Here is a 56,720-nt window from a genome sequence, read left to right as displayed (position 1 = left end):
GCCGCGGTAGTCGGCGGAGCCGCCGCTGGTGAAGACCGTGTCGTCCGGCATGATCACGCTGTTGAGGTACCGGGTGCCCTGCGGCAGTTCGGGGCCGTCCGCGTACGCCGGCCGGTCCTTGGTCAGGTCGATGATCGAGGTGCGCGGCGTCGACTTCGCCGACTCCCCCACCCCGCCGCCGCCGAGCACCATGACCTTCTGGTCCTGCGCGGGCGGCAGCAGCAGCGAGCCGGCGGTCTCCAGTTGGTCGGGGTCGGTCATGCCGGGCACGGTGGTGAAGGAGTTGTCCCTCAGGTCCCAGATCCCGGGCTTGCGGCCGCGGTCGGCCGGGCCGTAACCGGCGTTGGCGCCGGAGTAGAAGAGCTTGCCCCCCGCGGTGAGGAAGAGCGCGGGGTACGTCGGGAAGTAGCGGTTCGGCGCCTTGGCCCACTTCTTGGTCTTCGGGTCGTAGACCTCGTTGTCGCCGTAGAGGATCTCGCCCGACTCGTCGAGGCCGGAGACCGAGAGGACCTTGCCGTCGGGCAGCGTCACGAGGGTGGGGTACCAGCGGGCCTTGTCCATCGGGTCGACGCGCACGTAGCGCTCCTGGACCGGGTCGAACTCGAAGGTGTCCTTGATCCCCTGGAAGTCCTGCTTGTCCATGGTGAGCTTCTGCGCCAGGCCGTAGACGTTGTCCGCCTGCTTGCCCGTCAGGCCCTCGACGGCGTACTGCGCCTGCCGGTCCTGGATGTAGCCGCGGCCCTCCTCCTCGGCCTCGACGAAGACGTTGGCCTCGGCGGCCGTGACGACCGTCTTCTTGCCGCGCTTGGCGGTCTTCTTCTCCGCGGCCGGGACGGTGACGGCGGCGGTGGTGCGGTAGACGAGCCCGGAGGGGGCGATGAAGCCGGTGCCCTTCTTGAGCCTGGCGGGTTTGTCCGGGTTCTCGTTCTTCACCAGCATCCGGCCGCCGGCGCGCTCGACGTCGCCGTCGAGGAGTTCGTAGCGGGCGGTGCCGCCGGCGACCAGCAGCCGGCCGTCGGCGAGCTGGGTGTGGCCGGCGCAGAACAGGTCGGCGGGGGTGCGTATCTCCTGGTAGCTGTTCTTCTGCGGGTCCCACAGGATGGTGCGGAAGGTGCCGGCGTCGAACTGCTTCTGGTCGTTGCCCGAACCGGCGATGAGCAGCACCTTGCCGGTGTGCAGCAGCGTGGCGTGGATGGCGTTGAGGTGGTACGAGTCCGGGGTGTCCTGCACCTGCCAGGAGCCGAACTCCCGCTGGTAACCCGGCCGGGATATTCGGTACTCGTGGTACTGCTCCTCGGCGAAGCCGATGGCCGCGGGGGCGTTGAGTGCCGCCAGCACCAGGACCACGCCCGCGCCTATCGCCGCCTTCTTGAACCGTTTGCCGGGCCGGTACCCCATGGATCAGCTCCTCCCGCTCGTCGTCGCAGTGGTGGTCGCCGTGGCCGCCGTCGCCGTCGTCGCGGTGGAAGTCGTCGCGGTGGCCGTGGCCGTGGCCGTGGTCGCGGTGGAGGCGGTGGAGGCGGCGGCGGCGGGGGCCGGTGCCGCGGCACTGCCGGCGCCCGCGCCCGCGTCCTCGGCCGCCCTGGCCGGCTTCCACAGCCGCGTCCGCAGCCCCCTGGCCCGGCCGCGTACGGCAGCGGCGGCGGCCACCGCCGCCCGGCGCCTGACGTCCTCGCGCCGGTTCGCGCTCCGTACCTGCCACGAGGACCAGAGCCAGATCGCCGCCGGCGCGAGCGAGAGGCACACCCCGAGCACCGTCCAGGTGCGCATCGCGACGTGCGTGTGGCCCAGCACCACCGACGCCAGGAACGAGACCGCGAGGACCCCCGCCCAGAAGAAGTGGATGCGGAACGTCGCCAGCCGGTCGGGGCTCGCGTCGCCGCCCTTGGGCGTGACCACGAAGCGGCACGGCCGGCGCAGCACCGCCGCCTTGAAGGAGGTGAAGTAGATCGGCGCCGACATCGCCGACATCAGCATCCCGGCGAGGCCGCCGGAGCCCTCGGGCTCGTGCGGCGAGACGTTGTGCCGCCGGTTCCACAGGTAGAGGCCGATCTGCAGGGCCGCCGCGTCGCTGTAGAGCATCAGCCAGATCGGGGCCGGCACCTGGGTCCCGGAGGAGCCGAGCCAGAGGAAGAGGGTGCAGCTCAGCGCGCCGAGGAGCCAGTTGACCGCGGTCATCGGGTAATAGACGAGCATGAGCGAGTAGTTGAGGAGCCGCGGGAGGGGGAAGCGCCCCTTGCCGCGCCCGTACTGGCCGATGAGCGTCTCGTACGTGCCGCGCGACCAGCGCAGTTGCTGGGTGAAGAAGTCGGTCCAGGAGCTGGGACCCTCGCCGACGGCCAGCACGTCCGGGGTGTAGACCGACGACCAGTGCCGGCCGGTGGCCGGGTTGCGGGTGCGGTGCAGCTCGAAGCCGGTGGCCATGTCCTCGGTGATCGAGTCGTAGAGGCCGCCGATCTGCCGGAGCGCGGTGATGCGTACGGCGTTGTTGGTGCCGACGAACATGGGCGAGCCGTAGGCGTTGCCGGCGCGCTGGATCAGCGCGTGGAAGAGGTACTGCTGGCTCTCCGCGAACTTGGTGACGGCGGTGTCGTAGTTGCCGTAGACCTGCGGGCCGACGACGAAGGCGACGTCGGGGTCGCGGAAGTAGCCGAGCATCCGCTCCAGGTAGTTCGGCAGCGGCACGTGGTCGGTGTCGACCGAGGCGAAGAAGTCGTAGCCGTCGCCGTACGCGGCGATCCAGGCGTTGTAGTTCCCGTGCTTGGTCTTCGCACGGTGCGGGCCCTCCTCGGCGTTCCACTGCGGCACGCCCTTGCGGCTGAAGTGCCGTACGCCCAGCTCCGCGCAGAGCGCCCGGGCCTCGGGGTCGTCGCCCTCGTCCAGCAGCCAGACGTCCAGCGGTCCGTCGTGCCGCAGCGCGACCGCGCCGGTGAGCGTGGCGCGCACCATGGCGATGGGTTCCTTGCCCGGCACGTACGTGGTGAGGAACGCGACCCGGGTGCCGGGCTCCGCGGTGACCGGGACCGGGTCCCGGGCGACCATCGTGGCGTGCGCGATCGAGACGACGTTGACCAGCCGGAACGACTCGATCAGCCCGATCGATATGAGCATGACCGCGTCCGCGGTGAGCAGCCAGGGCGGGGCGCCGGTGCGCTCGGTCCAGTGCGAGGGCCAGACGAGGTAGAGCAGCAGGGCGCAGGACAGCAGCGGCGCGAGGGCCATGAGCAGGACCGCCCGGACGCGGTGGGGCTCACGGGAGAGCAGGCGCGTGTAGCGCACCCGGTAGGGGCGGGACGGATCGGGATCCGTCAGCGGCCCCGCGAGGCGGCTGAACTTCTCGTAGTCATAGCCTTCCGGCCGCACGGCCCCTCCGCAGATACGACAACGCCGACATATCCCACCAAAAGCGGAAATTGACTGCCTGTCGAACCGGGGAGGGCCGTGCGGGGGTTTCCGTCCCGCGAAGGGGCCGGACGGGGAGCCGGCGGGCGGCGGTCAGGTACCGACGACACCCTCGCGGCGGGCGCGGTCGGCGATGATCCCGGCCTCCAGCTCGCGGCGCAGCATGCGCTCGGCGACGAAGCCGCCGCCGGGCAGCACGGCGAGCACGAAGTACAGCGCCCCGCGCTTGAGCGGCCAGCGGGTGCGGTTCCAGGCGTCGGCGAGGAAGAGCACGTACCCGATGAAGAGCAGTCCGTGGATCATGCCCATCACCGGGACCGCGTCGAAGTCCGTCGTTCGCTTGAGCACGGAGCACACGAGCAGCAGGAGGAAGGAGACCGCCTCGGGGGCCGAGATCAGCCGGAGCCGGCGGAGTGCGGATGCGGTGTCGATGTCCACGGGAGAGCCTTCGGATCGTCCGGAATCCGGGGGATCTCCCCGGGCAAACTGGACCCCATTGTGTCAGCCGCTCATACCCGGCCTTCCGGGAGGGGTGGCCGAGCCGCTAGCGTCGCCCCGTGGCTCAGTTTCGACTGCAAGGCAGCAAGGTGCTGGCCGTGGACATGGCCGGCGACGCGGTGAAAGCGAAGAACGGCTCGATGGTCGCCTACGACGGCCAGATGGCGTTCAAGAAGCTCACGGGGGGCGGCGAGGGGATACGGGGGATGGTGACGCGCCGGCTGACCGGCGAGTCCATGGAGCTGATGGAGGTGAAGGGGCAGGGCACCTGCTACTTCGCCGACCGGGCCAGCGTGATCAATCTGGTCGGCCTCCAGGCCGACAAGCTGTACGTGGAATCGAGCAACCTGCTGGCGACCGACGGCGGGCTGAAGACGGGGACGAGTTTCACCGGGATGCGCGGCGCGAGTACCGGCACCGGGCTCTTCACCACCACGGTGGAGGGCACCGGACAGGCGGCGATCATGTCGGACGGGCCCGCGGTGGTGCTGCGGGTGACGCCGGGCACGCCGCTGGTCGTCGACCCGGGCGCGTACGTCGCGCACACCGGGCACGTGCAGCAGCACTTCCAGTCCGGCGCCACGTTCCGCACCCTCATAGGCGAGGGGGGCGGCGAGGGGTTCCAGATCCGCTTCGAGGGGGACGGGCTGGTCTACGTACAGCCCAGCGAGCGCAACACGGTGGGGGGTGCGGTCTAGATGCCGTTCCGGATGCTCAATTCGAAGATCGCCGAGGCGCAGGTGCTGCCCGGCCAGACGATGTTCAGCCAGCGGGGGGCGATGCTCGCGTACACCGGGCAGGTCAGGTTCACGCCCAATATCCAGGGCGGCCAGGGCGGGCTGACCTCGATGATCGGCCGCCGGGTGGCGAACGAGGCGACGCCGCTGATGACCGTCGAGGGCTCGGGCACGGTGATGTTCGGGCACGGCGGCCACGAGGTGCACGTGATCGAGATGGCCGGCGACACCCTGTACGTGGAGGCCGACCGGCTGCTGGCCTTCGACGGCTCGCTCCAGCAGGGCACCATGTTCATGGGCTCGCAGGGCGGCGTCATGGGCATGGTCCGCGGCCAGGTCACCGGACAGGGCCTCTTCACCACCACCCTCGCCGGCCACGGCGCGGTGGCGGTGATGGCCCACGGCGGCGTGCTGGAACTGCCGATCACCCCGCAGCGCCCGGTGCACGTCGACCCGCAGGCGTACGTCGCCCACCGCGGCCAGGTGCAGAACAAGCTCTCCACCGCGCTCGGCTGGCGCGACATGGTGGGCCGCGGCTCCGGCGAGGCGTTCCAACTGGAACTGTCGGGCAACGGCACGGTCTACGTGCAGGCATCGGAGGAGAAGCTGTGACCGCCGGACCCGTCGTCCACGACATGAACACGCTGCCGCGCAACGACAACGTCCACCCGTACGCCTTCAGCGTCGCGCTGAACGGGCAGTGGTTCCTGCAGAAGGGGAAGATGATCGCCTACTACGGGCAGATCTCCTTCGAGGGCGTCGGCCACGGGGCGTTCGACGGGCTGGTGGCCGGGAGCTTCCACTCGCCGCTGCACGCCGCGGACTGGGTGGTGGCGCGGGGCAGCGGCGTGATGGTGCTCGCGGACCGGGCGTTCGACGTCAACTCCTTCGACCTGGACGACGGCAACCTCACGATCCGCTCCGGGAACCTGCTCGCGTTCGAGCCGGGTCTGGAGCTGAAGCAGTCCATCGTGCCGGGCTTCCTGACGCTGATCGGCACGGGCAAGTTCGTCGCCGTCTCCAACGGCGCCGTCGTCTTCGTCGAGCCGCCGATCCGGGTGGACCCGCAGGCGCTGGTGGGCTGGGCCGACTGCCCCTCGCCGTGCCACCACTACGACCACGGGTACATGCAGGGTCTCCTCGGCGGGATCCGCGCGATGACCGGCATCGGCGGCGCGTCCGGCGAGGAGCACCAGTTCCAGTTCACGGGCGCCGGGCAGGTGCTGCTGCAGTCGACCGAGACGATGCAGGCCGGGCTGGCGACGGGGGCCGTGCCGCACCAGCAGGGCGTGCCGGGCGGCACTCCCGCGGGGTACGGCAGGTAGCGGACGCGGGCGGAGCGCGTACGGACCGGGCCTCCGGTTCGTACGGCCCCCCGCCCGCGCGGTCAGCCGCCGGTGAGGCCCTCCAGCAGTTCGTCGGCGGCGGCGTACGGGTCCAGCTCGCCCGCGGTGATCCGCTCGGCGAGCGCCGAGAGCCGCCGGTCGCCGTGCAGGTCCGCGATGCGCTCGCGCAGCGCCGTGACCGCGATCGTCTCGACCTCCCCGGCCGCCCGCCGCAGCCGGCGCGCGGCCAGCACGCCGTGCTCCTCCATCCAGGCCCGGTGCTTCTCCAGCGCCTCGACGACCTCGTCGGTGCCCTCGTCGCGGGCGGCGACGGTCCTGACGATGGGCGGGCGCCAGTCGCCGGGGGCGCGGGCCTCGCCGAGGCCGAGCATGTGGTTCAGCTCGCGGGCGGTGGCGTCGGCGCCGTCGCGGTCGGCCTTGTTCACCACGTACACGTCGCCGATCTCCAGGATCCCGGCCTTGGCCGCCTGGATGCCGTCGCCCATGCCGGGCGCAAGCAGCACCACGCAGGTGTCGGCCTGCCCGGCGATGTCCACCTCCGACTGCCCGACGCCGACGGTCTCCACCAGCACCACGTCGCAGCCGGCGGCGTCCAGCACGCGGATCGCCTGCGGCGCGGACCAGGCGAGCCCGCCGAGGTGGCCGCGGGTGGCCATGGAGCGGATGTAGACGCCGGGGTCGGAGGCGTGCGCGCCCATCCGCACCCGGTCGCCGAGCAGCGCCCCGCCGGAGAACGGCGAGGAGGGGTCGACGGCCAGCACGCCGACCCGCTTGCCGCGCCTGCGGTACGCGGTGACCAGGGCAGAGGTGGACGTGGACTTGCCGACGCCGGGCGCTCCGGTGAGCCCGACGACGTAGGCGCGGCCGGCCAGCGGGGCGAGGGCGGCCATCACCTCCCGCAGGTGCGGCGACGCGCCCTCGACCAGGGTGATGAGCCGGGCGACGGCCCGCGGGCTGCCCTCGCGGGCGGCGGCCACGAGCGCGGCTACGTCTGCGGCTGGCATGTGTGATCGCTCCTTGCGTCCGTACGGGGCCTGCTCCCCGGCCCCTCCCCTGCCCCGGTCACCGTACGGACCGGGCCGCCGCGCCCGTGGCGCCGGCCTCAGGCCCGCGGGACCCGCACCACCAGCGCGTCGCCCTGGCCGCCGCCCCCGCACAGGGCGGCCGCGCCGACGCCGCCGCCGCGGCGCTTCAGTTCGAGGGCGAGGTGCAGGACGAGCCGGGCGCCGGACGCCCCGATCGGGTGACCCAGCGCGATGGCGCCGCCGTTGACGTTCACCTTTTCGGGGGTGACGCCGAGGTCCTTCATGGACTGCACGGCAACGGCGGCGAAGGCCTCGTTGATCTCGATGAGGTCGAGGTCGCCGACGTCGATGCCCTCCTTCTTCAGCGCGTGCAGGATGGCGTTCGAGGGCTGGGACTGCAGGGAGTTGTCCGGGCCCGCCACGTTCCCGTGGGCGCCGATCTCGGCCAGCCAGGTCAGCCCCAGCTCCTCGGCCTTGGCACGGCTCATGACGACAACGGCGGCGGCGCCGTCGGAGATCTGCGAGGCGGTGCCTGCGGTGATCGTGCCGTCGGGCGCGAAGGCGGGGCGCAGCTTGGCCAGGCCCTCGGCGGTGGTGTCCGGGCGGATGCCCTCGTCGGTGTCGACGACGACGGCCGCACCCCTGCGCGCGGGCAGCTCGACCGGGGTGATCTCCTCGGCGAAGATCCCGCGCTCCCGCGCGTCGGCGGCCCGCTGGTGGGAGGCGGCGGCGAAGGCGTCCTGCGGCTCGCGGGCGATGCCGAGGCGGGCGTTGTGCTTCTCGGTGGACTCGCCCATGGCGATGCCCTCGAAGGAGTCGGTGAGCCCGTCGTGCGCCATGGAGTCGAGCATCTGCAGGGCGCCGTACTTCACGCCCTCGCGGGACTTCGGCAGCACGTGCGGGGCGTTGGTCATGGACTCCTGGCCGCCGGCGACGACGATGTCGAACTCGCCGGCGCGGATGAGCTGGTCGGCCAGGGCGATGGCGTCGAGCCCGGAGAGGCACACCTTGTTCACGGTCAGCGCGGGCACGCTCATCGGGATGCCCGCCTTGACCGCGGCCTGCCGGGCCGGGATCTGCCCGGCCCCGGCCTGGAGCACCTGCCCCATGATCACGTACTCCACCTGGCCGGCCGCGACGCCCGCACGCGCCAGGGCCGCCTCGATGGCGAAGCCGCCCAGATCCGCGCCGGAGAAGGCCCGCAGGGAGCCGAGGAGGCGCCCCATGGGGGTACGGGCGCCCGCGACGATCACGGACGTGGTGCCTGAAGTGCCGCTGCCAGTCATGCGCGTCCCCTTCGGGGGAGGAGTGAATGAGGGTTAACTTCAGCGTACTGAGCGGTTCGCGCCCGGGTCACGGTTCGTTCGGTGTGACCGTGCGCACGTTGCGTAACCTTCCCGGCGGCGGTGGACTGTGCGCATGCTGACGCGCATCGACCACATCGGAATCGCCTGTCATGACCTTGACGCCACCGTCGAGTTCTACCGCGCCACCTACGGCTTCGAGGTGTTCCACACCGAGGTCAACGAGGAGCAGGGGGTCCGCGAGGCCATGTTGAAGATCAACGACACGTCCGACGGCGGCGCCTCGTACCTGCAACTGCTCGAACCCATCCGCGAGGACTCCGCGGTCGGCAAGTGGCTGGCGAAGAACGGGGAGGGCGTCCACCACATCGCCTTCGGCACCCCGGACGTCGCCGCCGACGCCGCCGCCGTCCGTGACAAGGGCGTACGCGTCCTCTACGACGAGCCGCGGCGCGGCTCGATGGGCTCGCGGATCACCTTCCTGCACCCCAAGGACTGCCACGGCGTGCTGACGGAACTGGTCACTTCCGCATCGGCCGCGGGCGCACACTGACCTTTGATTCCCGTGGCCGGTAGAGTGCAGGGGGCCGCCCGCGTCCTGGGCGGCCCGATCATCTGACACCATCGATACCAGCACACGAACGCAGCACACGTCATCGCCATTGCCAGCAGGCAGAAACGACCCGGGGACGGATGGGACCGCGCAGTGCGGGGCTACGACCGCTACGAGCCTGACGCCGTCATGGACGGGCTCTCGCAGTTCGAGGCCGAGATCGAGCGGCTGAAGAAGGAGCGGGAGAAGGCCGTCCAGCACGCCGAGGACCTCGGCTACCAGGTCGAGGTGTTGCGCGCCAAGCTGCACGAGGCGCGCCGCGGACTCGGCGCCCGTACCTCCTTCGACAGCGCCTCGCACCAGGCCGAGCAGTTGCTGCGCAACGCCCAGGCCCAGGCAGACCAGTTGCGCGCCGACGTCGAGCGCGAGCTGCGCGAGGCCCGCGCCCAGGCGCAGCGGCTGCTCCAGGAGCACGCCGAGCGCCAGGCCCGGATGGAGGCCGACCTGCACGCCGAGGCGATCGCCCGGCGGCAGCGGCTGGACGAGGAGCTGGCGGAACGCCGCACCACCGTCGAGACCCACGTCAACGAGAACGTGTCGTGGGCCGAGCAGTTGCGCTCCCGTACCGAGGCGCAGGCCCGCCGGCTCATGGACGAGACCAGGACCGAGGCGGACCGGCTCATCGCCGCCGCCCGGGCCGAGGCGCAGCGCCAGTCGGAGCAGGCCCGCCAGCGGGTCGGCAGCGAGGCCGAGGCCGCCCGGGCGGAGGCCGACGATCTGCTGCGGCGCGCCCGCGCCGACGCCGAGCGGCTGCTGAACGCCGCGTCCACCCAGGCCCAGGAGGCCACCACCCACGCCGAGCAGTTGCGCAGTTCCTCGGCCGGCGAGGCGGAGGAGGCCCGCCGGGAGGCGGCCGAGGCGCAGCGCCGGGCCGAGGAGAAGCTGGCGGAGGCCGAGACCTCGCTGCGCGCCGCGCGCACCGAGGCGGACCGTCTGGTGGCGAAGGCCGAGGAGGCGGCGACCAAGAAGATCGCCGAGACCGAGGCGGGCGCGGACCAGCGGATGCGCACCACGCGCAACGAGATCGCGCGGCTGGTCGGCGAGGCCACCAAGGAGGCCGAGGCGATCAAGGCGGAGGCCGAGCAGGTGCGGGCCGACGCCCGTACCCAGGCAGAGGCCCTGATCGCGGAGGCCGAGGAGACGGCACGTACGCGCTCCGCGGAGGACAGCGCGAACGCCATCGCCAAGGCCGCCAAGACCGCGGAGGACGTGCTCAACAAGGCGTCCAAGCAGGCCGAGGACACCACCGCGGCCGCCGGCGAGGAGGCCGACCGGATCCGCCGCGAGGCGGAGGCCGAGGCCGAGCGGCTGCGGAACGAGGCCGCGGCGGCGGCCGAGCAGCTCAAGGGCGCGGCCAAGGACGACACCGAGGAGTTCCGGGCCAAGACGGTCGAGTTGCAGGGCGAGGCCCGGCGGCTGCGGGACGAGGCCGAGCAGTTGCGCGCGGAGGCCACCGCCGAGGGCGAGCGGATCCGCGGCGAGGCCCGCAGGGACGCGGTCGCGCAGATCGAGGAGGCGGCGAAGTCCGCCGAGGAGCTGCTCGCGAAGGCCGGCACGGACGCCGAGGAGCTGCGCGAGGCCGCGACGGCCGAGGGCGAGCGGGTACGGGGCGAGGCCGTGGAGCGGGCCGCGACGCTGCGCGAGCGGGCCGAGGAGGCGCTGGCCAAGGCCCGTACCGAGGCCGACGAGCTGCGCGCCGAGGGCGAGGCGCAGGCCGCGAAGATCACCGAGGCGGCGGCGGAGGCCGCGCGCAAGACCCGTACCGAGGCCGACGAGGCCGTCACCGCCCGCCGGGCCGAGGTGCAGACGGAGCTGGACCGGCTCCAGCAGGAGGCGGCCGCCCGGGTCACGGCCGCCGACGAGGCGCTGGCCGCGGCCCGCGGCGAGGCGGAGCGGATCCGCCGGGAGGCCGCGGAGGAGACCGAGCGGCTGCGCGCGGAGGCCGCGGAGCGGCTGCGTACGCTCCAGCAGCAGGCGCAGGCCGAGGCGACCCGGATGCGCGAGGAGGCCGCCGCGGAGACGGCCACGACCCGCGCCGAGGCCGAGGCCGCCGCCCAGCGGCTGCACGAGGACGCCACCGGCGAGTCCGAGCGGCTGCGGCGCGAGGCCCAGGAGGCGGCCGACCGGATCCGCTCGGAGGCGTCCGCCGCCGCCGAGCGGCTGGCGGCGGAGGCGCAGGAGGCGCTGACCGCGGCGCAGGAGGAGGCCGCGCGCCGGCGGCGCGAGGCGGAGGACATGCTGACCGCCGCCCGCGGCGAGGCGGAGCGCGAGCGTACGCAGGCCACCCGGCAGGCCGAGGAGCTGCTGGCCTCGGCCCGCAAGCGGGTCGAGGAGGCGCAGGCCGAAGCCGCCCGGGTCACCGAGGAGTCGGAGCGCCGGGCGCGCGAGCTGGTGACCGCGGCCGAGCAGACCGCCCAGCAGGTGCGGGACTCGGTCAGCGAACTGCGGGCGCAGGCCGACGAGGAGATCGCGGGCCTGCGGTCGGCCGCGGAGCACGCCGCGGCCACGCTGCGCCGGGAGACCAAGGAAGAGACGGACGCCGCCAAGGAGTTGGCGGAATCGACCGTCAACGACGCGCTAGCAGAAGCCGAACGCCTGCGTACCGAGGCGGAAAGGGTCCGGGACGAGTCCCGCGGCGATGCCGCGAAGCGCCGTACGGAGGCCGCGGAACAGGCCGACAAGCTGGTCGAGAAGGCGCACGAGGAGGCCACCAGGGCCACCGCGGCGGCCGAGGAGCAGGCCGACGTGATGGTCGCCGCCGCCCGCAAGGAATCCGATCGGCTGGTGCGCGACGCCACCTCGGAGGCGAGCGGTCTGGTGGAGAAGGCCCGCGCCGACGCCGACCGGATGCTGGAGGAGGCCCGCAGGGACTCCCACGCGATCCGCGAGCGCGCCGAGGAGTTGCGTACCCGCACGGAGGCCGAGACCGACGCGCTGCACGACCGCGCCCGGCGCGAGGCCGCCGAGGCCACCAAGGCTGCGGGCGAGCGCGTCGACAAGCTCGTCGCCGCAGCTCACGAGCAGCTCAACGCGGCCGAGGCGCGCGCCGAGCAGATGCTCACCGACGCCAAGGGCGAGGCAGGCAAGGTCCGTATCGCCGCGGTGAAGAAGGCGGAGGGGCTGCTCAACGAGGCCGAGCAGAAGCAGGCCGAGGCGTTCGAGGCGGCCGAGCGGACGAAGGCCGAGGCGCGCGCGGAGGCCAAGCGGATGGTCGACGAGGGCCGCCGCGAGCTGGAGTTGATCACCCGCAGACGCGAGGACATCAACGCGGAGATCTCCCGCGTGCAGGACGTCCTCGAAGCCCTGGAGTCCTTCGAGAGCCCCGGCGCCGCGGGGGCGAACGGCAAGGACGCCAAGGATGGCAAGAACAGCCAGGTCAGCAAGGGGAAGGACGGCGGCGGGAAGGCCCCCGCCGCCGCTGCGGCCCGGTCGGGGAGCAAGCAGTCCGGTGGCAGACCACTCGATTGAGCGGACATTCTCCAGATCAAACCTGGATTGACGCTGTGACACGCCGTCAGCACCCCTAGGATTCCCCTTATCACCTCACTCGGTCTCTTTCGACAGGAACCCCATGAGCGACACTGCCAACCCCTTCGGTTTCGAGTTCGCAAGGCGCGGATACGACCGCGAGCAGGTGGACGAACGGATCACCAAGCTCGTAGCCGACCGCGACAGTGCCCTCTCGCGCATCACCTCTCTTGAGAAGCGGATCGAGGAGCTTCACCTCGAGACGCAGAACGCACAGGCTCAGATCGCCGACTCCGAGCCGTCGTACGCCGGCCTCGGTGCCCGGGTGGAGAAGATCCTGCGGCTCGCCGAGGAAGAGGCCAAGGACCTGCGCGAGGAGGCCCGCCGCGCCGCCGACCAGCACCGCGAGCTCGCCGAGTCGGCCGCGCAGCAGGTGCGCAACGACGCCGAGTCGTTCGCCGCCGAGCGCAAGGCGAAGGCCGAGGACGAGGGCGCCCGGATCGTCGAGAAGGCGAAGGGCGAGGCCAGCGGGCTGCGCGCCGAGGCGCAGAAGGACGCGCAGTCGAAGCGCGAGGAGGCGGACACCCTCTTCGAGGAGACCCGCGCCAAGGCCGCCCAGGCCGCCGCGGACTTCGAGACCAACCTCGCCAAGCGCCGGGAGCAGTCCGAGCGCGACCTCGCCTCCCGCCAGGCCAAGGCCGAGAAGCGGCTCGCGGAGATCGAGCACCGCGCCGAGCAGCTCCGCCTGGAGGCCGAGAAGCTGCGTACCGACGCCGAGCGCCGCGCCCGGCAGACGGTCGAGACCGCGCAGCGCCAGTCCGAGGACATCGTGGCGGACGCGAACGCCAAGGCCGAGCGGATCCGCAGCGAGTCGGAGCGCGAGCTGGCGGCGCTCACCAACCGCCGCGACAGCATCAACGCCCAGCTCACCAACGTCCGCGAGATGCTGGCGACGCTGACCGGCGCGCAGGTCGCCGCCCAGACCGGGGTGGACGAGGTCGAGGACAAGCCGGGCGTGCCCGCCCAGCAGTCCCGCTGAGTCCGGTACGGCCGGGCGGATCGCCCCGCCCGGCCGTACGGTGCGTGTCCGGCGCCCTCCGCCCCGCACGGAGGGCGCCAATCCGGTTGTGTCGATTACTCCCAGGAGATGCATTCGGTGACCTCGCCGCCTAGGGTTGGCGCATGATCGAACTGGAGGGGCTGACCAAGCGGTACGGCGACAAGCTCGCCGTGGACCATCTGACCTTCCAGGTGCGGCCCGGCATGATCACCGGATTCCTGGGCCCGAACGGCGCCGGCAAGTCGACGACGATGCGCATGATGCTCGACCTCGACAACCCCACGTCCGGTTCTGTGCGCATCGACGGCAAGCACTACCGCGAACTCCAGGAGCCGCTGAAGTACATCGGCGCCCTGCTGGACGCGAAGAACATGCACGGCGGCCGCAGCGCGTACAACAACCTGCTGTGCCTGGCCCAGAGCAACCGCATCCCGGCCGCCAGGGTGAGCGAGGTGCTGGAGACCGTCGGTCTGACGGCGGTCGCGAAGAAGAAGTCCAAGGGCTTCTCACTCGGCATGGGCCAGCGCCTCGGCATCGCGTACGCGCTGCTGGGCGACCCCGAGATCCTGATGTTCGACGAGCCGGTCAACGGGCTCGACCCCGAGGGCATCCACTGGATCCGCAACCTGATGAAGAGCCTGGCCGCCCAGGGCCGCACGGTCTTCGTCTCCAGCCACCTGATGAGCGAGATGGCGCTCACCGCCGACCACCTCGTCGTCATCGGCCAGGGCAAGCTGCTCGCCGACACCTCGATGGCCGGCTTCATCCGGGAGAACTCGCGGTCGTACGTGCGCGTGCGCACCCCGCAGCCCGAGCAGTTCAAGGACGCCGCGAGCGCCGCGGGCATGGCCGTGAGCCGGCGCGAGGACGGCGCGTTCGAGGTCGAGGGCGCCGACATGGCCGAGCCGGTCGGCGAGCTGGCCGCGCAGCACCGGGTGACGCTGCACGAGCTGAGCCCGCAACAGGCCTCCCTGGAGGAGGCGTTCATGCAGATGACCGCCCAGGCGGTCGAGTACCACGCGCACGATCTGAGCGACCCGAACGCCGCCGTGGCGGCCGGGGCCGCGCCCCCGGCGCCGCCCGCGCCGAACGCGCCGCCCGCACCGGGTCCGCAGTGGGGCAAGGGAGACTGACGGCCATGGCAGCACCCTCGGCAGTGCTCAAGTCGGAGTGGACCAAGATCCGCTCGGTCAGCTCCACGATGTGGACGCTGGCCGCCGCGCTGGTCCTCACCGCCGCGGTGGGCGCGCTCCTGTCCGGCGTCATGAACGCCACCTTCGACGACCTCTCCGAGGCCGAGCGGCTCACCTTCGACCCGACCCTGGTGAGCTTCTTCGGCATGATGCTCGGCCAGCTCGCGATGGTCGTCTTCGGCGTGCTCGTGATCAGCACCGAGTACAGCTCCGGCATGATCAAGACGTCGCTGGCCGCGGTGCCGCAGCGCGCCACGTTCTACGTCTCGAAGATCGCCGTCGCCACCCTGCTCGCCCTGGTCGTCGGGCTGCTCACCAGCTTCCTCACGTTCTTCCTCGGCCAGTCCCTGCTCGGTGACCACTCGGCGTCGATCGGCGACGAGCACGTGCTGCGGGCCGTCGTCGGCGCCGGCCTGTACATGGGCGTCATCGCGATGTTCTCCATGGGCGTCGCCGCGATGCTGCGCAGCACGGTGCTCTCGCTCGGCCTGCTGATGGCCTTCTTCTTCCTGATCTCCTCGATCCTGGCGGGCGTCCCGGCCACCAGGGACGTCGCGCGGTACCTGCCGGACCAGGCGGGGTCGCGGGTCATGCAGGTGGTGCCCGGCGCGCTGAACAGCGACGAGACGCCGTACGGGCCGTGGGGCGGCTTCGGCATCATGTGCGCGTGGACGGCGGCGGCGCTGATCGGCGGGTACCTCGTGCTGAAGAAGCGCGACGCCTGACCCGGCAGTCTCCCCCCCCCTCGCCGCTCCCCCGGTGCCTCTTGCGGCAGCCCGGCGGCCTGCCCGCCGGGAACCGGAAGCGTCCCGATAGCCTCTTAGCCTGAAGGGGGACGGGAAGTCGCGTGCGCCCCCGTGTCCGACGCAGGGGGCCACATGATCGAAGCACAGGGTCTGACAAAGACCTACGGCGGGAAGACCGCCGTCTACAACCTTTCCTTCACCGTCAAACCGGGCGTCATCACCGGCTTCGTGGGCCCCAACGGGGCGGGCAAGTCGACGACGATGCGCATGATCCTCGGGCTTGACGAGCCGAGCGGCGGCACCGTCACCGTGGGCGGCTACCCGTACCGCAAGCTGCCCAACGCCCCCCGCCAGGTCGGCGCCCTGCTCGACGCCAAGGCGGTGCACGGCGGCCGCAGCGCCCGCAACCACCTGCGCTGCGTCGCCCAGCTCTCCGGCATCCCGCAGCGCCGCGTCGACGAGGTGCTCGACGTGGTCGGGCTGCGCGAGGTCGCGGGGCGCCGCTCCAAGGGCTTCTCCCTCGGCATGGGCCAGCGCCTCGGCATCGCCGGCGCGCTCCTCGGCGACCCGCAGATCCTCCTCTTCGACGAGCCGGTCAACGGCCTCGACCCCGAGGGCATCCTGTGGATCCGCAACCTGATGAAGCGGCTGGCGAGCGAGGGCCGCACCATCTTCGTCTCCAGCCACCTGATGAGCGAGATGGCGCTGACCGCCGACCACCTCATCGTCATCGGCCGCGGCCAGCTCATGGCCGACATGAGCGTGCGGGACTTCATCAACACGCACTCGGCGAGCTTCGCCCGGGTCCGCGTACCCGACCGGGAGCAGGGCCTGCGGGAGAAGCTGACCGCGCTGCTCACCGGGGAGGGCGCGCAGGTGCAGCAGGAGGAGGACGGGGCGCTGCGCGTGGGCGGGATGCCGCTGCCGCGGATCAGCGACCTGGCGCACGACGCGCGAATCCAGTTGTGGGAGCTGTCGCCGCACGAGGCGTCGCTGGAGGAGGCGTACATGCGGATGACGCAGGGAGCGGTGGACTTCCGCTCCACCGTCGACCACCGCGCCGGCCTCCAGCAGCCGGCGGGTCCGGTGCCCGCACAGGGCTACGCGCCCCCCGGGCCCGGCTACGCGCCGCCCATGGGCGCCCCCGGGATGCCGCAGGGCGGCCCCGGCATGCCGCCGCCCGGCGGGCAGCCCGGCTACGCCCCGCCCCCGCCGCAGGGGTACGCCCCGCCGCCGCCCCCGGCCGCGCCGCAGGGCCCGGCCGGCGCCGCCGCTCCCGCCCCGCGCGAAGGTGAGACCCCCCGATGAGCTACCCGCCGCAGCCCTCCGCCCCCGCCCCCGGCGCGCCCCCGGTGCCAGGCGCCGCTCCCGGTCACGTCCCCGGCGCCGCGCCGCCGGCCGGCCCGCCCGCGGGCGGCGGCTACTCCTCGCCCATCCCGATCGTCAGGACGCACCTGGGCCACGCCTTCGCCTCCGAGTGGACCAAGATCCGCTCGGTGCGCTCCACCATGTGGACGCTGGGCGTCATGCTCCTGCTCGTCGTCGGCGTCGGCTTCCTCATCGCGCTGGCGATGAGCAGCGACGACTGGGTGGGCGCCCCGCTGCTCTCCGGCGGCCTCTTCGGTCTGATGCTCGGCCAGATCTGCATCGTCACCCTCGGCGTGCTCGTGATCACCTCCGAGTACGGCACCGGCATGATCCGTACCACGCTCACCGCCTCGCCCCAGCGCTGGCGGGTGCTGGCGGCGAAGGCCGTGGTCTTCTTCGTGCTGGCCTTCGTGCTGACCACCGCGGCGTGCGCGATCACCGCGCTGGTCCACTCGGCCGTCCTCGGCGGCCAGACCGTGCCCGAGTACGAGCTGGACAACCCGACGTACAAGGACTCGGTCTCCGACAGCGGCGAGCTGATCGCCACCGGAAGCCAGTGGTTCGACGCCACCGTGGGCGCGGCGCTGTATGTGTCGCTGCTGGGCCTGCTCGCGCTGGCCGTGGGCGCGATCCTGCGGCACTCCGCGGGCGCCATCACCACGATGGTCGGCTTCATCCTGCTGCCGCTGATCATCGCCCTGTTCATGCAGGCGGAGAGCCTGCGCGAGGTGCAGCGCAAGCTGATCGAGTTCTCCCCGCTCAGCGGTCTCGCCTCGCTCTTCGGCATCCCGTTCTTCGACGACGGGGACATCGGCGGCTGGGGGCTGCTCGGCCTGCTGGCCGCCGTCACCGGCGGGATGCTCCTGCTGGCGTTCGCGCTGCTGTCGAAGCGCGACGTCTAGACCGCACGCTGGAGCGGACGGGGGCGTGGACCGTACGGTCCACGCCCCCGTCCGCTTCAGACGCCCAGCTCCTGCGCCAGCACCGCCGCCTGCACCCGGCTGCGCAGCCCCAGCTTCGCCAGCAGCCGGCTGACGTGCGTCTTCACCGTCGCCTCCGCCATGTCGAGCCGGGCCGCGACATCCGCGTTGGACATGCCCTGCCCCAGGCAGGCCAGCACCTCCCGCTCGCGCCGCGTGAGGGTGTCGAGGACCGCCGGGTCGGGTCCTTCCGGCGACGGGGCCCGCCGGCCGCCCGCGAACTCGGCGATCAGCCGCCGGGTCACGGCCGGGGCGATCAGGCCCTCGCCGCGGGCGACGGTGCGTACCGCCTCCACCAGGGCGTCCGCCTCGGCGTTCTTCAGCAGGAAGCCGGCGGCACCGGCGCGCAGCGCGCCGAAGACGTACTCGTCGAGGTCGAACGTCGTCAGCACCAGCACGTCCGCCAGCTCCTCGGCGCTGATCCGCCGGGTCGCCGCCACCCCGTCGAGCTTGGGCATCTGGATGTCCATCAGCACCACGTCCGGCCGCAGTTCGCGGGCCAGCCGCACGGCCTCCTCGCCGTCGGCGGCCTCGCCGACGACGGTGAGGCCCGCGGCGGAGCGCAGGATGAGCACGAGCCCGGCGCGTACGGCCTGCTGGTCCTCGGCGACGAGGATCCGGACGGGCGGGGCGGCGTCAGAAGCCATCCGCAAACCCCCGCCTGCGCCGTGGGGGTACCGCCCACGCGCGCGCCGCGCGCAGTGGGGGAGCCTGGCACCGCACCTCGCTGCGTTGCCGGGATCGCCCGAATACACCCGGTATGAGGGCGACCCTCCGCCTTGCGATGCACGGCACCAGACGCCTGGGGGTACCGCCCACGCGCGCCTGCGCGCTGTGGGGGAGCCCGCCTCCGGGCGAACGCCGGGGGTTTGCGGATGGCTTCTCAGCCATGAATCCTCCGTTGCGGTGCGGTGGTGTCCTCGCCGGTGGGCAGCCCGGCCCGGACGGCCCACCGCTTGCCGGCGCCGGGTCCGGCGCCGGCGTCCTCGGGTCCTGCGGTGAACGAGCCGCCCAGCAGGGCCACGCGCTCCTCCATCCCGATCAGCCCGGCGCCCGAGCCGGGCGCCCGCGGCACGGGCCCGGCGCCCGGCCGCCCGTCCTGCTGCCGCCCTTCGCCCAGCGGGCTGGTCACCGCCACCGTCAGCGGCTCGAGCCCGGCGAGTGCGACCCGTACCTCACCGGGGGCGGCGTGCTTGAGCGCGTTCGTCAGCGACTCCTGCACGATGCGGTACGCGGCCAGCTCCACCGGCGCGGGCAGTGGCGCGCCCGGCCCGCGGGCGTCGTCGAGGGCGAAGTCGAGGCCGCTGGCAGCGCCGTTGACGCGGGCCTGCTCCACCAGCGCGGCCAGCCCGGCCAGCGTCGGGGCCGCCGCCGGCGCGGCCTCCGCGCCGTCGGCCGCGTCGGCGTCGGAGGCGGCGCGCAGCAGGCCGATGAGGCGGCGCATCTCCGCCAGCCCCTGCACGCTGTTCTCGCGGATGACGGACAGCGCCTCCCGGGACGCCGTCCGGTCGTCGATGGACTGGGCGGCGGTGGCGTGGATGGCGATGGCGGAGAGGTGGTTGGCCACCATGTCGTGCAGCTCGCGGGCCATCCGGGCGCGCTCGGCGCCGACGGCCTCGCGCCGGTCCAGCTCCGCGAGCAGCGCGGTCTGCTGCGCCCGCAGCCGGGCGGCGTCGGCGGCCTGGCGGTGCGAGCGTACGGCGACGCCGGTGGTGGCGGGGCCGAGCGTGATGAGGCCGACGGCGACGCCGATGAGGATCGCGGCCCGGTCCTGGAAGACGGCCAGCACGACGATGGTCGAGGCCACGGTGAGCGCGGCGGAGGCCCGCGGGATCCAGCGGGCCGCGGTCGCGGTGCCGTAGAGCACACCCGCGTACATCAGATCCGTGAACATCAGGACCGTGGCCAGCGTGCCCCAGGTGAACTGGTCGGCGACGACGGCGACGAGCGCGATGCCCAGCGCGGTCATCGGCCGGCTCCGGCGCAGCAGTTCGGCGCCGCACATGACGGCGAGCGGGACCAGCGTGAGCCGCGAGTCGTGGAACGGCCGCCCGCCCTGGGTGTGCAGCCCGAGCGCCCACAGCGCCACCCCGCCGAGCAGGCCGAGGACCGCGAGGAGCACGTCGTCGCGGTGCGGCCGGAGCGAGGGGCGTGAGCTGGTCACTCCCCCATCAAACACGGCCGGGGCCCCGGCGGCCTCCTTATCACGGGCGGCTTCGGGCGGGCGGGGGCTACATCGAAGGATGCAGTCCGGGATCGTCGCGTACGACGACGTGCCCGCGCGCGCCGGGCGGGAGCCTGGAAGGGAGGACGGGGAAGGGAGAGCACACCGTGATCGTCACGCTCATCATCGTCTGTGAGGTCGCCTTCTGGGTGCTGCTCGCGGCGGGGCTCGCACTGCGTTACCTGGCGAGGAGGCCGCGGCTGGGCGCCGCCGTGCTGCTGTGCGAGCCGCTGCTGGAGGTCGTGCTGCTGGTCGTCACGGCGATCGACCTGAAGAACGGCGCGGAGCCGGACTGGAAGCACGGTCTCGCCGCGGTGTACATCGGCTTCTCCGTCGCGCTCGGCCCGACGACGATCCGCTGGGTCGACGCCCGCTTCGCGCACCGCTTCGCGGGCGGGCCGCCGCCGGTGAAGCCGCCGAAGTACGGGATGGCGCGGGCGCGGCACGAGTGGTCGGTCGCCGTCCGCTGGATCCTGGCGAGCGGCATCGCGATGGCGCTGCTGCAGGGCGCCATCTGGTACGTGGGCGACGACGGCGAGACCGAGTCGCTGCGGGCGTGGCAGGCGCGGATGCTCGTCGTCATCGGCATCAACCTCGTCATCGCCGTGAGCTACACGGTCTTCCCCAAGCAGCGTCCCGCGGGCGCGGTGGAGCCGGAGGCCCGGCGGGACGGCTCAGCGTTCGCCGCCGGGCACCCACAGCACGTCTCCGACCGCCTTGTTGGCGGTGCGCGCGAGGATGAAGAGCAGATCCGATAGCCGGTTGAGGTACGTGGCCGTCAGCGGGTTCATGGTCTCGCCGTGGACCTCCAGGGCGGCCCATGTCGACCGCTCGGCCCGGCGCACCACCGTGCACGCCTGGTGCAGCAGCGCCGCGCCGGGGGTGCCGCCGGGGAGGATGAAGCTGCGCAGCTTCTCCAGGCCGGCGAGGAAGCGGTCGCAGTCGGCCTCCAGCCGGTCGACGTAGTCCTGCTCGACGCGCAGCGGCGGGAACTCCGGGTCTGGCTGCACGGGCGTGGAGAGGTCGGCGCCGACGTCGAAGAGGTCGTTCTGCACCCGGGTGAGGACGCGGGCGACCTCCTCGGACAGCCCGCCGAGCGCGAGGGCGGTGCCGATGACGGCGTTGGCCTCGTTGGCGTCGGCGTAGGCGGAGATCCGCGGGTCGGTCTTGGGCACCCGGCTCATGTCGCCGAGGGCGGTGGTGCCCTTGTCTCCGGTACGGGTGTAGATCCGCGTCAGGTTGACCATGTGCCCAGCGTATGCCCGCGGCGCTACGCCCCGGCGGAGCGGAACACGCGTGTGCCGAGCGTCACCGCCGCCGCGGCGAACGCGGTGCCGACGAGCACGCCCCGGAGCATCTCGGCGCCCGCGTACTCGCCGGTGAAGGCGGCCCGTACGGCGTCGACGAGGTAGCGGAACGGCACCGCGCGCGACAGCGCGTCCAGCCACCCCGGCGCCAGGGCCATCGGCAGCATCAGCCCGGACAGCAGCATCGACGGCAGCGTGACGGCGTTGACGACGGGACCGAACTCCTGGGGCGTACGCACCCGCAGGGCGAAGGCGTACGACAGCGAGGCCATCGCGGTCGAGAGCAGCGCGACGAACACCAGCCCGATCAGCACCCCGGCCAGCGGCGCGCGCAGCCCCATCACCACCGCGGTGACGACGAGCAGCACGGCCTGGAAGAGCAGCAGCAGCGCGTCGCGCAGCACCCGGCCGAGCAGCAGCGCGAGCCGGCTGACGGGGGTGGCGCGCATGCGGTCCAGCACGCCGAGGTTCTTCTCGATGATGATGCCGAAGCCGGCGAAGGAGGCGCTGAGCAGTCCGAGCATCATCAGCAGCCCGGGGACGAGGACCTGCCAGGAGTTGCCCTCGGCGGACAGGGGGAGGTCGCGCAGGAGCGGGCCGAAGAAGACGAGGTAGAGCAGGGGCATGAGGACGCCGAAGAGCATCTGGAAGCGCGAGCGCAGGGTCTGGCGGGCGTAGCGGCCGAAGACGAGGGCGGTGTCGGCGGCGAGGGCATGCACGGCGGTCTCCCGGGGGCTGGGGGCGTACGGAATCGGGGTGGGCGGCGGGCGCCGTCAGACGGACAGCGGTGCGGGGTCCTGGGCGGGCGCGGGGCGGCGGCCGGTGAGGGCGAGGAAGGCGTCCTGGAGAGAGGCGCCGGGCGAGCCGGCGTGGCGCAGCTTCAACTCCCGTGGCGTGCCGTCCGCGACGACGACGCCGTGGTCGACGACCACGATCCGGTCGGCGAGGGCGTCGGCCTCGTCGAGGTAGTGGGTGGTGAGCACGACGGTGGTGCCCTGCTCGGCGCGCAGCCGGCGCACCAGGTCCCACAGGTCGGCGCGGCTGCCCGGGTCGAGCCCGGTGGTCGGCTCGTCCAGGAAGAGCAGTTCGGGCCGGTGGACGAGCCCGAGCGCGAGGTCGAGCCGGCGCCGCTGGCCGCCGGAGAGCGCGGCGCAGGGCCGGTCGAGCAGGTTCTCGATGCCCAGGTCCGCGGCGAGTTCCGCGGCCCGTGCGGCGGCCGCGGCCTTCGTCAGCCGGTACAGCCGCCCCTGGGTGACCAGTTCCTCCCGTACGGACACCTGCGGGTCGACGCCGCCGCTCTGGGCCACGTACCCGATCCGTTCGCGCACGCCCGCGGGGTCGGCGACCAGGTCGCGGCCAGCGACCGTGGCGGCGCCGCCGGTGGGCGGCAGCAGGGTCGTGAGCATCTGCAGGGTGGTGGTCTTGCCGGCGCCGTTGGGCCCGAGGAGCCCGACGATCTCACCGGGCCGGACCCGCAGGTCGATCCCGCGGACGGCCTCGACCGGCCCTTGCTTGGTGGTGAAGGTCCGGGCGAGGCCGGACACGCTGAGGATCGCCATGCCCCACAGGAAAACAGAGTCACTGAATTTTTGCAATGACTCTAATTTTTCACTCACACCAGCCTGGGTACGATGAGGGCATGGCCGAGGGACTCAGGGAGCGCAAGAAGCGGCAGACCAGGCAGCACATCTCCGACGTGGCCACCGGCCTGTTCCTGGAGCGCGGCTTCGACGCGGTCACGGTCGCCGAGGTCGCCGAGGCCGCGGACGTCTCGGTCAACACCGTGTACAACTACTTCCCGGCCAAGGAGGACCTCTTCCTCGACCGCAGCCGCGGTCTCGTGGAGCGCACCTCCCGCGACGTGCGCGGCCGGGCGCCCGGCGAGTCCGCCGCGGACGCCGTGCTGCGCGGGCTGCGCGACGACGTCGAGACAGGGTCGGGCCGGGTCGGGCTCAACCCGGGGATCGGGAAGTTCCTGGTCGTCGTCGAGGAGGCGGACACCCTCCAGGCGCGGCTGTGGAAGACGCAGCAGGAGAGCGTGCTGCACCTTGCCGCCACCCTCCGCGAGGAGACCGGGGCCGCCGCGGACGATCGTCTTCCGGATCTGATCGCGGGTCAGCTCTCCTGGGTCGGCGTCGCGCTCTTCGACTTCATCCGCCGCGAGATGATCGCCGGCCGCGACCCGGCGGCCGTCTCGCGCGACGCGCTCGGCCTGCTGGACGAGATGGAGGAGCTGTTGGGCGAAAAGGTGCTCAACTACGCACGCAGGACCGGAGAGTGAGCCTCGCACGTGTGATGTCCGTCATCTGAGACGTGACGCGCATCTCTAAGCGCTCCGCGAACGCGCCGGGAGCGCTAGTGTCCGCTTCAGAGCACGTGAACGAGCCGTATAGCGAGGGAACCACCGTGGAATCCGCCGGAAAGCTCGCCGTCGTCGGAGCCGGACTCATGGGGTCCGGTATCGCCCAGGTCGCCGCCCAGGCCGGCTGGCACGTCGTGCTGCGCGACCTCACCGACGAGGCGCTGGCGCGCGGCACCGACGGCATCAAGGGCTCGTACGAGAAGTTCGTCGCGAAGGGCAAGCTGGACGCGGCCACCGCCGAGCAGGCGCTCGCCCGGATCACCACCACCACCGACCTCGACGCCGCCGCCGACGCGGACATCGTGGTCGAGGCGGTCTTCGAACGGCTCGACGTCAAGCAGGACATCTTCCGCACGCTCGACGGCCTGGTGCGCGACGACGCGGTGCTCGCCTCCAACACCTCCGCGATCCCCCTCACCAAGATCGCGGCGGTGACCGCCCGCCCCGAACGCGTCGTCGGCACGCACTTCTTCTCGCCGGTCCCCATGATGGGGCTCTGCGAGCTGGTACGGGGCCTGAAGACCAGCGACGACACCCTCGCCCGCGCCCGGGCCTTCGCCGAATCCACCGGCAAGACCTGCATCGTCGCCAACCGCGACGTGGCCGGCTTCGTGACCACGCGGCTGATCACCGCGCTCGTCGTCGAGGCCGTCAAGCTGTACGAGTCGGGTGTCGCCACCGCCGAGGACATCGACGTCGCCTGCCGGCTCGGCTTCGGCCACGCCATGGGGCCGCTCGCCACCGCCGACCTGACCGGCGTCGACATCCTGCTGCACGCCGCCGAGAACATCTACACCGAGACCCAGGACGAGAAGTTCGCGCCGCCGGAGCTGATGCGCCGCATGGTCGACGCCGGCGACATCGGCCGCAAGAGCGGCCGCGGCTTCTACGAGCACTGACCCCGGGCCGTCCGCCGCCCCCGGCCGCCGGCGCGGCCGCGGGCGGGTACCGGCATCCCCCGCATGGGTGAAATCGGTACGGATACCCGTACAGACGGCAACCCGGCACCGTCCAAAACAGTCATATCCATAGAGGAACCGGCACGGACTCGGCATCACGACAACGAGAACCCGCAGACGGGGAGCACACATGTTTGAGGCGGAGGGCCGCGACAGCGCCCCGCCCTACCACCACCCGGCCCGCCATCGCGCGGGCCCCGCACGCAGGGCTGCCCGCCGCCCCGTCCCGGACGGCGCCGCGGACGGCACGGGCCCCGGGGCGCCCGCGTACATCAAAGGGGACTGCGCGGAACTGACCGTCGGGGGCTGCCTCGACGTGCGCAGCGCGGCCGACGCCCGGGTCGCCCTGCACCGGGCCGTCGACGAGGGCCGCGGCGATCTGGTCCTCGACCTCACCGACCTGGACTCCTGGGACGCCACCGGGCTCGGTGTCATCATGGGGGCACACCGCAGGGCGGGACGGGCCGATCGCCGGCTCGTGCTGCGCGGGGTGCCGCCGCAGATGCAGCGACTGCTGGTGGCCACGCGACTCCACCGCATCCTCACGATTCAGTGAACAAACGGCGTCGGCGGGCCGTCCCCCCTCGGGGATCGCCCGGCGGAGGTCATAGGGTTTCCGGGCCGGGGAGCGGCACGGCGTAGGACGGCGGGCAGGGGGCTTCGCGATGGACCCGAACACGGGCCATGGACAGGACGACACACCCGAGGGCATATCCCCGCCCGCGGGATCTTCCCCGGGTTCGTACCCCGGTGAGCCGGCGCACACGCACCCCGACCCGGAAGAACCGGGGGCCGCGTACCCGGAACACGACCGCGGCGCGGACGGGTACGGGGACGGGTACGGGGACGACGGCACGGGGGCGTTCCGCGGCGAGGAGCCGGTGCGGCCGTACGCCGACGAGGCACTGCGCCCCTACGCCGGGGAACCCGACGCGACCGCCGGGCCCGCGGGCCCGCCCGCCGTCTCCGCCCCCGGCTCCTTTCCCGGCCCGCTCCCCGGCTCCGGCGGCAAGGGCGGCGGGCGCGGGCGGCCCGGCGAGGGCCTCTCCCCCACCGCCGGTGCACGCCCTGGCCCGGCCCGTACGGCCCGCGTCATCGCCGGCGAGTACCGGCTCACCGTCAACCCCGTCGACGGCACCCACGCCGAGCTGTGCCCGCCCGCGGAACGCCCGGGGCCGCCGCGCCGGATGACCCCGGGGGAGCGCGCCGAGCACCGCCGCCCGCCGTCGCCGCCGCCGGGCCCGGCGGGGCCGCAACTGCCGCTGCTGGAGCGCGACGAGATCCGCGAGCGGCTGGTGCGCCTGCTCTCCCGCGGCCGTTCCGTCCGCCTCACCGGCCCCTCCGGCTCCGGCCGCACCGCGCTGCTTGAGGCCGTCGCCGCCGACTGCGCCGAGCTGGCGCCGGACGGCGTCATCCGGCTGAACGGCCGCGCCCGTACCCCCACCGATCTGCGGTACGAACTGTGCGCCGCCGTCTACGAGCTGACCGGCCGGCGCCCCGACCCCGGCCAACTGGCCGAGCTGCTGCCGCAGATCGGCGCGGTCGTGGTGCTCGACGACGCCGAGTTCGGCGGCACCGCGCTCGAAGAGCTGCTGGACGCCACCCCCGAGTGCGCGTACCTGATCTCCGTCACCCCCGACGTGGCCGGGCCGACGGCCGCCTCCTACCTCGAAGAGGTCGCGCTGCCGGGCCTCGGCCGGGCCGCCTGCATGCAGTTGCTGGAGCGCGCAGGGCGGCTGCCGCTCGGCGACGAGGAGCGCACCTGGGCGGCGGACCTGTGGTTCGAGTCCGAAGGGCTGCCGCTGCGGTTCGTGCAGGCCGGTGCGGTGCTGCGGCTCGCGGGTCCTGGCGCGGGCGAGCCGCTGCCGACGCTGGCGGAGAGCGCCGCGCCGGCCGCGCTGCTGGCGTCGCGGCTCAGCGACGCGGCCCGTACCGCGCTGCGCTTCGCCGTGGCGCTCGGCGGCGTCTTCCCGCACCACGCGCAGTTGCCCGCGCTCGCCGGCGAGGCCCTGGCCGACACCGCACTCGCCGAACTCGCCGGCTGCGGGCTGGTCTCCGGCGGCCTCGGCCGCTACCGGCTGGCCGCGGGCGTCTCCGCCCAGTTGACCGCCGCGGGCTACGACCGGCCGGCCGAGGGCGGCCAGGACCCGGCGCTCACCGCCGCGCAGCACTACGCCTGGTGGTCCGCGCACCGCTCGGTGACCCCGGAGACGGTCGCGGACGACGCGGACGCCATCCTCGCCGCGCTCGGTGGCCTCGTCGCCGACCGGGAGGGCGCCACCGCCTCCACCGCGGTGCTGCTCGCGCGCGCCGCCGCGCCCGCGTTCGCCGCGGCGCTGCGCTGGAGCGCCTGGGAGCGGGCACTGCGGTACGGGCAGGAGGCCGCCCGGCGCGCGGGCGAGGTCGCGGCGGAGGCGTACTTCCACCACGAGCTGGGCGTGCTGGCGCTGTGCACGGGCAACACCGCCCGGGCGCGGGCCGAGTTGGAGGCGGCGCTCGCGCTGCGCGGGGCGATCTCCGACCGCGGCGGCGAGATCGCCAGCAGGCGCGCGCTCGCGCTGGTCACGCACGGCGCCGGCAGCGAGGCCGTGACGGCGGCGCTGCCGGTGGTGCCGGCCGGCACCGCCTCCGTACCGGAGGGGGCGGCGGCGTTCGACGAGCCGGGCGAGGGCGCCGAGCGGCCCACCGTGCTCATCTCCCCGTCCTCGGGGGGTACGGAGACGACCGTGACGCCCACGGTCCGCGGGCCCGGCGCCGAGGCGGCGTCCGCCTCCAAGCGCAACCTGATCGCGGCGGGCGCCGGTGCGCTGCTCGTCGCGGTGCTCGGCACGGTGGTCACCCTGGGCATGACGGGCAGCGACGACCCGCCCGCCGACCGGGTCGAGGTGGAGCGCTCGGCCGCCGCGGACGACGACGGGCTGCCCACCGAGGAGCCGTCCCGCAGCCCGTCCTCGGAGTCGGCGCCGCCGTCGCCGGAGTCGTCGGCTCCGGAGCCGTCGGAGGCGTGGACGGACGCCGGCGACGAGACGAGCAGCGCGCCGCCGCAGAGCCCGTCGAGCAGTTCGCCGGGCACGCCGTCGGACAGCGGCTCGTCGTCGGACAGCGGGACCTCGAAGGGCGGTTCGTCGAACGGCGGCGGTACGGACACGGGCGGCGGCAGCAGCGGCACGCAGAACGGCGGCACGACGGACGACGGCGGTACGACCCAGAACGGCGGCACGACCGACGACGGGGGCACGACGGACGACGGCGGGACGACCGACGACGGGGGCACGACGGACGACGGCGGAGCGACGACCGACGACGGCGGGACCACGGACGACGGGGGAACGACGACGGACGACGGCGGCACGACGGTCCAGGGCGGCACGACCACCGGCACCGACTCGGCGGCCTCCGGCGAAGCGGCCGGCGCCCCGTCCGGCGAGGCGGCCTGACGACGCCTGCCCCGGCCCCGTGAGCCCGTAAGTCAGCGGTCTCGTACGGCAACGGCCCCGTACCGGCCGCGGTGCCGTACGGGGCCGCCGGCGGGCGCGGCGAACGCCCCCCGCGTCAGAACAGCTTCAGCTTGCCGTCGTCCGTCCCGCGCAGCGCGTCGTAGTCCAGCACCGCGCACTCGATCCCGCGGTCCGCCGCCAGCACCCGCGCCTGCGGCTTGATCTCCTGCGCCGCGAACACCCCCCGCACCGGCGCCAGCAGCGGGTCGCGGTTCAGCAGGTCCAGATAGCGGGTGAGTTGCTCCACCCCGTCGATCTCGCCGCGCCGCTTGATCTCCACCGCGACGGTCGTCCCCTTCTCGTCGCGGCCCAGGATGTCCACGGGGCCGATCGCCGTGGGGTACTCGCGCCGGATGAGGGTCCAGCCCTCGCCCAGCGCCTCCATGCGGTCGGCGAGCAGCTCCTGGAGATGCGCTTCCACCCCGTCCTTGACCAGTCCCGGGTCGACGCCCAGCTCGTGCGACGAGTCGTGCAGCAACTCCTCGATCGTAATGATCAATTTTTCGCCTGCCTTGTTCTCGACCGTCCACACGGCGACACCGTCCTGTTCACCTTCTTTCAGAGTGCACGGCGGTGACATCCAGTTGAGGGGCTTGTACGCACGGTCGTCGGCATGGACGGAGACGCTGCCGTCGGCTTTGACCAGGATCAGCCGGGGCGCGGAGGCGAGGTGGGCGGTGAGCCGCCCGGCGTAGTCGACGGAGCAGCGGGCGATGACGAGGCGCATGGCGCACCACGCTACTCGACTCCCGGCGCACACAGCGATCTGACCCCTGATGCACCTTTCGGCAATGGCCAGTTGTGTACGCGTTCTTGTGGTGGAGCGGCATCCTCCGCCCTACGGTGGAAGCAGGCGGTTGCCACATGAGCACCGAGAGTGGTGATCGTCGTACCTGTCCGGTCAGGCCCCGCCCGATCCCCGCGGGGCTGCGAGAGGAGAATCCATGTCGCTGGACGTCCCACCTGCTCTGCTCGATCAAGCCGAGCGGGGCGAGGTCGACGAACGCGAGTTTGTCGACTGCGTCCGGACCTCGCTCCCCTATGCCTGGGACATGATCAGTTCCCTGGTGGCACAACTGAAGGTCGACGGCGGAAACTTCGCCGACAACCAGGTACCGCCCCCGGACGAGCACGCCCGCGGCCAGCTCCTGCGCGCGCTCGCCAGCAATGCGATACGGGGGGCGCTGGAGCGCCACTTCGGCGTCCGGCTCGCTTTCCAGAACTGTCATCGCGTGGCGGTCTTCCCCCTGGAAGCCTCGGCAGCGGAGCCGCTGGCCCGCTTCACCTCTGTGCGGGCGCAGTTGCTCAACCAGTCACCGGAGCTGCGTGACTGCTGACGGGCCTCAGGACACCCCGCGCTGCCGCTCCCCACGCCGTCCGCTCGCGCCGCCCCACCGGTCAGCGAGCGAGGAGCGGCAGCACCTCCGAACCGATACGCCGTACATTCCGCTCGGTGGCGCCCAGCTCCCCCGAACCCTCGACGAGCAACGCGAAGCGTGTGATGCCGGTACGTTCCGCGGTCGCCGCCAGCCGGTCGGCACAGAGCCGCGGCGGGCCCACCGGGTGCAGCGCGCACAGCAGTTCCGTGTACGCCTCGGGATCGCGCATCGGGCGCCTTCTGCCGTCCACCGTCTCCATCGCCCCCACGCCGCTGCGAAAGGCCCCCGGCAGGGCCGCGCGCAGCAGCTTCGCCGCATCCTCGGGGGTGTCGTCGACCTGGGCGACACCGGCCGAGACGTGGCCCGCCGCGTCGATCGCCTCCGGGCTCATCCCGGCCTCCCGCGCGGTACGCCGCCACAGCCGCACCATCTCCGCCTTCTCCTCGTCGCCGCAGTGCATCCCGAGCAGCATCGGCAGCCCGCGTCCTGCGGCGAGCCGGACGGTGCCGGGCGAGGTGCAGGCGACGAGCACCGGCACGTCTTCGGCGCCGTGCAGCGCCTCGGCCGGCCGGGGCACGACGGCGACCTCGCGGAACGCGTAGCGGTCGCCGCCGGCCCCGACCCGCGGTTCGCGCAGCCAGCGCAGCAGCAGGTCCAGCGACTCGGGGAAGTCGCTCTCGTACGCCGCGAGCCCGGTGCCGAAGACCTCCAGGTCCACCCAGGGCCCGCCGCGCCCGACGCCGAGGACGAAGCGCCCCTGGGCGGCGTGGTGCAGCAGCGCGGCCTGCTCGCCGAGGGCGACGGGGTGCTGGGTGGGCAGCACGCTGACGGCGGTGCCGACGCGGATGCGGCTGGTGCGGCCGAGGAGCAGCGCGGCGAGGGTGACCGCCGAGGGACAGGTGCCGTACGGGATGAAGTGGTGCTCGGCGAGCCAGACGGAGTCGAGCCCCGCCTCCTCCGCCGCGACGCCCGTCCGCACGGCGCGGTGCAGGGCGTCGCCCTGTCCCTGGCCGGGGAACTGGGCGCCGAGCACGAACGAGCCGATGTGCATCCTGCCCCCTGTGTACCGATGGTGCTGTCGCGCGAGGGGTACGAACGGCCCGTCACCTGCGGCGACGGGGGACAACCCCGAAGTCTTCTTCATTGTTGGCGATCGACGGGTGAATCGTCATTCTTTGTGCCCGAGGCTGGACTTTGCGCCCCGTACCCTGGTAGGAACCTCCGTCACGACGATCTTCCCGAGGTGCCGACGTGTCCCCCCGCCGGAACAAGCCGCGCTCCCGCGGCGCCGCCCGTCCGTCCGCGGACGACGACCTCGCCGGCCGCGTCGGCACGCCCGACGCGGCGGACTACGGGGGCGAGGAGTTCCTCGTCCGCCGCGTCGCCGGCTCCGCGGCCGACAAGAGCTACCGCTGCCCGGGCTGCGACCAGGAGATCCGTCCCGGCACGCCGCACGTGGTGGCGTGGCCGGAGCACCGCGGCGCGGACCTGCGCCGGCACTGGCACACGGCCTGCTGGAGCGCGCGCGACCGCCGCGGCACCCGGCCGCCGCGCTCGCGGAACGCCCCGCGCCACTGACACCCGCCGCCACTGGCACCCGCCGCCACTGACACTCGGCGCCACTGCCGCCCCGCGCCACTGCCGCCCCGCACCGCTGACGCCCGCGCCCACCTGCCCGTACGGCACCGCTCGCGGCGGACCGCGCAACCCCTCTGTGGTCCAGACCTATTGACGATTGGTGCAGACCTTCCCTACGCTCCCCCATCACTGCGGTGAGCATGTCATTCGCATGCCCACCGGGCGACGCAGGTCCCACCCCCACACGTATCCGGACCTAGCTCGAGGAGCACGCCCTTGAGATCCCCCCACGTACGCACCCGCACGCGCGTCATCGGCATCCTGCTGACCCTGGCGCTCGCGATCCCGCTCACCGTGCTGGCCACCCTGGCGCCGTCGAGCTCCGCCGGCGCCGCGACGACCCCCGCGGGCCCCAAGGCCGCCGGCGTGAAGATGGGTTACTTCACCGAGTGGGGCGTCTACGACCGCAACTACCACGTGAAGAACATGGTCACCTCCGGCACGGCGGAGAAGATCAACACCATCAACTACGCCTTCGGCAACGTCCAGGGCGGCCGCTGCACCATGGGCGACTCCTTCGCGGCCACGGAGAAGAGCTACACCGCCGACCAGAGCGTCGACGGCGTCGCCGACACCTGGGACCAGCCATTGCGCGGCAACTTCAACCAACTGCTCAAGCTGAAGAAGAAGTACCCGCACATCAAGATCCTCTGGTCCTTCGGCGGCTGGACCTGGTCCGGCGGCTTCACCCAGGCCATGCAGAACCCCGCGGCCTTCGCGCAGTCCTGCTACGACCTGGTCAACGACCCGCGCTGGCAGGGCCTCTTCGACGGGATCGACCTGGACTGGGAGTACCCCAACGCCTGCGGGCTGAGCTGCGACAGCAGCGGCCCCGCGGTGATGAAGGACATGATGCAGGCGTTCCGCGGCAAGTTCGGCGACCAGTTGGTGACGGCGGCCGTGACCGCCGACGCCTCCGACGGCGGGAAGATCGAGGCGGCCGACTACGCCGGCGCGGCCCAGTACGCCGACTGGTACAACGTCATGACGTACGACTTCTTCGGCGCCTGGGACGCCCAGGGCCCCACCGCCCCGCACTCGCCCCTCGCCTCGTACGACGGCATCCCGAAGCAGGGCTTCGACTCCACCGCGGCGATCGAGAAGTTCAAGGCCGCCGGCGTCCCGGCGAACAAGCTGCTCCTGGGCATCGGCTTCTACGGCCGCGGCTGGACCGGCGTGACCCAGGCCGAGCCCGGCGGCACCGCGACCGGGCCCGCGCCGGGCAAGTACGAGCAGGGCATCGACGACTACAAGGAGCTGAAGGGCAAGTGTCCCGCCACCGGCACCGTCGGCGGCACCGCGTACGCCCACTGCGGCAACCAGTGGTGGAGCTACGACACCCCGCAGACCATCGGCGGGAAGATGTCCTACGCCAAGGAGCAGGGCCTCGGCGGCGCGTTCATCTGGGAGCTGAGCGGTGACACCGCGAACGGCGAGCTGATGTCCGCGGTCAACAGCGGCCTCGGCTGAGGCCGTTGGGCCGGCCGCCGCGCCGGCCGGAGCCCGGGACGGTGGTGTCGCCTCCACCGACCCGGGCTTCTTCCATTTGGTCCAGACCTATTGACCGCATTGGTATGTACCAATAGCCTCCCTGGCGAGTGAGTGTCATGGCATGAACAAATCTCTGGCTCGTGTACGACGGGCGGCCGTACGCGCGAACGCGCCGCCCGCACCTGACGGAACGGCACTCGACGAGGGAGACACACCTTGAGATCCCCCACCGGCAGTCGCCTGCTGAGACGCGCCACGGCCATCGTGGCCGCCGTGGCCATCCCGCTCGCCGCCATGGTCGGACTCGCCAGCCCCGCCCAGGCGGCCGGCGCCACCGCGACGTACCAGAAGGCATCAGACTGGGGCACCGGCTTCGAGGGCAGGTGGACGGTGAAGAACACCGGCACCGCGCCCCTCTCCTCCTGGTCCATTTCCTGGGACTTCCCCGCCGGCACCAGCGTCACGTCCGCCTGGGACGCCGACGTCACCAACACCGGCACCCGCTGGACCGCCAGGAACAAGTCGTACAACGGCAGCCTCGCCCCGGGCGCCAGCCTCACCTTCGGCTTCAACGGCTCCGGCAGCGGCGGCGGCAGCGTCACCAACTGCACCCTGAACGGCGACCCCTGCGACGGCGGCGGCGTCCCCGGCGACAGCGCCCCCTCGGCTCCCGGCACGCCCAGCGCCGGGACCATCACCGACACCTCCGTCGCGCTGAGCTGGACGGCGGCCACCGACGACAAGGGGATCAAGAACTACGACGTGTACCGCGGCAGCACCAAGGTCGCCACGGTCACCGGCACCACGTACACGGACACCGGCCTGACCGCCGGCTCCACGTACACCTACGGCGTCCGCGCCCGCGACACCGCGGACCAGGTCGGCCCCTCCAGCGGCTCGCGGACCGTCACCACGACGGGCGGCGGCGGCCCCGGCGGCGGCAAGATCAAGATGGGGTACTTCACCGAGTGGGGCGTCTACCAGCGCAACTACCACGCGAAGAACCTCGACACCTCCGGCACGGCACAGAAGATCAACACCATCAACTACGCCTTCGGCAACGTCCAGAACGGCCGCTGCACCATGGGCGACTCCTACGCCGCGATCGAGAAGGCGTACGGCGCCGGCGAGAGCGTCGACGGCGTGGCCGACACCTGGGACCAGCCGCTGCGCGGCAACTTCAACCAACTGCTCAAGCTGAAGAAGAAGTACCCGCACATCAAGATCCTCTGGTCCTTCGGCGGCTGGACCTGGTCCGGCGGCTTCACCCAGGCCATGCAGAACCCGGCCGCCTTCGCCCAGTCCTGCTACGACCTCGTGTACGACCCGCGCTGGCAGGGCCTCTTCGACGGCATCGACCTGGACTGGGAGTACCCCAACGCCTGCGGTCTCACCTGTGACAGCAGCGGCCCGGCCGTCATGAAGAACATGATGCAGGCGTTCCGCGCGAAGTTCGGCAACAAGCTCGTCACCGCCGCCATCACGGCCGACGCCTCCGGCGGCGGGAAGATCGACAAGGCCGACTACGCCGGCGCGGCCCAGTACGCCGACTGGTACAACGTCATGACGTACGACTTCTTCGGCGCCTGGGACGCCCAGGGCCCCACCGCCCCGCACTCGCCCCTCACCTCGTACGACGGCATCCCGATCGCCGCGTTCAACTCCGACGCCGCGATCCAGAAGCTGAAGGGCATGGGCATCCCGTCGAGCAAGCTGCTGCTCGGCGTCGGCTTCTACGGCCGCGGCTGGACCGGCGTGACGCAGAGCGCACCCGGCGGCAGCGCGACAGGACCCGCACCCGGCACGTACGAGCAGGGCATCGACGACTACAAGGAGCTGAAAGGCAGGTGCCCGACCACCGGCACGGTCGCGGGCACGGCGTACGCCCACTGCGGCAACCAGTGGTGGAGCTACGACACCCCGGCGACACTCACCGCGAAGATGACCTACGCCAAGAACCAGAACCTCGGCGGCGCGTTCATCTGGGAACTCAGCGGTGACACCGCCAACGGCGAGCTGATGACCGCGGTCCACAACGGTCTCGGCTAGGGCCTGTCGTTTGGGTCTTGCCGCGAGCCCGACGAAGATCCAAACGACAGGCCCGGTCCCTCAGACGGGCCTGAGCCCGGGGTATCCGGCGTGCGCTCGCCTCCCCGCCCCGGGTTCAGGCCCTTTCCCGTTCCCACGGACGAGTGTCCGTACGCGCTACGCCACGTTGACGCGCTGACCCGGAGGGGCCGCCTCCAGCCAGGCGAGAAAGCCGGTGAGCGCGTCCTCGCTCATCGCCAGCTCGATCCGGTCCTCGTCGTGCCGGCAGGCCAGCACGACGGCGTCGGAGAGCAGGGCGAGTTCCTCCTCGCCCGCGGGGGCCCGGCGCTCCAGCACCTCGATGCCGTCCCGCCGCAGCACGCGGCGCGGCCTCGGTGCGTACGAGAAGACGCGGAACCACTCGATGACGTCACCGCTGTAGCGGGCGACGCCGTACGCCCAGCCCTTCCCGGGCCGGTCGGCGCGGGCGGACCAGCGCAGGCTGCAGTCGAAGGTGCCGCCGGCCCGCTGGATGAGGCGGCGGCGCAAGCCGAAGAGGAAGAGGCCGAGCAGCAGCAGGGCGACCACCGCCCCGGCCAGCAGCAAAGCGAGGAACATCTCCACAGACCTCCTCGCCGCTCCTCTCGCGTGGCCTCAGCGACCCGCCACGGCCAGGAGCCGCACTTCCGCGCGCCGCTCCGCTCCCGCGTCGGTGTCGGCTTTGGCCCGCTCCAGGGCGCGCTCCGCGCGCTCCACGTCGATCTCGTCGGAGAGCTCGGCGATCTCGGCGAGCAGCGAGAGCTTGTTGTCCGCGAAGGAGATGAAGCCGCCGTGCACGGCCGCCAGGACCGTGCCCTCGCCGCTGGCGCCCGTCGTACGGATCGTCACGGGACCGGACTCCAGCACCGTGAGCAGCGGCTGGTGTCCGGGCATGATGCCGATGTCACCGGACGGGGTGCGCGCGATGACCCGGGTGGCCTCGCCGGACCAGACGCTACGGTCCGCGGCGACCAACTCGACGTGCAGCTCGGCCACGATGGCTCCTCAACTGGGGTTTAGCAGAGAATAACTGGTTTGCGGGCCGGGGGCGGGGCGAACCCCGCCCCCGGTTGGCTCGGAGCCGGTGAAAACCGCGGGCGCACCGGTCAGGAGACGCCCAGCTCCTTCGCCTTGGCCTTGAGGTCCTCCAGGCCACCGCACATGAAGAACGCCTGCTCGGGGAAGTGGTCGTACTCGCCGTCGGCGATCGCGTTGAACGCGGCGATCGACTCGTCCAGCGGCACGTCCGAGCCGTCGAGACCGGTGAACTGCTTCGCCGCGTGGGTGTTCTGCGACAGGAAGCGCTCGATCCGGCGGGCGCGGGAGACGGTGAGCTTGTCCTCCTCGGACAGCTCGTCCATACCCAGAATGGCGATGATGTCCTGCAGGTCCTTGTACTTCTGCAGGATCGCCTTCACGCGCGTGGCGCACTCGTAGTGGTCCTGCGCGATGTAGCGCGGGTCGAGCACCCGGGAGGTGGAGGCCAGCGGGTCCACCGCGGGGTAGATGCCCTTCTCCGAGATCGGACGGGACAGCTCCGTCGTCGCGTCGAGGTGGGCGAAGGTGGTCGCAGGCGCCGGGTCGGTGTAGTCGTCCGCGGGCACGTAGATCGCCTGCATCGAGGTGATCGAGTGGCCGCGGGTCGAGGTGATCCGCTCCTGGAGCAGACCCATCTCGTCCGCCAGGTTCGGCTGGTAGCCCACCGCGGAGGGCATGCGGCCCAGCAGGGTGGAGACCTCGGAGCCGGCCTGGGTGAAGCGGAAGATGTTGTCGATGAAGAACAGCACGTCCTGCTTCTGCACGTCGCGGAAGTACTCCGCCATCGTGAGACCGGCCAGGGCGACGCGCAGCCGGGTGCCCGGCGGCTCGTCCATCTGCCCGAAGACCAGCGCGGTCTGCGGCAGCACGCCGGACTCGGCCATCTCCGCGATCAGGTCGTTGCCCTCACGGGTGCGCTCGCCGACGCCGGCGAACACCGAGACACCCTCGTGCAGCTTGGCCACACGCATGATCATCTCTTGGATGAGCACGGTCTTGCCGACGCCCGCGCCGCCGAACAGGCCGATCTTGCCGCCCTTGACGTACGGGGTGAGCAGGTCGACGACCTTCAGACCGGTCTCGAACATCTCGGTCTTGGCCTCGAGCTGGTCGAACGGGGGCGCCGTGCGGTGGATCGGCCAGCGCTCCTGGATCTCCGACTCGTCGACCTCGTCGTTGAGGATCTCACCCAGGGTGTTGAACACGCGGCCCTTGGTGACGTCGCCGACGGGGACCGTCAGGCCCTCGCCGCTGTCGGTCACCGGGGCCTGGCGGACCAGGCCGTCGGTGGGCTGCATGGAGATGGCGCGGACCAGGCCCTCGCCGAGGTGCTGCGCGACCTCCAGGGTCAGCACCTTGATCTCGCCCGCCTGGGCGGGGTCGGCGACCTCGACGGTCAGCGCGTTGTAGATGTCGGGCATCGCGTCGACGGGGAACTCCACGTCGACGACCGGGCCGATGACCCGCGCGACGCGGCCGGTCGCCGTGGCCTTCGCTTCGGTGGTCGTAGCAGTGGTCATGATTATCGGTCACTCCCCGCAGAGGCGTCGGCCAGGGCGTTCGCGCCACCGACGATCTCGCTGATTTCCTGGGTGATTTCGGCCTGGCGGGCCTGGTTGGCTAGCCGCGTGAGCGACTTGATGAGCTCCTCGGCGTTGTCCGTCGCCGACTTCATCGCACGGCGGGTGGCGGCGTGCTTGGAGGCGGCCGACTGCAGCAGCGCGTTGTAGATCCGGCTCTCGACGTACCGCGGCAGCAGCGCGTCGAGCACGCCGTCCGCGGACGGCTCGAAGTCGTACAGCGCGCGGTACTCCTGCTCCTTCTTGCGCGCCTCCTCGAAGACCTCCGCGGAGTCCGCGGCGGTCTTCTCGAAGACGATCGGGAGCAGCCGCTTGTCCACCGCGGTCTGCGTCATCATCGAGTGGAACTCGGTGTAGACGATGTGGATCTCGTCCACGCCGCCCTCCGAGGTCTCCTTGCTCAGCGCCTCGATGAGCGGCGCGGCCACCCGCTTCGCGTCCGCGTAGGTCGGGTTGTCGGTGAAGCCGGTCCAGGACTCGGCCACCGGCCGCTCGCGGAAGCCGAAGTACGAGACACCCTTGCGGCCGACGATGAAGTGGTCCACCTGCCGGCCCGTACCGGTCAGCCGGTTGGTCAGCGCCTCGGCCTGCTTGATGGCGTTGGAGTTGTAGCCGCCGGCCAGACCGCGGTCGCTGGTGATCATCAGCACCGCGGCCCGCACCGGCCGCTCCACCTCGGTGGTCAGCGGGTGCTTGGTCTCGGAGCCCGCGGCCACCGCCGTGACGGCGCTGGTCAGCTCGGTCGCGTACGGCGTGGAGGCCGCCACCTGGCGCTGCGCCTTGACGACGCGCGAGGCGGCGATCATCTCCATCGCCTTGGTGATCTTCTTGGTCGCAGAGACGCTACGGATCCGCCTCTTGTAGACCCGCATCTGGGCGCCCATGCTCAGCCCTCGCCCAGCAGCTTGCCGTCCGAGGTCTCGAACTGCCGCTTGAAGGACTCGACCGCCTCGCGGAGCGCGTCGATGGTCTCGTCGGGCATCTTGCCGCCCTCACGGATACCCGTGAGCAGGTCCTTGTTCTCCCGGTGCAGGTGGTCGAGCAGCTCGCGCTCGAACCGCTTGACGTCCGCGACGGGCACGTCGTCCAGGATGCCGTTGGTGCCGGACCACACGGACACGACCTGGTCCTCGGTGGGGAAGGGCGCGTACTGCGGCTGCTTCATCAGCTCCATCATCCGCTGGCCCCGCTCCAGGGCCGCCTTGGAGGCGGCGTCCAGGTCGGAGCCGAAGGCGGCGAACGCCTCCAGCTCGCGGAACTGCGCCAGGTCCAGCTTCAGCCGTCCCGAGACCTGCCGGATCGCCCGGTGCTGGGCGGCACCGCCGACGCGGGAGACGGAGATACCGACGTTCAGCGCCGGGCGCTGGCCCGAGTTGAACAGGTCGGACTCCAGGAAGCACTGGCCGTCGGTGATGGAGATCACGTTGGTCGGGATGTACGCCGACACGTCGTTCGCCTTGGTCTCGATGACCGGCAGGCCCGTCATCGAGCCGGCGCCCAGGTCGTCCGAGAGCTTGGCGCAGCGCTCCAGCAGCCGGGAGTGCAGGTAGAAGACGTCACCGGGGTACGCCTCGCGGCCCGGCGGGCGGCGCAGCAGCAGCGACACGGCGCGGTATGCCTCGGCCTGCTTGGACAGGTCGTCGAAGATGATCAGGACGTGCTTGCCCTGGTACATCCAGTGCTGGCCGATGGCAGAGCCGGTGTAGGGAGCCAGGTACTTGAAGCCCGCGGGGTCGGACGCCGGGGCCGCCACGATCGTGGTGTACTCCAGCGCACCGGCCTCCTCCAGCGCGCCGCGCACGCCGGCGATGGTGGAGCCCTTCTGGCCGATCGCCACGTAGATGCAGCGGACCTGCTTGTTCGGGTCGCCGGAGCGCCAGTTGTCGCGCTGGTTGATGATCGTGTCGATGCCGAGGGCGGTCTTGCCCGTCTGCCGGTCACCGATGATCAACTGGCGCTGGCCGCGGCCGATGGGGGTCATCGCGTCGACGGCCTTGTAGCCGGTCTCCATCGGCTCGTGCACCGACTTGCGCTGCATGACCGAGGGAGCCTGCAGCTCCAGCGCACGGCGGCCCTCGGTCGCGATCTCACCGAGGCCGTCCACCGCGTTGCCCAGGGGGTCGACGACCCGGCCCAGGTAACCGTCGCCGACCGGCACGGAGAGGACCTCTCCGGTACGGGTGACCGGCTGCCCCTCCTCGATGCCCCTGAACTCGCCGAGGACGACCGCACCGATCTCCCGCTCCTCCAGGTTGAGGGCGAGGCCGAGGGTGCCGTCCTCGAACTTCAGCAGCTCGTTCGCCATCGCCGAGGGCAGCCCCTCGATCTTGGCGATGCCGTCCATGGCCTGCGATACCGTGCCGACCTCTTCGCGCGAGGCCGCGTCCGGCTGGTACGACTGGACATAGCTCTCCAGCGCGTCCCGGATCTCCTCCGGCCGGATCGTGAGCTCCGCCATCTGGGTTCCCTGCTCTCCTTGTTGGGCCCGTAAGTTCTTGCGTCCACGGCCCAACTCGGGCCGCTGGTGATCCTCTGGAGTTGGTGTGTGACGGCCGGTGACCGTCAGCCCCGCATACCGCGCTTCACCTCGTCGAGGCGGTCGGCGACGGAGCCGTTGATGACCTCGTCGCCCACCCGCACCGAGATCCCGCCGAGGACCGCGGGGTCCACGTCCAGGTTCAGGTGCATGTCCCTGCCGTACAGCCGGGACAGCGCGGCGCCCAGGCGCTCCTTCTGCCCGTCGCTGAGCGGCACGGCGGTGGACACGACCGCGACCATCCGGCCCCGGCGCTCCGCGGCGAGCTTGGACAGGGCCTCCAGGCCCCCTTCCAGGCTACGGCCCCGCGGCCGTTCGACGAGCCGCACGACCAGCCGCTCGGTGACCGGGTTGGCCCGGCCGCCCAGCAGCGTGTGCAGCAGCCCGGCCTTGGCGGCTCCGGTGCCCACCCGGTCGGTGAGCGCCCCGCGGAGCTGCTTGTCGCCCGTGACGATCCGGCCGAACCGGAACAGCTCGTCCTCCACCTCGTCGAGCTGCCCCGCCCGCTGCGCGGCGGTGAGGTCCGCGGTGTCGGCGAGCTCCTCGAGCACGTCGACCAGGTCACGCGCCCGCGACCAGCGGGCCCGTACCATCCCGGCGACCAGGTCGGCGGCCTCGCCGCCGATCTGCCCGCCGAGGACCCGGCCGACCAGCTCGGCCTTGGCCTCGCCTGGCTGCGCCGGGTCGGTCAGCGCCCGCCGCAGCGTCACCTCGCGGTCCAGCAGGGCGGTCACGGCGGCCAGTTCCTCGGCCAGAGACGACACAGCGTCGACCGAGGACGGGGCATCCCCAGCGAAGCGAGGGGAATTGTCGGTCAGCGCGTCGAGCTGCTCCCGGGCGGCGGCCAGCGCCTCGCGGCTCGCTCCGTTCATGCCCCGGCCTCGGCCTTCGTCCCGGACTGGGCGGCGGCCTTGGCCTCCAGCTCGTCCAGGAACCGGTCGACGACGCGGCTCTGCCGGGCGTGGTCCTCCAGGGACTCGCCGACCAGCCGGCCGGCCAGCTCGGTGGCCAGCGCGCCGACGTCCTGGCGCAGCGCCAGCGAAGCGGCCTTCTTGTCGGCCTCGACCTGGGCGTGACCGGCAGCGATGATCTCCTCACGCTGCCGCTGGCCCTCGGCCCGCATCTCGGCGATGAGAGCCGAACCCTGCTCGCGAGCCTCCTCGCGCAGCCGGTTGGCCTCGTGCCGGGCCTCGGCGAGCTGGGCCTTGTACTGGTCGAGCGTCTGCTCCGCCTCGATCTGGGCGGCCTCGGCCTTCTCCATGCCGCCTTCGATGGCCGCCTTGCGCTCCTCCAGCACCTCGTTGATACGCGGCAGGAGCTTCTTGGCCAGCAGGCCGAAGACGATGAGGAAGGCGATCAGGCCGATGACGAGTTCCGGCAACGGCGGGATGAGAGGGTTCTGCTCCTCTGATGCCGCGATCTGCAGGAGGTTCACATCGGTGCCTTTCGTCGTAAGGAGTCCGCTCAGGACGGGTAAACGAACGGCATGACGATGCCGATGAGGGCGAGCGCCTCACAGAAGGCGAAGCCCAGAATCATGTTCTGCCGGATCAGGCCGACAGCCTCGGGCTGGCGGGCCATGGCCTGCACACCGTTACCGAAGATGTAGCCGATGCCGACACCGGGGCCGATCGCGGCGAGGCCGTAGCCGATGGCGCCGAGGTTGCCCTTGATCTCGACGGCGGCGAGAGTCTCCATGACAGCCATGGGTGTTTCTTCCTTCTCTTCTACGGGCCGGTGGGGGTTGGCCACCGGACGATTCGGGGTGGTACGGGTGGTGCGGTGGCTCAGTGCGCCTCTTCGAGCGCGCCCGAGATGTAGCTGGCGGTCAGCACGACGAACACGTACGCCTGGACGGCCTGGATGAACAGCTCGAAGGCGATCATCACCATGACCATCACGAAGGCCACGGGCGCGTAGGCGAAGCCCCAGCTGTTCATGAAGAACCAGGTGGCGATGGTGAACATCACGAGCAGCAGGTGGCCGGCGAACATGTTCGCGAAGAGCCGCACCGCGTGCGTGAAGGGCCGCACGAGCACGTTGGAGAAGAACTCGATCAGCATGACCAGCGGCAGCACGCCGCCCAGCGACTTGTCGTAGCCGGTGAGGTTCTTGAACCCGCCGGCGAAGCCGTGCCGCTTGAAGGTCAGGGTCATCCAGGTCAGCCAGACCAGGATCGCCAGGGCGGCGGGGAAGGCGATGATCGAGGTCACCGGGAACTGCGCGAGCGGGATGATCGACCAGAGGTTCATCAGCCAGATGAAGAAGAAGAGGGAGACCAGCAGCGGCACCCACTTCTCGCCTTCCTTCTTGCCGATGGTCTCGTAGACGATGCCGCGGCGGACGAAGTCGTAGCCCGACTCGGCGACCATCTGCAGCTTGCCGGGGACGACCTTGGGGCTGGCGAACGCCTTCCAGAAGAAGACGCAGAGCACCAGCGTCGTCACCAGCGCCAGCAGAATCGGCTTGTTGAACTCGAAGCCGCCGATCGTGAACATCGGCTTGAAGACGAACGAGTGCAGGCCGGGGGACTGGAAGCCGCAACCACCATCAACGAAGATCTTGCAACTCGCGTCGAAAGCGAGCGTCGTATCAGCAGCACTCACCGGCGAGCTCCTTCGGCGTGACGCATGGCTACGGCAACCTCAATGTGTCGGCGTTGTGCACCGCTGGAGAGCGGTACGTGACAGGACGGGATACGGCCGGCGGGGTGCGGTGCGGCCCTGCGGCCCACTGCGCACGCGCGCACCGGCGCGGCAGGGGGACCATAGCAGTCACGGATCACTGCTCGGTCAGCGGGTCTCATCGCCCGGCCTCGGTGGCTGTACCGGAGCGCTGTTCACCCGCTCCGGTTTCTCGCTCCGGTTCCACGTACGGCAACTTCAGCCGGAAGTGGGTACGGCCCATGGCGGCGGTGAACACCAGCGCCGCGGCGAGCACCGTGAAGCCGAACGCCTTGGTGTTGAAGAGCGTCGTGTCCTTGAAGAGGCCCATGACGACGGCGAGCAGCAGCACCTGCGAGGTGTAGGTGATCAGCGCGATCCCGAGGAAGAGCTCGGGGTTCTTGCGCGAGAAATGCTGGAGTGCGAAGAGGCCGAGACAGAAGAAGGCAAGGACCACCACGGTGGCTGCGGCGGCTCCCACACCGCCCTTCACACCGGCCGCGAGTGAGCTGATGATCACTGCGACGACGCCGGCGAGGGCGGTCGGGATCGCGGCGCCACGGAGGATCCGGGCGTCGTTGACCTGCATATGAGGAGTCTCCGGCGGGAGTCGGGAGCAACTGGTCGACGGTGACGAGCATGTCCCCCGGAGCGAGTGCACCGCGTCGAGGGGCATCGCGCCAGAGAACCGTCGCACTACGGTCCTTCGGCTCTGCACCGGGTTCTCGTGAACGGTATCACAAGCATCTTGACCCGAGCTTTACTCAGGAAGTGTGCTGCCCGTCACACGAAGGGGCTACGTCGGCCACGTCGCTCCGCTCACCTGGAGATATGCCTGCTACGGCGGTCAATGTCCGGACCGGCGCCAGCGCGAGCGCTCCCCCACGGCCGTGGAACCGCTGATGCCGGCGGGCACGAGCTCGTGCTCCTGTGAACCGGGCGTCCCCTTCGTCCCGTTCGTCCCGGTGGCCGCGACGCCGCCGGCCGGCGCCGGGTCGCCCTGCGGCCCCGTACCGTCGCCCGGCCCCTCGCCGCCGGGCCCGTCGCCGGCGTCCCCGGGGCGGCGGTAGCGCGGCGGTACGAGCCTGTTGGCCCAGGACGGCGTCTTCGGGGCGAACCGCGGCAGCAGCAGCAGCACGAGCCCCGCGGCGCTCAACCCGACCGCCACCAGCACCAACCAGACGTTGTCGGCCTGCACCGAGAACGCCACCATCCCGAACGCGACCAGCGCCGACCAGAAGTACATGAGCAGCACGGCCCGCATGTGCGAGTGGCCCATCTCCAGCAGCCGGTGGTGCAGATGCCCCCGGTCCGCCGCGAACGGCGACTGGCCGCGCCACGTGCGCCGTACGACCGCCAGCACCAGGTCCAGCATCGGGATCGCCAGGATCGTCAGCGGCAGCACCAGCGGGATGAACACCGGCACCGTCGAGCGCACCGCCTCCTTCTCGCTGCCCGCGAAGACCTTCAGTGCGTCCGGATCCACCTGACCGGTGATCGAAATCGCCCCGGCGGCCAGCACCAGGCCCAGCAGCATCGATCCCGAGTCGCCCATGAAGATCCGCGCCGGGTGCACGTTGTGCGGAAGGAAGCCGACGCACATGCCCAGCAGCACGGCGGAGAAGAGCGCGGCGGGGGCGGCGGCCTCGATCCCGTAGCCGAACCAGATGCGGTACGCGTAGATGAAGAACGCCGCCGAGGCGATGCCCACCATGCCGGCGGCCAGCCCGTCGAGGCCGTCCACGAAGTTGACGGCGTTGATCGAGATGACGACGAGCGCGACGGTCAGCAGCGTGCCCTGCATCGGCGTCAGCACGACCGTGCCCACGCCCGGGACGGGGATCCACAGGATCGTCAGGCCCTGCAGCACCATGACGCCCGCGGCGATCATCTGCGCGCCGAGCTTGAGCAGGGCGTCCACGCCCCACTTGTCGTCCAGCACGCCGATCAGCCAGATCAGCGCGGCACCGGACAGCAGCGCCTTGGGCTCGTTGAGCTCGAAGACCCGCTCGAAGGCCTGCAACTGCGACGCGACGAGCAGCGCGGCGCACATCCCGCCGAACATGGCGATGCCGCCGAGCCTCGGCGTCGGCTCGCTGTGCACGTCACGGTCCCGGATTTCCGGCATCGCGCCGGCCGCGATCGCGAACTTCCGCACCGGGCCGGTCAGCAGATACGTGACAGCGGCTGCGATGCACAGCGTCAGCAGGTATTCACGCACAAGCTGCCCCAGAGGTTTCGCTGTTCCGTTCAGCCACACACATTAGCCCGCTCCCGGCCCTCCGTTCTCCGGGTACGGACGCAAGGCCCGTCCGGGCCCGTACAGAAATAGACCCCTCAGGCGCCCGACCGGTTGCATCCGGCCATCGTCAGGCGGCCGCCGGCGCCCCTGTGAGCGCCGTCACCACCGGGTCCAGCGCCTGCCCGATCTCCTCGCCGATCCGCCGGAAGTACGGCACCGGCGCCCCGTACGGGTCGTACACCTCGTCCGCCGCCGGGCTGGGCGCCAGCAGCCAGCCGCGCAGCGCCGCCGCGGCCTGGACCAGCGCGTGCGCGCGCGCCACCGGGCCCTCGCGGGCCGGCGGCAGCGTGGCGGAATCTATGGCCCGTACCAGCCGGGCGAACTCCTTGAGCGTGAACGTGCGCAGCCCCGCGGAGTGGCCCATGGAGATCACCTGCGCCCGGTGGTCCCGGGTCGCGGTCAGCACCAGATCCGCCCGGATCACGTGCTCGTCGCGCAGCTCCCGGGCCGCGAACCCGTCCGGGTCCGCCCCCGACTCCCGCAGCACCGTCGCCGCGTGCGCCTCCATCGGCGCCCCCTCGTGCCCCCAGGTGCCCGCGCTCTCCACCGCGATGCCCGCCGCGGGCCGCGGGCCGAGGCGCACGTCGAGGGCATGCCGCGTCAGCCGCTCGGTGATCGGCGAGCGGCAGACGTTGCCGGTGCTGACGTGGAGGATCCGGAATCCCTGTATGTCCCCCGTGCGCCCTTCGGGCGCGGTCAACTGGCGACCTCGAGCCCGCCTGCGACCTCGCGCAGTTGCTCCGCGGTCACCGCGCCCTCGCGCAGCAGCACCGGCGTGCGGCCGGTGATGTCCACGATCGAGGAGGGCACCGCGGCCGGCGTCGGGCCGCCGTCGAGATAGACCGAGACCGACTCCCCCAGCATCTCCTGGGCGGCGTCGCAGTCCTGCGGGGCGGGGTGGCCGGTGAGGTTGGCGCTGGAGACGGCCATCGGGCCGACTTCCTTGAGCAGTTCGAGCGCCACGGGGTGCAGCGGCATCCGCACCGCCACCGTGCCGCGGGTCTCGCCCAGGTCCCAGGTGAGCGACGGCTGGTGCTTGGCGACGACGGTCAACGCGCCCGGCCAGAAGGCGTCGATCAGCTCCCACGCCTCCTCGCTGAGGTCCTTGACGAGCCCGTGCAGCGTGTTCGGCGAGCCGATGAGCACCGGCGTGGGCATGCTGCGCCCGCGGCCCTTGGCGTCCAGCAGCGCCGCCACCGCCTCGTCGGCGAAGGCGTCGGCGCCGATGCCGTAGACCGTGTCGGTGGGCAGGACGACCAGCTCGCCGCGGCGGACTGCGGACGCGGCCTCGCGCAGCCCGGTCCTGCGATCGGCCGCATCGCTGCAGTCGTAGCGCCGTGCCATGTCAATCTCCTTCTCAGGTACGGACCCTGCGGGCGGTCGCGAATCGAGGCCGGTTGTTGAGGTCGGGGTGGTCGGCGGCGTCCGCCCAGCCGCGTTCCTCGGTGAAGAGCCACGGCACCTGGCCGCCCTGGGTGTCGGCGTGCTCGACGACCAGCACCCCGCCGGGGCGCAGCAGCCGCCGGGCCGCGACCTCCAGACCGCGGATGAGGTCGAGGCCGTCCTCGCCCGAGAAGAGCGCGGCCTGCGGGTCGTGGTCGCGGGCTTCCGGGGCGACATGCTCCCACTCGGTCAGCGGGATGTAGGGCGGATTGCTGATGACCAGGTCGACCTGGCCGTTCAGCTCCGGCAGCGCGGTGCGCGCGTCTCCATGGTGCAGCACGACCCGGGCGCCGCCGTCGTTGTGCGCGGCGTTCTTACGGGCCCAGTTGAGCGCCGTCTCCTCCAGCTCGACCGCGTGCACGGCGGCCCGCGGCACCTCCTGCGCCATGGCCAGCGCGATGGCGCCGGATCCGGTGCACAGGTCGACGATGAGCGGCTCGACGACGTCCATGGCGCGGACGGCCGCTATGGCCCAGTCCACCACGGACTCGGTCTCCGGCCGGGGCACGAAGACGCCGGGGCCGACCTGGAGTTCCAGATAGCGGAAGTAGGCGACGCCGGTGATGTGCTGCAGCGGTTCGCGGGCCTCGCGGCGGGCGACGGCCTCCCAGTAGCGGGCGTCGAAGTCGGCGTCGGCGACGCGGTGCAGCTCGCCGCGGGGCACGCCGTGCACGTACGCCGCCAGCTCCTCCGCGTCGAACCGCGGGGAGGGCACACCGGCGTCGGCGAGCCGCCGCGTGGCCTGTGCCACTTCGACGAGCAGCAGGTTCACGTTCCCTCCGGTCCCTCGGCCGTATCCCGTGCGGTGCTCAGCCCGCGTCCGCGAGCTTGGCCGCGGCGTCCGCGTCCACGCATGCCTGGATCACCGCGTCCAGCTCCCCGTCGAGCACCTGGTCCAGGTTGTACGCCTTGAACCCGACCCGGTGGTCGGAGATCCGGTTCTCCGGGAAGTTGTACGTGCGGATGCGCTCCGACCGGTCCACCGTACGCACCTGGCTGCGGCGCGCGTCCGCCGCCTCCTTCTCCGCCTCCTCCTGCGCCTCGGCGAGCAGCCTCGCCCGCAGGATACGCATCGCCTGCTCCCTGTTCTGAAGCTGGCTCTTCTCGTTCTGGCAGGAGACCACGATGCCGGTGGGCAGGTGCGTGATGCGTACCGCGGAGTCCGTCGTGTTGACGGACTGCCCGCCGGGGCCCGAGGAGCGGTAGACGTCGATGCGGAGGTCGTTGGGGCCGATCTCGACCTCGTCGACGTCCTCGGCCTCGGGCAGCACCAGCACGCCGGCGGCGGAGGTGTGGATCCGGCCCTGCGACTCGGTGGCCGGCACCCGCTGCACGCGGTGCACGCCGCCCTCGTACTTCAGCCGCGCCCACACGCCCCGGCCGGGCTCGGCGGCCCCTTGACCGGCGCTTCCCTTGAGCTTCACCGAGACGGAGACGTCCTTGTAGCCGCCGAGGTCGGACTCGTTGGCGTCCAGCAGCTCCGTCTTCCAGCCCTGCCGCTCGGCGTAGCGCAGGTACATCCGCAGCAGGTCCCCGGCGAACAGCGCGGACTCCTCGCCGCCCTCGCCGGCCTTGACCTCCAGGATGACGTTCTTGTCGTCGCTGGGATCGCGCGGTACGAGCAGCAGCCGCAGCCGCTCCGTGAGGTCCTCGCGCTCCCGCTCCAGGCTCTTGGCCTCGGCGGCGAAGTCCGGGTCCTCCGCGGCCAGCTCGCGGGCGGCGGCGGCGTCCTCGCCGGCCCGCTCCCAGGCGCGGTAGGCGGCGATGATCGGGGTCAGCTCGGCGTAACGCTTGTTGAGCCGGGTGGCGCGGCGCTGGTCGGCGTGCACGCCGGGGTCCGCGAGCTGCTGCTCAAGGGTGGCGTGCTCGCCGATGAGATCCTTGACGACCTCGAACATCGTGGGGCGCTCCGTAGGGGGAAGTAGCAGGACCGAGGGCGGGCGGCCGGACGGGACGAAAAACGTGCGCCGGCCCGGTCCGCCCCTCTTCGGGGCGGCCGGCCCGGCGCACGCGGACGAGCTACTTCTTCGCCGCGGGCTGCTTGCCGAAGCGGGCCTCGAAGCGGGCCACGCGGCCACCGGTGTCGAGGATCTTCTGCTTGCCCGTGTAGAACGGGTGGCACGCGGAGCAGATGTCCGCGCGGATGGTGCCGGAGGTGACGGTGCTCCGGGTGGTGAAGGAGTTACCACAGGTACAGCTCACCGTGGTCTCCACGTACTCCGGGTGGATGTCGCGCTTCAAGGGATTCTCCTAAGGTTCGGGAGGGCTCCGGGTCGATCGGCGGGATGCGTCACGTGAACCGGGGCCGACGTACCAGTCTACGAGGACCGGTCGTGCTCGCCAAAACGGGTCCCGGGCCCGCTTTATTCCACGCCAGGCGCCGCGGCGGGTGGCGCACGGACGGCGGCCCGAACGCGGTACGGAAGTGGCGGGGGCGGGTCCGGGGCGCTCACGCTCCGGGGTCAGTTCGCCGCCGCCTGTGCACCGCCGCCGGGCGCGACCTCCTCCAGGCCGTCGCCGCCGGCCGGCGGGGCGGCGACCACGTCGCGCTCGCCCTGCCCGCCCGCGTTCCCCTTCAGCGCGGACTTCGGTATCGGCCGGTCCTCCCGCAGCGCCTTCCAGACCTGCGCGGACTCCTTCTCCATCGGCACCACGCGGTTGCTGTCCTGCTTGTCGGCCGTCACCGGCAGGGTCACCATCTGCATGTCGTTCGGGCCTATGTCGCCCAGGCTCTCGGCCAGCCGGCGCAGCTTGTTCACCGTGCCGAGACCGTCGTCCGTGGTGATCGACTTGGTGGCGGTGTCGGCGAGCCCGATGAGCTTCGCGGGGCTGGTCAGCAGGTCGACCTGGCCGACCTGCTGCACCAGCGCCTTGACGAACACCTGCTGCAGCTCTATCCGGCCCAGGTCGCTGCCGTCGCCGACGCCCTTGCGGGTACGGACCAGGCCGAGCGCCTGCTCGCCGTCCAGGGTGTGCGTGCCGGCCTTGAGGTCGAGGTGGCTGTCGGGGTCGTCGATGTCCTGGCGGGTGGTGATCTCCACCCCGCCGAGCTGGTTGATGAGCCGCTTGAAGCCGCTGAAGTCGACCTCGACGAAGTGGTCCATGCGCACCCCGGTCATCTTCTCCACGGTCTTGACCGTGCAGGCCGGGCCGCCGACGGAGTACGACTCGTTGAACATCGCGCGCTTCGCGGCCGGCGCGGTGTCGCCGTCGTCGCGGCTGCACTCGGGGCGGTCGACGAGGGTGTCGCGGGGGATGCTGACGACGCTGGCGCGCTTCCGGTCCTCGTAGACGTGCACGATCATCGCGGTGTCGGAGCGGGCGCCGCCGCCGTCGCGGCCGTATTTGGCGTTGTCGCCGGCCCGGGAGTCGGAGCCGAGGACGAGGATGTCCGTGGAGCCGTTCGGCAGGTCCTCCGGCCGGTCCCCGCCGAGCTTGGCGTCGAGGTCGACGCTGGTCAGATTGCCGTTGAGGCGGAAGTAGAGGTACGTGAAGCCGGCCCCGCCGAGGACCATCACCCCGACAAGCGTCCAGACCGCCACGAGGACCGCCTTGCGGCGGCGGCTGCGCGGCCGGTGGCCGGGATCCCCGTCGTCGTACGGTTCCGTCATCGGCTCCTCACCTCAGCCGCTCAGGTCCCTGGATTGCCGCGGGTAAATCCGATCTTTTCCCCACATTCCCCGACAGGGATCACCTAAAAGGGTTACACACGTACTGCTGAACGCGCAAAAGCCTCCCCTCGTTCCAAGGGGAGGCTTTTGCCTACGAAAACTGCCCGACCTGCACCGGTTCGCGTGGAACCGGCGCCGGGTTGCGCGTCAGTCGCCGTTGGGCGTGGGCGTGGTCTTCTGGATCTGGAGCAGGAACTCCGCGTTGCTCTTGGTCTGCTTCATCTTGTCCAGCAGCAGCTCCATGGCCTGCTGCTGGTCGAGCGCGTGCAGCACCCGGCGGAGCTTCCAGACGATGGCCAGCTCGTCGCTGCCCATCAGGATCTCCTCCTTGCGGGTGCCGGAGGCGTCCACGTCGACCGCGGGGAAGATGCGCTTGTCCGAGAGCTTGCGGTCGAGCCGCAGCTCCATGTTGCCGGTGCCCTTGAACTCCTCGAAGATCACCTCGTCCATCCGCGAGCCGGTCTCGACCAGCGCGGTGGCCAGGATGGTCAGCGAGCCGCCGTCCTCGATGTTGCGCGCGGCGCCGAAGAACTTCTTCGGCGGGTAGAGCGCCGTGGAGTCCACACCGCCGGACAGGATGCGGCCGGAGGCCGGCGCCGCCAGGTTGTACGCGCGGCCGAGCCGGGTGATCGAGTCGAGCAGCACGACGACGTCGTGGCCCAGCTCGACGAGCCGCTTGGCCCGCTCGATGGACAGCTCGGCGACCGTGGTGTGGTCCTCCGCGGGCCGGTCGAAGGTCGAGGAGATGACCTCGCCCTTCACCGACCGCTGCATGTCGGTGACCTCCTCGGGCCGCTCGTCGACGAGGACGACCATGAGGTGGCACTCGGGGTTGTTCGTGGTGATCGCGTTGGCGATCGACTGCAGGATCATCGTCTTGCCGGTCTTCGGCGGCGCCACGATCAGGCCGCGCTGCCCCTTGCCGATGGGCGAGACCAGGTCGATGATCCGCGGCGTCAGCGCGCCCGGGTCGCTCTCCAGGCGCAGCCTGTCCTGCGGGTAGAGCGGGGTGAGCTTGCCGAACTCCGCCCGGCCGCGGCTCTGTTCGGGACCCTGGCCGTTGACCGAGTCGAGCCGGACGAGCGCGTTGAACTTCTCCCGGCGCTCGCCGTCGCGCGGCTGGCGCACCGCGCCCGTGACGTGGTCGCCCTTGCGCAGGCCGTTCTTGCGCACCTGGGCCAGCGAGACGTACACGTCGTTGGGGCCCGGCAGGTAGCCGGAGGTGCGGACGAAGGCGTAGTTGTCGAGGATGTCGAGGATGCCCGCGACCGGGATCAGGACGTCGTCCTCGGCGATCTGCGGCTCGCTGTAGTCCTCGCGGCCGCCGCGGCGCCCGCGGCGGTCGCGGTAGCGGCCCCTGCGGCCGCGCCTGCCGCCGTCGAAGTCGTCGTCCTGCTGCTGTTGCTGCTGCCGGCCGCCGCCCTGGCTCTGCTGTCCGCCGCCACCGCCCTGGCCGCCGCCGTCGTCGCCCTTGTTGCGGCGGTTCTGCCGGTCGCGGCGCCCGCCGCCCTGCCGGTCGCCGCCGCCCTGGCGGTCGCCCTTCTGCCGGCCGCCGTCGCCGGACTGCTTGGCGTCGCCGCCCTTCTCGGAGGACTTGTCGGCCTTCTCGGCCTTCTCGGCCTTCTCCGCCTTGTCGGCCCGGTCGGCCTTCTCGCCGCCGTTCTGCTCGGCGGTGTCCTGCACCTTGACGGGCTGGCCCGGAATGTCGATCCGCGAGTCGCCGTCGTCCTTGCGGCCGTCGCCCTCGGCCTGCTCGGCCGCGTCGGTACGGGCCCGGGAGGTCGCCCGGCGCTTCGGCCGCGCCGCGCCGTCGGCCTGTGCGTCCTTGCCCGCCTTGTCGGCGGCCTTCTCGGCCTTGGCCTCGGCGGGCTTGCCGCCGTCGGCGCCCTGCCTCTCCTTGATCACCTCGATGAGCTGGCTCTTGCGCATCCGAGCGGTGCCCCGGATCCCGAGGCCGGATGCGATCTGCTGGAGCTCCGCCAGGACCATGCCCTCCAGGCCGGCGCCGCGACGGCGCCTGGTCGAACCGGCGGTGGTTGCGGGAGCCCCCCCAGTCTCCTGCTGGGAGGCACCCCCAGAAGCTGGGCTGGCGGCGTTCTCTGCGTTGACGCCCATCAGATCGGTGGTGTCGCTCACGAAGGGTCCTTCCCTGGAGCGGTGCGTCGGCCTGTCTGGCTCGGCGACCGGTCGTGCTCTCCGGCTGCGGCCCGTGCGTTTGCGTCCGCGGGTCCGCGTCGGTGCGGTGGTCCGCCGTACGGCGGTGAAGACTGTGCAGGGTCGGCATGCTGATGGCGCGAGGCACTCGGGTGGGTGTCACGCACGACAGCGGTGCCGATTCGGGAGCGTCACTGCACCGGCAGGCTGCTCAGGCAATGTGGAAGGCTCCCGGAAGAAAGGCTGCCCCGCTGGGGAATTCCCCTGGGACCTGCCCCCGGGCCCTGCGGCCCGGAGAGACCCCAGCACACAGCACGGCCGTGTGGAACCTACGACTGGAGTGCGCTGGTGCTGCCTTGAGGTTAACACTATCGGATCCTGCAGACATTCCCCCTCTCCCGGCGCCGGGGCCCGGTTCCGTGTTGTGCGGCCGGTGGTGCGGGTCGTCGTTTGCGGACGGTGCGCGCGGGCCCGCTGACCTGCGCGTGGTGCCCGCGTACGTCGCGTGGCACGGCCGCCGCGGCCGGTCAGGCCAGCGGCAGCACGCTCGCCCCCTCCCGGTCGAGGGCCAGCCGGTTGGCCGCCCAGCCCTCGCCCGCCGAACGGGCGACCTTCTCGGCCGCGCCGTCCTCGGCGAACGCCAGCACCGTCGGCCCCGCGCCGGAGATCACCGCGGGCACGCCGTCCGCGCGCAGCCGCGCCACCAGCGCCGTGCTCTCCGGCATCGCGGGCGCACGGTAGTCCTGGTGCAGCCGGTCCTCGGTGGCGGTGAGCAGCAGCTCGGGGCGCCGGGTCAGCGCCTCGACGAAGAGCGCCGCGCGGGCGGCGGTCAGCGCCGCGTCGGCGTGCGGCACCGTACGGGGCAGCAGGCCGCGGGCCTCCGCGGTGGACAGCGGGTTGCCGGGCACGAACACCACCGGCACCACGCCCCCGGCCGGCTCCAGCCGGATGGCCCGTACCGCCGCGGGGGCGTCCCCGGGGGCCGTGCCCGCGCCGCCCGTGCCGTCGTCCGTCCAGGCCAGCGTGAAGCCGCCGAGCAGACAGGCCGCGACGTTGTCGGGGTGGCCCTCCAGCTCCGTCGCCAGCTCCAGCAGTGCCGCCCGCTCGGGCGCGTCCAGGGCGCCCGACCGCTCGGCGCCGCCTATCGTCACCGCCCGCGCCGCGATGATGCCGGCGCAGATCGCCGCGGCGGAGGAACCAAGCCCGCGGCCGTGCGGAATGCGGTTGGCGCACACCACCTCAAGGCCCCGCGGCTGCCCGCCCAGCGCCTCGAAGGCGCTGCGCATGGCCCGTACGAGCAGGTGGGACTCGTCCCGCGGCAGGTTCTCCGCGCCCTCGCCGGCGATGTCGACGTGCAGCCCGGACTCGGCGACCCGGACGACCACGTCGTCGTACAGCCCGAGGGCGAGGCCGAACGTGTCGAAGCCGGGGCCGAGGTTGGCGCTGGTCGCCGGCACGCGGACGCGTACGGGCGCGGCGCGGAAGGCTGGACCGGCCATCGCTTGCGTGACTCTCCTTGTGACTCTCACCCGGTCTCCCGGGCGGTGGGGGAAATCAGCTCGGTTACGACTGTGCCCGACCGGCGCCCCCGCGGCACGCCGTGCGCGCGCGGACGGGCGGTGCGGACGACAGACGGAAGGGGGTGCCCGGGACACTCGACCGGCGGGCTCAACACCAGCTTATCGAAGGTGGGTTCCCCTGCGACATAGGGCGCACAGGAGGCGCTCGATGCGCGGCCCGCGCACGTCCCCGGCGCACGGCAGAACAGCCGGTGCGGCGCGCGCCCCCGGCCTGGACTGTACGGCCGTCTGCCCAGGCCGGACGGGCTGCCGCCGGTGCCGTACGCCGGTGCGCCCGTGCCGTACGCGGGTATGGCGGGCCGGTGCGCGGGCCGCGGGTGCGCCCCGGTCAGGCCAGCCCCAGCCGCTCCGCCGCCGCGTCCGCGTCGACCGGCACCGCGACGGGCTGCGGGGCGCCGGCGACCGCCCAGTCGGGGTCCTTGAGGCCGTTGCCCGTGACCGTGCAGACGATCCGCTGGCCCGGGTCGACCCGGCCCTGCTCGGCGGCCTGGAGCAGCCCCGCGACGCTCGCCGCCGAGGCCGGCTCGACGAAGACGCCCTCCTGCGCGGCCAGCAGCTTGTACGCCCGCAGGATCTGCCGGTCCGTGACCGCCTCGATGTGCCCGCCGGACTCGTCGCGCGCCCGCTCGGCCAGTTCCCACGAGGCGGGGTTGCCGATGCGGATGGCGGTGGCCAGCGTGCTCGGCTCCTTCACCGGCTCGCCGCGCACGATCGGCGCCGCGCCGGCCGCCTGGTAGCCCCACATGCGGGGGGTGCGGGTGGCGAGCGCCCCCTGCGGGGAAGAGGCGTCGTGGTACTCGCGGTAGCCCTTCCAGTACGAGGTGATGTTGCCGGCGTTGCCGACGGGCAGGACGTGGATGTCGGGGGCGTCCCCGAGCGCGTCCACGACCTCGAAGGCGGCGGTCTTCTGACCCTCGATGCGCACGGGGTTGACGGAGTTCACCAGCGCCACGGGGTACTTCTCGCTGAGCGCGCGGGCCAGCGTCAGGCAGTCGTCGAAGTTGCCGTCGACCTGGAGGATGCGCGCGCCGTGCACGAGCGCCTGGCCCATCTTGCCCAGCGCGATCTTGCCCTGCGGCACCAGCACGGCGCAGGTCAGCCCGGCCCGTACCGCATAGGCGGCCGCGGAGGCCGAAGTGTTGCCGGTCGAGGCGCAGATGACGGCCTGGGCGCCGGACTGCTTCGCCGCGGAGATCGCCATCGTCATGCCGCGGTCCTTGAAGGACCCGGTGGGGTTGGCGCCCTCGACCTTCAGGTGGACGTCGCACCCCGTGCGCGCGGAGAGCACCTGGGCCGGCACCAGCGGGGTCCCGCCCTCCCGGAGCGTCACCACCGGAGTCTCCGCGGTGACCGGCAGCCGGTCGCGGTACTCCTCGATGACGCCCCGCCACTGGCGGGTGCCGGACATTCGCGGTTGGTCGATCACTGCGTCCATTTCCTTACGTCACTCCCCTTCGACCCGCATGGTGCTCGCCACGCCGCGGACGGTCTCCAGCCGCCGGAGCGCCTCGACCGTCGCGGCCAGCGCGGCGTCCGTCGCCCGGTGCGTGACCACCACGAGCGACGCCTCGCCGTCCTTGCCCTGCTGCCTGACCGTGTCGATGGACACGTCGTGCTCGGCGAAGACCGCGGCCACGTGGGCGAGCACGCCCGCCCGGTCGGCCACGTCCAGGCTGATGTGGTACCGCGTCACGACGCCGTCGGGCGGCGCCACCGGCAGTTGCGCGTACGCGCTCTCCCCGGGACCGCTGCCGCCGCTGAGCCGGTGCCGGCCGACCGCGACCAGGTCGCCGAGCACGGCGCTCGCGGTCGGCGCGCCGCCGGCGCCCGGGCCGTAGAACATGAGCTGCCCGGCGGCACTGGCCTCGACGAAGACGGCGTTGTACGCCTCGCGCACGGAGGCCAGCGGGTGGGCCCTGGGGATCATCGCAGGGTGCACCCGCGCGGTGACGGACGTGCCGTCGGGCGTGCGCTCGCAGATGGCGAGCAGCTTGACCGTACAGCCCATGCGGGTCGCGGACGCCATGTCGGCGGCGGTGATCTCGGTGATCCCCTGGCGGTGCACGTCGTCGAGGCGGACCCGGGTGTGGAAGGCGATGCCGGCGAGGATCGCGGCCTTGGCGGCGGCGTCGTAGCCCTCGACGTCGGCGGTGGGGTCGGCCTCGGCGTAACCGAGCGCGGTGGCCTCCTCCAGCGCCTCGGTGTAGCCGGCGCCGGAGGTGTCCATGCGGTCGAGGATGAAGTTGGTGGTGCCGTTGAGGATGCCGAGCACGCGGTTGACCTTGTCGCCTGCCAGCGACTCGCGCAGCGGGCGGACGAGCGGGATGGCGCCGGCGACGGCGGCCTCGTAGTAGAGGTCGACGCCCTGCCGGGCGGCGGCGGCGTGCAGGCTGGGGCCGTCCTCGGCGAGGAGCGCCTTGTTGCCGGTGACGACGCTGGCGCCGTGCTCGAAGGCGGTGGTGATGAGCGTACGGGCCGGCTCCAGGCCGCCGATCAGTTCGATGACGATGTCGATGTCGCCGCGTTTGACCAGCGCCGTGGCGTCCGTGGTGACCAGTTCGTCCGGGATCCCCGGCCGCGCCACCCCCGCGCGCCGCACCGCGACGCCCGCCAGCTCGACCGGGGCTCCGATCCGCGCGGCGAGGTCGGCGGCGTTCGCCGTCATGATGCGCGCGACCTCGGAGCCGACGGACCCGCAGCCCAGGAGCGCCACCTTCAGCGGACGCCTCTCGCTCATACGACCTCGTTCCTCACGTGCACCGATGGGGGCCGGTTCCAGTCTCACGCAGCGGCGGGCGATTGCGACGCCCTGTCCGGATGCCGAGACGTACCGTTTAAGTCCTGAGATATGCCTGAGATATGACCTGGCTGCCGCTCAGCCCACGTCGAGCCGCAGCAGGTCCTCCTCCGTTTCGCGGCGCACGATCTCCCGCGCCGCGCCGTCCGCCACGGCCACCACGGGCGGGCGCAGCACGTGGTTGTAGTTGCTCGCCATCGCGCGGCAGTACGCCCCGGTGGCCGGCACCGCGAGCAGGTCGCCGACCGCGAGGTCCGCCGGGAGGTAGGCGTCGCGCACGACGATGTCGCCG

General features: G+C 72.1%; 53 protein-coding genes (2 of these 53 only partly in view). 19 read left to right on the top strand and 34 right to left on the bottom strand.

Annotated elements, in window-relative coordinates; all coding sequences use genetic code 11:
• The 3 genes from OG946_RS27235 to OG946_RS27225 form a co-directional block, all read right to left on the bottom strand.
• Window positions 1-1,398, bottom strand: partial view of a kelch motif-containing protein gene (locus OG946_RS27235; RefSeq protein ID WP_326798625.1) — the 5' portion only. It extends 537 nt beyond the left edge of the window; the window shows 1,398 of its 1,935 coding nt (coding positions 1-1,398); the start codon lies at window positions 1,396-1,398; its stop codon lies off the left edge, out of view.
• Between the two features lie 3 nt (window positions 1,399-1,401).
• The gene (locus tag OG946_RS27230) at window positions 1,402-3,363 is read right to left on the bottom strand and encodes a glycosyltransferase family 2 protein (protein ID WP_326798624.1); all 1,962 of its coding nucleotides are present in this window, start codon (window positions 3,361-3,363) and stop codon (window positions 1,402-1,404) included.
• Between the two features lie 132 nt (window positions 3,364-3,495).
• On the bottom strand, window positions 3,496-3,840 hold the full coding sequence (locus OG946_RS27225; protein ID WP_125937252.1) for a DUF3817 domain-containing protein: 345 nt from the start codon (window positions 3,838-3,840) through the stop codon (window positions 3,496-3,498).
• A 119-nt stretch (window positions 3,841-3,959) separates the two neighbouring features.
• On the opposite strand from OG946_RS27225, the gene OG946_RS27220 reads away from it, so the two are divergent.
• The 3 genes from OG946_RS27220 to OG946_RS27210 are packed head-to-tail and all read left to right on the top strand — an operon-like array spanning window position 3,960 to window position 5,962.
• Window positions 3,960-4,598: an AIM24 family protein gene (locus OG946_RS27220; protein ID WP_078898453.1), complete on the top strand. Its 639-nt coding sequence runs from the start codon at window positions 3,960-3,962 to the stop codon at window positions 4,596-4,598.
• Window positions 4,599-5,249: an AIM24 family protein gene (locus OG946_RS27215; protein WP_326798623.1), complete on the top strand. Its 651-nt coding sequence runs from the start codon at window positions 4,599-4,601 to the stop codon at window positions 5,247-5,249.
• 23 nt (window positions 5,250-5,272) lie between these two features.
• Window positions 5,273-5,962: an AIM24 family protein gene (locus tag OG946_RS27210; RefSeq protein ID WP_326800378.1), complete on the top strand. Its 690-nt coding sequence runs from the start codon at window positions 5,273-5,275 to the stop codon at window positions 5,960-5,962.
• Between the two features lie 62 nt (window positions 5,963-6,024).
• On the opposite strand, the gene meaB is transcribed toward OG946_RS27210, so the two are convergent.
• Together meaB and OG946_RS27200 are read right to left on the bottom strand one after the other, a co-directional pair.
• Window positions 6,025-6,987, bottom strand: a complete 963-nt coding sequence (meaB, locus tag OG946_RS27205) for a methylmalonyl Co-A mutase-associated GTPase MeaB (protein ID WP_326798622.1) — start codon at window positions 6,985-6,987, stop codon at window positions 6,025-6,027.
• A gap of 98 nt (window positions 6,988-7,085) precedes the next feature.
• On the bottom strand, window positions 7,086-8,294 hold the full coding sequence (locus tag OG946_RS27200; RefSeq protein ID WP_326798621.1) for an acetyl-CoA C-acetyltransferase: 1,209 nt from the start codon (window positions 8,292-8,294) through the stop codon (window positions 7,086-7,088).
• 133 nt (window positions 8,295-8,427) lie between these two features.
• On the opposite strand from OG946_RS27200, the gene mce reads away from it, so the two are divergent.
• The 7 genes from mce to OG946_RS27165 all read left to right on the top strand — a co-directional run bounded on the left by mce (window position 8,428) and on the right by OG946_RS27165 (window position 17,662).
• Window positions 8,428-8,865: a methylmalonyl-CoA epimerase gene (gene mce, locus OG946_RS27195; RefSeq protein WP_326798620.1), complete on the top strand. Its 438-nt coding sequence runs from the start codon at window positions 8,428-8,430 to the stop codon at window positions 8,863-8,865.
• A 153-nt stretch (window positions 8,866-9,018) separates the two neighbouring features.
• A complete protein-coding gene (scy, locus tag OG946_RS27190) occupies window positions 9,019-12,393 on the top strand; it encodes a polarized growth protein Scy (RefSeq protein WP_326798619.1) in 3,375 nt (1,124 codons plus the stop codon).
• A 103-nt stretch (window positions 12,394-12,496) separates the two neighbouring features.
• A complete protein-coding gene (locus OG946_RS27185) occupies window positions 12,497-13,432 on the top strand; it encodes a cellulose-binding protein (RefSeq protein WP_326798618.1) in 936 nt (311 codons plus the stop codon).
• 143 nt (window positions 13,433-13,575) lie between these two features.
• Window positions 13,576-14,586, top strand: coding sequence for an ABC transporter ATP-binding protein (locus OG946_RS27180; protein WP_326798617.1), 1,011 nt, complete (start codon window positions 13,576-13,578; stop codon window positions 14,584-14,586).
• 5 nt (window positions 14,587-14,591) lie between these two features.
• Window positions 14,592-15,371, top strand: coding sequence for an ABC transporter permease subunit (locus OG946_RS27175; RefSeq protein WP_326798616.1), 780 nt, complete (start codon window positions 14,592-14,594; stop codon window positions 15,369-15,371).
• A gap of 153 nt (window positions 15,372-15,524) precedes the next feature.
• Window positions 15,525-16,700, top strand: coding sequence for an ABC transporter ATP-binding protein (locus OG946_RS27170; protein ID WP_326798615.1), 1,176 nt, complete (start codon window positions 15,525-15,527; stop codon window positions 16,698-16,700).
• Window positions 16,697-17,662, top strand: coding sequence for an ABC transporter permease (locus OG946_RS27165; protein WP_326798614.1), 966 nt, complete (start codon window positions 16,697-16,699; stop codon window positions 17,660-17,662). Before OG946_RS27170 ends, OG946_RS27165 begins: the two co-directional genes overlap by 4 nt.
• A gap of 56 nt (window positions 17,663-17,718) precedes the next feature.
• On the opposite strand, the gene OG946_RS27160 is transcribed toward OG946_RS27165, so the two are convergent.
• Window positions 17,719-18,387, bottom strand: coding sequence for a response regulator transcription factor (locus OG946_RS27160; RefSeq protein WP_326798613.1), 669 nt, complete (start codon window positions 18,385-18,387; stop codon window positions 17,719-17,721).
• Window positions 18,388-18,623: 236 nt separating this feature from the next.
• On the bottom strand, window positions 18,624-19,904 hold the full coding sequence (locus OG946_RS27155) for a sensor histidine kinase (protein WP_326798612.1): 1,281 nt from the start codon (window positions 19,902-19,904) through the stop codon (window positions 18,624-18,626).
• 167 nt (window positions 19,905-20,071) lie between these two features.
• On the opposite strand from OG946_RS27155, the gene OG946_RS27150 reads away from it, so the two are divergent.
• Entirely contained in the window at window positions 20,072-20,722 is a 651-nt protein-coding gene (locus OG946_RS27150) for a hypothetical protein (protein ID WP_326798611.1), read from the top strand.
• Here the strand turns inward: OG946_RS27150 and OG946_RS27145 are convergent.
• The 3 genes from OG946_RS27145 to OG946_RS27135 are packed head-to-tail and all read right to left on the bottom strand — an operon-like array spanning window position 20,639 to window position 22,830.
• A complete protein-coding gene (locus OG946_RS27145) occupies window positions 20,639-21,211 on the bottom strand; it encodes a cob(I)yrinic acid a,c-diamide adenosyltransferase (protein WP_326798610.1) in 573 nt (190 codons plus the stop codon). The two genes, OG946_RS27150 and OG946_RS27145, sit on opposite strands and share 84 nt — an antisense overlap.
• A 23-nt stretch (window positions 21,212-21,234) precedes the next feature.
• Entirely contained in the window at window positions 21,235-21,990 is a 756-nt protein-coding gene (locus OG946_RS27140; RefSeq protein WP_326798609.1) for an ABC transporter permease, read from the bottom strand.
• A 54-nt stretch (window positions 21,991-22,044) separates the two neighbouring features.
• On the bottom strand, window positions 22,045-22,830 hold the full coding sequence (locus OG946_RS27135) for an ABC transporter ATP-binding protein (RefSeq protein ID WP_326798608.1): 786 nt from the start codon (window positions 22,828-22,830) through the stop codon (window positions 22,045-22,047).
• A gap of 80 nt (window positions 22,831-22,910) precedes the next feature.
• On the opposite strand from OG946_RS27135, the gene OG946_RS27130 reads away from it, so the two are divergent.
• The 4 genes from OG946_RS27130 (at window position 22,911) to OG946_RS27115 (ending at window position 28,029) form a co-directional block, all read left to right on the top strand.
• A complete protein-coding gene (locus OG946_RS27130; RefSeq protein ID WP_326798607.1) occupies window positions 22,911-23,552 on the top strand; it encodes a TetR/AcrR family transcriptional regulator in 642 nt (213 codons plus the stop codon).
• 125 nt (window positions 23,553-23,677) lie between these two features.
• On the top strand, window positions 23,678-24,532 hold the full coding sequence (locus tag OG946_RS27125; RefSeq protein ID WP_125937236.1) for a 3-hydroxyacyl-CoA dehydrogenase family protein: 855 nt from the start codon (window positions 23,678-23,680) through the stop codon (window positions 24,530-24,532).
• Window positions 24,533-24,863: 331 nt separating this feature from the next.
• Window positions 24,864-25,148 (top strand): STAS domain-containing protein, encoded by a 285-nt coding sequence (locus OG946_RS27120; protein ID WP_047020398.1) that lies wholly within the window; start codon window positions 24,864-24,866, stop codon window positions 25,146-25,148.
• Window positions 25,149-25,257: 109 nt separating this feature from the next.
• Window positions 25,258-28,029 carry an ATP-binding protein gene (locus tag OG946_RS27115; protein WP_326798606.1) on the top strand — a complete coding sequence of 924 codons (2,772 nt, stop codon included), beginning with the start codon at window positions 25,258-25,260 and terminating at the stop codon, window positions 28,027-28,029.
• A 115-nt stretch (window positions 28,030-28,144) separates the two neighbouring features.
• Here the strand turns inward: OG946_RS27115 and nucS are convergent, their stop codons facing one another.
• A complete protein-coding gene (gene nucS / locus OG946_RS27110) occupies window positions 28,145-28,816 on the bottom strand; it encodes an endonuclease NucS (protein WP_047018161.1) in 672 nt (223 codons plus the stop codon).
• Window positions 28,817-29,033: 217 nt separating this feature from the next.
• Between nucS and OG946_RS27105 the strand changes: the two genes are divergently transcribed.
• Window positions 29,034-29,426, top strand: coding sequence for an SCO5389 family protein (locus OG946_RS27105; RefSeq protein WP_326798605.1), 393 nt, complete (start codon window positions 29,034-29,036; stop codon window positions 29,424-29,426).
• A gap of 61 nt (window positions 29,427-29,487) precedes the next feature.
• Here OG946_RS27105 and OG946_RS27100 read toward each other — a convergent pair whose 3' ends face one another.
• Complete coding sequence (locus OG946_RS27100; RefSeq protein WP_326798604.1) at window positions 29,488-30,519, bottom strand: LLM class flavin-dependent oxidoreductase; 1,032 nt, start codon at window positions 30,517-30,519, stop codon at window positions 29,488-29,490.
• Window positions 30,520-30,719: 200 nt separating this feature from the next.
• On the opposite strand from OG946_RS27100, the gene OG946_RS27095 reads away from it, so the two are divergent.
• The 3 genes from OG946_RS27095 (at window position 30,720) to OG946_RS27085 (ending at window position 34,646) form a co-directional block, all read left to right on the top strand.
• A complete protein-coding gene (locus OG946_RS27095; protein WP_326798603.1) occupies window positions 30,720-31,046 on the top strand; it encodes an ATP/GTP-binding protein in 327 nt (108 codons plus the stop codon).
• Between the two features lie 276 nt (window positions 31,047-31,322).
• Window positions 31,323-32,576 carry a glycoside hydrolase family 18 protein gene (locus OG946_RS27090; protein ID WP_326798602.1) on the top strand — a complete coding sequence of 418 codons (1,254 nt, stop codon included), beginning with the start codon at window positions 31,323-31,325 and terminating at the stop codon, window positions 32,574-32,576.
• A gap of 315 nt (window positions 32,577-32,891) precedes the next feature.
• Window positions 32,892-34,646: a glycoside hydrolase family 18 chitinase gene (locus tag OG946_RS27085; protein ID WP_326800377.1), complete on the top strand. Its 1,755-nt coding sequence runs from the start codon at window positions 32,892-32,894 to the stop codon at window positions 34,644-34,646.
• Between the two features lie 156 nt (window positions 34,647-34,802).
• On the opposite strand, the gene OG946_RS27080 is transcribed toward OG946_RS27085, so the two are convergent.
• The 22 genes from OG946_RS27080 to lysA all read right to left on the bottom strand — a co-directional run.
• The gene (locus OG946_RS27080; RefSeq protein ID WP_018842171.1) at window positions 34,803-35,243 is read right to left on the bottom strand and encodes a DUF2550 domain-containing protein; all 441 of its coding nucleotides are present in this window, start codon (window positions 35,241-35,243) and stop codon (window positions 34,803-34,805) included.
• A gap of 36 nt (window positions 35,244-35,279) precedes the next feature.
• Complete coding sequence (locus OG946_RS27075) at window positions 35,280-35,663, bottom strand: F0F1 ATP synthase subunit epsilon (protein WP_326800376.1); 384 nt, start codon at window positions 35,661-35,663, stop codon at window positions 35,280-35,282.
• A gap of 107 nt (window positions 35,664-35,770) precedes the next feature.
• A complete protein-coding gene (gene atpD / locus OG946_RS27070; protein WP_326798601.1) occupies window positions 35,771-37,222 on the bottom strand; it encodes a F0F1 ATP synthase subunit beta in 1,452 nt (483 codons plus the stop codon).
• A gap of 2 nt (window positions 37,223-37,224) precedes the next feature.
• Window positions 37,225-38,166: a F0F1 ATP synthase subunit gamma gene (locus tag OG946_RS27065; RefSeq protein WP_326798600.1), complete on the bottom strand. Its 942-nt coding sequence runs from the start codon at window positions 38,164-38,166 to the stop codon at window positions 37,225-37,227.
• 2 nt (window positions 38,167-38,168) lie between these two features.
• Complete coding sequence (atpA, locus tag OG946_RS27060; protein WP_326798599.1) at window positions 38,169-39,740, bottom strand: F0F1 ATP synthase subunit alpha; 1,572 nt, start codon at window positions 39,738-39,740, stop codon at window positions 38,169-38,171.
• 104 nt (window positions 39,741-39,844) lie between these two features.
• Window positions 39,845-40,690: a F0F1 ATP synthase subunit delta gene (locus tag OG946_RS27055; RefSeq protein WP_326798598.1), complete on the bottom strand. Its 846-nt coding sequence runs from the start codon at window positions 40,688-40,690 to the stop codon at window positions 39,845-39,847.
• Complete coding sequence (locus OG946_RS27050; protein WP_326798597.1) at window positions 40,687-41,253, bottom strand: F0F1 ATP synthase subunit B; 567 nt, start codon at window positions 41,251-41,253, stop codon at window positions 40,687-40,689. The genes OG946_RS27055 and OG946_RS27050 overlap by 4 nt, the downstream gene beginning before the upstream one ends.
• A gap of 29 nt (window positions 41,254-41,282) precedes the next feature.
• Window positions 41,283-41,525: an ATP synthase F0 subunit C gene (gene atpE, locus OG946_RS27045; protein WP_026276655.1), complete on the bottom strand. Its 243-nt coding sequence runs from the start codon at window positions 41,523-41,525 to the stop codon at window positions 41,283-41,285.
• 80 nt (window positions 41,526-41,605) lie between these two features.
• On the bottom strand, window positions 41,606-42,316 hold the full coding sequence (gene atpB / locus OG946_RS27040) for a F0F1 ATP synthase subunit A (RefSeq protein ID WP_326800375.1): 711 nt from the start codon (window positions 42,314-42,316) through the stop codon (window positions 41,606-41,608).
• A 304-nt stretch (window positions 42,317-42,620) separates the two neighbouring features.
• Window positions 42,621-43,070, bottom strand: coding sequence for a hypothetical protein (locus OG946_RS27035; RefSeq protein WP_326798596.1), 450 nt, complete (start codon window positions 43,068-43,070; stop codon window positions 42,621-42,623).
• A 258-nt stretch (window positions 43,071-43,328) separates the two neighbouring features.
• Complete coding sequence (locus OG946_RS27030) at window positions 43,329-44,702, bottom strand: MraY family glycosyltransferase (RefSeq protein WP_326798595.1); 1,374 nt, start codon at window positions 44,700-44,702, stop codon at window positions 43,329-43,331.
• A 148-nt stretch (window positions 44,703-44,850) separates the two neighbouring features.
• On the bottom strand, window positions 44,851-45,483 hold the full coding sequence (locus tag OG946_RS27025) for an arsenate reductase/protein-tyrosine-phosphatase family protein (RefSeq protein WP_326798594.1): 633 nt from the start codon (window positions 45,481-45,483) through the stop codon (window positions 44,851-44,853).
• A complete protein-coding gene (locus tag OG946_RS27020) occupies window positions 45,480-46,127 on the bottom strand; it encodes an L-threonylcarbamoyladenylate synthase (RefSeq protein ID WP_101421413.1) in 648 nt (215 codons plus the stop codon). Before OG946_RS27020 ends, OG946_RS27025 begins: the two co-directional genes overlap by 4 nt.
• 13 nt (window positions 46,128-46,140) lie before the next feature.
• Window positions 46,141-46,998 (bottom strand): peptide chain release factor N(5)-glutamine methyltransferase, encoded by an 858-nt coding sequence (prmC, locus tag OG946_RS27015; RefSeq protein WP_047018144.1) that lies wholly within the window; start codon window positions 46,996-46,998, stop codon window positions 46,141-46,143.
• Window positions 46,999-47,035: 37 nt separating this feature from the next.
• Complete coding sequence (gene prfA / locus OG946_RS27010) at window positions 47,036-48,124, bottom strand: peptide chain release factor 1 (RefSeq protein ID WP_326798593.1); 1,089 nt, start codon at window positions 48,122-48,124, stop codon at window positions 47,036-47,038.
• Between the two features lie 121 nt (window positions 48,125-48,245).
• Window positions 48,246-48,467 carry a 50S ribosomal protein L31 gene (gene rpmE, locus OG946_RS27005; RefSeq protein WP_326798592.1) on the bottom strand — a complete coding sequence of 74 codons (222 nt, stop codon included), beginning with the start codon at window positions 48,465-48,467 and terminating at the stop codon, window positions 48,246-48,248.
• A 221-nt stretch (window positions 48,468-48,688) separates the two neighbouring features.
• A complete protein-coding gene (locus OG946_RS27000) occupies window positions 48,689-49,837 on the bottom strand; it encodes an LCP family protein (protein WP_326798591.1) in 1,149 nt (382 codons plus the stop codon).
• Between the two features lie 207 nt (window positions 49,838-50,044).
• Complete coding sequence (rho, locus tag OG946_RS26995; RefSeq protein ID WP_326798590.1) at window positions 50,045-52,033, bottom strand: transcription termination factor Rho; 1,989 nt, start codon at window positions 52,031-52,033, stop codon at window positions 50,045-50,047.
• Between the two features lie 545 nt (window positions 52,034-52,578).
• On the bottom strand, window positions 52,579-53,550 hold the full coding sequence (gene thrB / locus OG946_RS26990; RefSeq protein WP_326798589.1) for a homoserine kinase: 972 nt from the start codon (window positions 53,548-53,550) through the stop codon (window positions 52,579-52,581).
• A 409-nt stretch (window positions 53,551-53,959) separates the two neighbouring features.
• Window positions 53,960-55,039 (bottom strand): threonine synthase, encoded by a 1,080-nt coding sequence (gene thrC / locus OG946_RS26985; protein WP_326798588.1) that lies wholly within the window; start codon window positions 55,037-55,039, stop codon window positions 53,960-53,962.
• A 36-nt stretch (window positions 55,040-55,075) separates the two neighbouring features.
• Window positions 55,076-56,368 carry a homoserine dehydrogenase gene (locus tag OG946_RS26980; RefSeq protein ID WP_326798587.1) on the bottom strand — a complete coding sequence of 431 codons (1,293 nt, stop codon included), beginning with the start codon at window positions 56,366-56,368 and terminating at the stop codon, window positions 55,076-55,078.
• A gap of 138 nt (window positions 56,369-56,506) precedes the next feature.
• A protein-coding gene (gene lysA / locus OG946_RS26975) for a diaminopimelate decarboxylase (protein WP_326798586.1) crosses the window boundary here: on the bottom strand, window positions 56,507-56,720 show its end. It continues 1,175 nt past the right edge of the window; 214 of the gene's 1,389 nt are visible here — the last part of the coding sequence; the start codon falls outside the window, past its right edge; the stop codon is at window positions 56,507-56,509.

This window comes from Streptomyces sp. NBC_01808 (assembly GCF_035917395.1).
Taxonomy (GTDB): domain Bacteria; phylum Actinomycetota; class Actinomycetes; order Streptomycetales; family Streptomycetaceae; genus Streptomyces.
This window is presented reverse-complemented; position numbering and strand designations above follow the sequence as displayed.

Excerpts from the sequence above, each read along its gene's own strand:
- atpD (WP_326798601.1), bottom strand. The coding sequence starts at position 37,222 with ATGACCACTGCTACGACCACCGAAGCGAAGGCCACGGCGACCGGCCGC.
- OG946_RS27065 (WP_326798600.1), bottom strand. The coding sequence starts at position 38,166 with ATGGGCGCCCAGATGCGGGTCTACAAGAGGCGGATCCGTAGCGTCTCT.
- atpA (WP_326798599.1), bottom strand. The coding sequence starts at position 39,740 with ATGGCGGAGCTCACGATCCGGCCGGAGGAGATCCGGGACGCGCTGGAG.
- OG946_RS27165 (WP_326798614.1), top strand. The coding sequence starts at position 16,697 with ATGAGCTACCCGCCGCAGCCCTCCGCCCCCGCCCCCGGCGCGCCCCCG.
- OG946_RS27170 (WP_326798615.1), top strand. The coding sequence starts at position 15,525 with ATGATCGAAGCACAGGGTCTGACAAAGACCTACGGCGGGAAGACCGCC.
- nucS (WP_047018161.1), bottom strand. The coding sequence starts at position 28,816 with ATGCGCCTCGTCATCGCCCGCTGCTCCGTCGACTACGCCGGGCGGCTC.
- mce (WP_326798620.1), top strand. The coding sequence starts at position 8,428 with ATGCTGACGCGCATCGACCACATCGGAATCGCCTGTCATGACCTTGAC.
- atpE (WP_026276655.1), bottom strand. The coding sequence starts at position 41,525 with ATGGCTGTCATGGAGACTCTCGCCGCCGTCGAGATCAAGGGCAACCTC.
- OG946_RS27135 (WP_326798608.1), bottom strand. The coding sequence starts at position 22,830 with ATGGCGATCCTCAGCGTGTCCGGCCTCGCCCGGACCTTCACCACCAAG.
- OG946_RS26980 (WP_326798587.1), bottom strand. The coding sequence starts at position 56,368 with ATGAGCGAGAGGCGTCCGCTGAAGGTGGCGCTCCTGGGCTGCGGGTCC.
- OG946_RS27145 (WP_326798610.1), bottom strand. The coding sequence starts at position 21,211 with ATGGTCAACCTGACGCGGATCTACACCCGTACCGGAGACAAGGGCACC.
- OG946_RS27180 (WP_326798617.1), top strand. The coding sequence starts at position 13,576 with ATGATCGAACTGGAGGGGCTGACCAAGCGGTACGGCGACAAGCTCGCC.
- OG946_RS27100 (WP_326798604.1), bottom strand. The coding sequence starts at position 30,519 with ATGCACATCGGCTCGTTCGTGCTCGGCGCCCAGTTCCCCGGCCAGGGA.
- OG946_RS27080 (WP_018842171.1), bottom strand. The coding sequence starts at position 35,243 with ATGTTCCTCGCTTTGCTGCTGGCCGGGGCGGTGGTCGCCCTGCTGCTG.
- thrC (WP_326798588.1), bottom strand. The coding sequence starts at position 55,039 with ATGTCCGGCACCCGCCAGTGGCGGGGCGTCATCGAGGAGTACCGCGAC.
- OG946_RS27115 (WP_326798606.1), top strand. The coding sequence starts at position 25,258 with ATGGACCCGAACACGGGCCATGGACAGGACGACACACCCGAGGGCATA.
- OG946_RS27105 (WP_326798605.1), top strand. The coding sequence starts at position 29,034 with ATGTCGCTGGACGTCCCACCTGCTCTGCTCGATCAAGCCGAGCGGGGC.
- OG946_RS27175 (WP_326798616.1), top strand. The coding sequence starts at position 14,592 with ATGGCAGCACCCTCGGCAGTGCTCAAGTCGGAGTGGACCAAGATCCGC.
- OG946_RS27130 (WP_326798607.1), top strand. The coding sequence starts at position 22,911 with ATGGCCGAGGGACTCAGGGAGCGCAAGAAGCGGCAGACCAGGCAGCAC.
- OG946_RS27210 (WP_326800378.1), top strand. The coding sequence starts at position 5,273 with ATGAACACGCTGCCGCGCAACGACAACGTCCACCCGTACGCCTTCAGC.
- prfA (WP_326798593.1), bottom strand. The coding sequence starts at position 48,124 with ATGTTCGAGGTCGTCAAGGATCTCATCGGCGAGCACGCCACCCTTGAG.
- OG946_RS27160 (WP_326798613.1), bottom strand. The coding sequence starts at position 18,387 with ATGGCTTCTGACGCCGCCCCGCCCGTCCGGATCCTCGTCGCCGAGGAC.
- OG946_RS27020 (WP_101421413.1), bottom strand. The coding sequence starts at position 46,127 with ATGGCACGGCGCTACGACTGCAGCGATGCGGCCGATCGCAGGACCGGG.
- thrB (WP_326798589.1), bottom strand. The coding sequence starts at position 53,550 with ATGGCCGGTCCAGCCTTCCGCGCCGCGCCCGTACGCGTCCGCGTGCCG.
- OG946_RS27000 (WP_326798591.1), bottom strand. The coding sequence starts at position 49,837 with ATGACGGAACCGTACGACGACGGGGATCCCGGCCACCGGCCGCGCAGC.
- OG946_RS27200 (WP_326798621.1), bottom strand. The coding sequence starts at position 8,294 with ATGACTGGCAGCGGCACTTCAGGCACCACGTCCGTGATCGTCGCGGGC.
- OG946_RS27085 (WP_326800377.1), top strand. The coding sequence starts at position 32,892 with ATGGTCGGACTCGCCAGCCCCGCCCAGGCGGCCGGCGCCACCGCGACG.
- OG946_RS27185 (WP_326798618.1), top strand. The coding sequence starts at position 12,497 with ATGAGCGACACTGCCAACCCCTTCGGTTTCGAGTTCGCAAGGCGCGGA.
- OG946_RS27215 (WP_326798623.1), top strand. The coding sequence starts at position 4,599 with ATGCCGTTCCGGATGCTCAATTCGAAGATCGCCGAGGCGCAGGTGCTG.
- OG946_RS27035 (WP_326798596.1), bottom strand. The coding sequence starts at position 43,070 with ATGCAGGTCAACGACGCCCGGATCCTCCGTGGCGCCGCGATCCCGACC.
- OG946_RS27055 (WP_326798598.1), bottom strand. The coding sequence starts at position 40,690 with ATGAACGGAGCGAGCCGCGAGGCGCTGGCCGCCGCCCGGGAGCAGCTC.
- atpB (WP_326800375.1), bottom strand. The coding sequence starts at position 42,316 with ATGTTCACGATCGGCGGCTTCGAGTTCAACAAGCCGATTCTGCTGGCG.
- meaB (WP_326798622.1), bottom strand. The coding sequence starts at position 6,987 with ATGCCAGCCGCAGACGTAGCCGCGCTCGTGGCCGCCGCCCGCGAGGGC.